Raw genomic sequence first — 57,671 nt, forward strand, 5'->3', positions numbered from 1 at the left:
CTTCACCCCCAAAGCGGTGGAACGGGCCGACGAGACGAACGAGCTCGCCCGGCAGAACGCCGCGCTGCGCGACCGCGTCGCGGAGCTGGAGCGGACGGTGCGGCGGACGGCGGAGGAAGAGCGACGATGAGCCGCGGCCTGTACGCCTACGCGATCACCAGGGATCAGCCCGTCGATCTCGCCGGGCCGTGGTTGATCGGCCATCGGGGACTGGCTCTCGTCGTGGCCGAGGTCGAGCTGGCGCGGTTCGCCGGGCTCGAGTTCGAGGAACCCTCCGAGGACAGTCCGCTGGCCGTGCTGGCCCGCTACCACGACGCCGTGGTGCGCTCGGTGTTCCGGCACGCACCCGTGTTGCCGCTGCGGTTCGGCACCGTCCTGGACAGCGTCGACGCGGCCGTGCGGCTGCTCAGCGCTCGCCACGAGGAGGTGTCGGCCTGGCTGAGCCGAGTCGAGGGGCGCCAGGAGTGGGGAGTCAAAGTGCGTGCGGCGCAACGGGAACCGGCGCACCTGGACGACGTGTCCGGTACGGCCTACCTGACCCTTCGCCGGCAGCGGCTCGTCGACGCCGACCTCGCCCGTCGTGCCGCCGCGACGTTGCACCAGGCGCTGCGCGACCGGGCGGACGAGAGCGTGTGCCGTGACCTCACCCGTGATCTGCTGCTGGAAGGGGCCTATCTGGTCGATGCCGGCCACGAGGAGGAGTTCCACGCCGAACTCGGCCGGCTGACGGCGGAACTGGGGCTCTCGGTGGAGATCACCGGGCCGTGGCCGCCGTACTCGTTCACGAAGGTGGAGTTCGCCGATGCCTGAGCACGGCACCGCGAGTCTGGTCGACCTGCTCGACCGGGTCGTGCACCGAGGCGCGGTGGTGCGCGGCGACGTCGTGATCGCGTTGGCGGGCGTGGAACTCATCCGGCTCGACCTGAGGTTGCTGTTGATCGGCATCGGCGGCGGGCGATGAGCGCACAGGACGCGGGCCGCGGACTGGGCCGGATCGTGGTGGCCGTGCTGGAGATCGTGTGCGAACTGCTCGAGCGTCAGGCGCTGCGCCGGGTGGACGCGGGCACCCTCACCGCGCAGGAGGTGGAGAACCTCGGTCAGGCGCTGATCTCGCTGCAACGCCAGTTCGCGGCGTTGCGCGAAGCACTCGGAGATCCCGACACGTCCGGTGTCCGGCTTCCGGTCGACATCGCGAGCTTGTCGCACGAAGAGAGGACATCACCGTGACCGCTCCTGCCATCCCGAACTCCGGCGGCCTCGCCGACGTGCTGAACGTCCTGCTGGACAAGGGACTCGTGATCGACGCGTCGGTGAAGGTCTCGCTGATCGGCATCGAGATCCTGAGCATCGACATCAAGGTCGTGATCGCGAGCGTCGACACCTACATCCGGTACCTGGAGGCGATGCAACGGCTGGAGGCCACCCGCCGCGGTCTGGCGGCGGCGCCGCCCGCCGCACAGGGCATCGGCGGCACCTACGGCCTGCTGGCCTCGGCCGTGCCGGCCATGGTCACTCCCGCCGTGGTCACGCCCGCGCCCGCCGTGGTCACGCCCGCGCCCGCCATGGTCACGCCGGCACCCGCCCCGGCGGAGGAGCCGCAGTCGTGAGCCTGTTCCTGCACGGCGTGGTGCGAGCGGGGCACCGGCTGCCGGAGGGCTCGCCGTTGAGGTTGGTGGGCCTGGACGAGTACGCCGTCGTGGTCAGCGACCGGCGTGCGGATCACGGGTTGACCGAACAGGAGGCAACTGATCACCTGGCCGGGTTGTGCGCGCTGTTGCCGGGCGGACCGGTGCTGCCGTTGCGGATCGGCACGACCGCGGTGGACGAGGCCGCGGCCCGCGCCGCCGTGGTCGCGCTGGGGACGTCGGTGTTGCGGCACAATCTCGAACGGCTCGACGGCGTGGCGGAGATGCACGTGCGGTTGGTGTTCGACGAGGACACCGCGCTTCGGGCGGTCCACGCCCAGGGAACGTTCACCGGCCGGGGCGGCGACCTGACCTCCACCATCGCGCAGGGCGAACTGATCGCGCGGGAAATCGTGGCGTGGCGCCGGAACCAGGTCGACTCGATGCTCGCGCCGGTGGCGGCGATGGCGCGTTCGGTCGCTCTGGTCGACGCACCGGAACACACCGAGGAGATCCGCGCGTTCCTCGTGCGGCTGGATCGGGTCGAGGCCGTGCGGAACGCGGTCACCGGGCTCGGCGACGTCGTGGCGACGTGTGCCGGTCCGCTGCCCGCGTTCCACTTCCTCGAGCTGACACCGCGGACAGCGCAGCGGCAGGATTTCCGACCGGCGTCGCGCTGGGGCTGGTAGGCCGTGGGGCGGAGGCGCGTCCGCCCCACGGCCGGTCCGTGATCAGCGCCTGGCGCCGGTCCAGTCCGCGGAGATGCGCGCGATGCGGACGCGTTGCGGGTGGTCACCCACGGGCACGGAGGCCACCTTCTGGCCGGTGCCGAAGTCGATCGCGGTCACCTGGTCGGAGCCGCTCTCGGAGATGACGCACGAGCGGCCGTCGCCGCTCACCGTGGCCCAGTACGGCTTGGAGGCCGTGACGAGCGGGCCTTCCTGCAGGGTGTTGCGGTCGACGACGGTGGCGTAGTCGTCCATCGTTCCGGCGACGCACAGCTTGCTGCCGTCCGGGCTCATGGACAGGCCGTGGTGGCGCGAGTCGTTGACGTACGTCGTGCGGTCGTCGCTGGTGTTGGAGTTCTTCGGCAGCGTCTTGACCCGCGTGACCTTGTCGGTGGCGACGTCGTACTCGATGAAGCCGTTGAAGAACGACACCTGGAAGTACAGCTTCGAGTAGTCCGGGCTGAAGACCGCGGGCCGCACGGCGTTGGAGAGGTCCTTGCGGCCGAAGGCGTCCAGCCGGCTGCGCATGTCGATGGTGCGGACGATCTGGTAGGTGTTGGCGTCGACGACCGTGATGTGCCGGTCGCCCTTCATGAAGTCCTGCCAGGGCGCGTCGAAGTTGTTGTTGACCTCGCCGATCGACATGTTCCAGAGGTACCGGCCGCCGTTGGTGAACACGTTCTCGTGCGGCTTGTCACCGCCCTTGAAGGAACCGAGCTGCTGACCGGTGTTGATGTCCAGCACGTGCACGGTGTTGGAGGTCGACGCCGAGACCGCGATCTTGGTGCCGTCGGGGGAGACGGCCATGTGGTCGGAGCGGAAGCCCGACACCGGGAACCGCCACTTGATCTGCCCGGTCGCGAGGTCGAGGGAGACGACGTCGGCGAAGCTGGGCCGCGAGACGACCATCGCCGTGCCGTCGGGGGTGGCGTACATGTCGTCGACGAACTGGTCGTGGCCCTCGCCGGGGCCCGACCGGATGCCGAGGAAGAACGCCAGCTTGATCGGGTTGAGGTAGATCTCGGTCAGGCGGGCGTCCTTGTCGGGGATGACGTTCAGCCGGCCGATCTTGGCGAAGTCGCCGGTGGACTTGATGACGTCGGCGGTGCCGTCCCAGTTGTTGCCGACGAACATCACTTCGCGCAGCGGGGCCGCGGAGGCGGCCGGCGCGGTGACGCAGGCGGCGAGCACTGCCGCCGAGGCGACGGCGTGGGTGATGCGACGGCGCGTGAGAGCGTTTCCGTTGGCTTTCCGAGCAGGGTCGGACATGGCATCTCCGAGTGAGGTGGGCGCCGACGGGGAAGGCGCGTGCCGCAGGGGAAATCTGAACTTGGTCAAGTTCAGATCTTGGCTACTGGATAGTAGGCTGGTGTGATGCCAGCCACAAGACCAGTGGGGAAATCCGCTGCGCAGATCCACTGGAGGCGTGTTGGCGGGCAGGATCACCCCAGCTGAGGGCCGCTACGGGGGCAAGGACGCGGCCGAGCGCCGGGGCGAGCGGCGCAGGCGTTTCCAGGAGGCGGGCCTGGAGCTGTTCGGCACCGGGCTGGGCTACCGGGGCACCCGCCTGGGCGATCTGTGCAAGGCCGCCGGGCTCTCCAGCCGGCAGTTCTACGAGGAGTACCGCACCCTGGAAGATCTGCTGGCCGACCTGCACCTGTACGTCAACGACGTGGCGGGCAAGGCCGTCGCCGCCGCGCTGCCCTCGTTCGGGCACCTGACCCTGACCGAGTCGCTGCCGATGTTGGTGCACGCCTACGTGCAGGGCGCCTGCGCCGACCTGCGGCACGCCCGCATCGCCTACGTCGAGGTCGTCGGCGTCAGCCCCCGGATGGACCGCCAGCGCCTCGAACGCCGCGCCATCTGGGTCGAGCTGATCAACCGGCTCGCGGCGGAGGCGGTCAACCGCGGCGAGATCCCTCCCGGCAACTACCGGATCACCGCGGCGGCCATCATCGGCACCATCAACGGTCTGATGCACGACTGGGTCGTCGGGTGGGTCGACGCGAGGCTGGACGAGGTCGCGGACGAACTGGTCCAGATGGTGCTCGGCAGGTACCAGATCGCCACCTGAGGCCGTCGGTGGACTGTCGACGGATTGTCGACGGGCTCTGCCAGCGTGAGCGCCGACCGAATCGTGTCCAACCGGAAGGTACTCACCATGAGAAAGCCGATCGCCAAGGCAGCGTTCGCTCTGACCGCCGCCGCCCTGGGCTTGCTCGGCACCGCCGCACCCGCATTGGCCGACAACCACTTCGACATGACGGTCCGGAGTTCGGCCAGCGGCATGTGCCTGACGCCGGAAGGCAACTCGACGGCGGACGGGGTGCCGATCGTCCAGCTGCCCTGCACCGACAACCCGTTCCAGCGCTGGGACTTCATCGACAGGGGCAACCGCATCTTCCAGCTCCGCAACGCGGTCACGCTGAAGTGCATGGACGCGTTCGGAGCGGCCACCAACGGGACGCCGGTCATCCAATGGCCCTGTGCGGGGACCAGCAACCAGCGGTTCCAGGCGAGCCGCAACCTGCCGGACACCGTCATCCTCAGGTCGCGGGTCGCCGGCACCAGCACCCACTGCCTCGACGTGCCGGGTGGGCAGTCCACTGCGGGCCTCGCCATGCAGATCTGGCAGTGCAACAACTCCGCGGCGCAGTCGTGGAGGGTTTTTCCCGTCTGATCAGCTGGGCGGTGCCGTGGTGCCGCGCGGCAGATAACGGGCGGTGGGAGACCAGCGCGGCGTGACCTGGACACCGTCGATGCGTTCGAGCACCGACTCCGCCACGGACACGCCGAACTGGTGCACGTCCACGCTCATCGTCGTGAGCGCGGGGGAGGCCAGGCGGCACAACGTCGAGTCGTCCCACGCCACGAGGCTCAGCTCGGCCGGGACCGCGATCCCGAGCGAAGCGGCCGCGGCGAGTCCGGCCACGGCCATCACGTCGTTGTCGTAGAGGATCGCGGTCGGCGGCTCCGGACCGTTCAGCAGCGAGGTGGTCAGCTTGGCACCCGCCTCCTCCGAGTAGTCGCCCTCGACGATCACCGGGTCGACGCCGGCCGCCGCGCAGCCCGAGAGCAGCGCGGCGGTGCGGGCACGGGTGTGCTGGAGCGCGGAAGGTCCGGTGACCCTGGCGATCCGGCGGTGGCCCAGGTCGAGCAGGTGGCCGAGCGCCTCGGTCATCGGTCCGGCGTGGTCGGTGCGGACCGCGGGCAGGTCCGGGGCGTCACCGACCACCACGGCGGGCAGGCCGAGTTCCTGGAGGACCGCCGGGCGTGGATCGTCCACGACGGGGTTGACCACGACGGTCGCGTCGATCAGGCCTCGGCTCGCCCAGCGGCGGTAGGCGGCGATCTCGGCCTCGTGGTCCGCCACCACGTGCAGCAGCACCGAGAGATCGCGCTCGGCGAGGCGTTCCTCGATGCCGGCGATGAACTCCATGAAGAACGGTTCGACACCCAGCAGCCGTGCGGGCCGGGCCAGCACGAGGCCGACCGCGCCGGTCGAGGGGTCGCGCATCAGGGCACCACGCCGAGGTCGTTGGCACAGCGCAGAACCAGCGGATCGGTGAAGGCCGCGGGATCGACCACGGCGTCCGTGCGGATGTGGAACACGCGCACCTCTCCGGCGAGCATCGGCACGAGCATGTCGTCCACCACGGCGTCGGGCGCGACCCGGTCCGCCAGGAGTGCCACGTCCTGCGCGAACGACTTGGCTCGCACCTCGACCTCGTAGCCGCCGGGCACGGCTTCCGCCTGGGCGACAAGGGGATCCGGGTGGTACGACAACTCGGCGTCCGGACGGAACGGCAGGATCGTGCGCGCGTCGGCGGTCGTCGCCACCATCACCTCCGCGTCGTCGTGCACCGGCTGCACCAGCGCTTCGTCCAGGGTGAGCACCAGAGTGGACCGGGGCGGAACCGTCCGCCGCAGTCTAGTCAGGTGCAGCGTCACCCCTCGGAACGTCTGCCGGTCGAGCGTGATGTGCGCGTCCCACGGTTCGTCGTGGTCGTTCACCGCGACGAGCACGAGCTTGTCGTCGCGGGGCTGGAAGGTCAGGATCCGGGGCGCGAACGCGTGCCGCAGCCCGTACCACAGCGGCTTGCGGCGTTCCTCGCTGTCGATCGCGGCCCACGACGTGACCGGCCAGCAGTCGTTGAGCTGCCAGACGACCGCGCCCGCCGTGCGCGGCCACCAGGAGCGGAAGTGCTCGACGCCGAAGCTCACCGCCCGCGCCTGGTTGAGCTGCGTCGCCCAGTGCCAGTCCGGGAACCGTTGCGGGACCGGCAGGTGCGCCGCCAGGCCGCGGTCGAGCTTGCCGTTGCCGTCCTCGGCCTTCTGGTGGGTCAGGAAGCCCGGTGAGGCCGGGCTCAGCGGCTCGTCGTGGATCCAGCGGGTGAGCGTGGCCCAGGCCGGCGGGCCCTGGAACCCGAACTCCGAGCAGAACCTCGGCACGTGGTCGCGGTAGTGCGTGTAGTCGATCTCGTTCCAGACCTGCCACTCGTGCCGGGTGCCGTGGTTCTCGTCGTTCGGGTGCAGGCCCTCCACCGGGCTGTACGGGCTGCCGGGGCAGTAGAACCGGGCCGGGTCGAGCTCGGCCACGATCCGCGGCAGCAGGTCGTCGTAGTAACCCAGTCCCCAGGTCCGGCCTTCGAGCTGCTCCGGCCAGCCCCAGTCGGCGAACCCCCACAGGTTCTCGTTGCCGCCGTTCCACAGCGCCAGCGAGGCGTGGGACATCAGGCGGACGACGTTCTCGCGGGCCTCGGCCTCCAACTCGCCGCGCACCGGTTCTTCTTCCGGGTACGCGGCGCACGCGAGCGGGAAGTCCTGCCACACCAGCACACCGCGTTCGTCGCACGCGTCGTAGAAGTCGTCGGACTCGTAGATCCCGCCACCCCACACGCGCAACAGGTTGATGTGCGCGTCCACGGCCTGGTCGACGCGCCGGGCCAGCCGTTCGCGGGTGATCCGAGTGAGGAAGTGGTCGTCGGGAATCCAGTTGGCGCCCTTGACGAAGACGGGCTTGGAGTTCACCACGACGGTGAACGGCGTGCCGATCTCGTCGGGTGTGGTGTCGACGGTGATCGTGCGGAACCCGATCCGCCGGGTCACCCCGTCCACCACAGCCGATCGACTGCGCAGCACGACGTCGAGGTCGTAGAGCGGTTGCCGGCCGTACCCGGTGGGCCACCACAACTCGACGTCGGGGACGTTCACGTGGGCGACCACCGTCGTCTGTCCGGCGGGGACGGTCACCGTGTGCTCGTGGGAGCCCACGGTGATCTCCAGGGTCAGGTTCTCGGCCGGTGACGTGGCCCACTCGACGTCGACGTGCAGCTCGACGTGCCCGGTCCCGTCGGGGAAGACGGTCACGACCGGGCGCACCTGAGCGAGCCGGGCCGTGTGCCAGCGCTCCAGCCGGACCGGCCGCCAGATGCCCGCGGTCTGCAGGTCCGGGCCCCAGTCCCAGCCGAAGCTGCACGCCATCTTGCGGATCATGTTGAACGGATGCGCGTTGACGTGCGCGCGCGGCCCGAGCCCCGCCTCGACCTTTTCGGCGTGCGTCAGGGCGGAGGAGAACTCCACCGCGAGGTCGTTGGCGCCGTCGACGAGGTGCTGCCGGACGTCGAAGCGGTAGCTCCGGTGCATGTTCGCGGTGTGGCCGAGCAGGTGGCCGTTGAGCTCGATCGCGGCCAGGGTGTCCAGGCCGTCGAACACGAGGTCGACCCGCTCGTCCGGCGCCACCGCCGTGGCGAGGAACGTGGTGCGGTAGCGCCAGTCCGCGCGGTGCATCCAGGTCAGCTCGGTCTCGGCCTGGTCGAGGAACGGGTCGGTGATCAGCCCGGACGCCAGCAGGTCGAGGTGGGTGCTGCCGGGCACGGTGGCGGGCACGGTCCTGCCGCGGACGTTGTCCGGCACCTCGTTCGTCGTCGCGGTCAGCTGCCAGCCGTCGTGCAGGTACTGACGGATCAAGACGGACCTCCCTCGCGGAAGCGGGCTTCGGGGTTGGGCGCGGCGGCGGCCAGCTGCCGGGTGTACGGGTCCTGGGGGCGCACGAGCACGTCGTCGCTCGGCCCGCGTTCGACGATCCTGCCCTGGTGCATCACCAGGACCTCGTCGGAGAAGTGCCGTGCGGTGGCCAGGTCGTGGGTGATGTAGAGGACGGCGAGGTCCTCCTCGCGCTGCAGGCGGGCGAGGAGTTTCAGGATTCCCAGCCGGATCGAGACGTCCAACATGGACACCGGCTCGTCAGCGATGATCACCCGCGCGCCCGGAGCGAGTGCGCGGGCGATCGCCACCCGTTGCCGTTGGCCGCCGGACAGCTCGTGCGGCCGCCGGCGCGCGAGGTCGGGACTGAGGCTCACCCGTTCCAGCAGCGAGGGCACCTCCGTCCGGCTGCGGCCGTGCAGTCGCAACGGCCGGGCGAGGTGGTGTTCGACGGTGTGGAACGGGTTGAGCGAGGCGAACGGGTCCTGGAAGATCATCTGCACGTGGTCGCGATAGCTCCGCCGAGGCAACGGAACGCCCTCCGGCCCGGTCAGCAGGATCTCCCCGGAGGTGGGGTGGACCAGGCGGGCGATCATCCTGGCGATCGTCGACTTGCCGGACCCGGACGCACCGACCAGCGCCACCGTGCGGCCGGCCGTGAGCGTGAACGACACGTCGTCCACCGCGAGCACGCCGTGGAACTTCTTGGTCAGGTTGCGCACTTCGAGTGTCGTCACCGCGTCAGTGCTCCTGGTTCGCCGGTCAGACTGGGGAAGGAGGCCAGCAGCTCACGGGTGTACGGGTGCTGGGGCCGCAGGTACAGGTCCTCGGCGTCGGCGTACTCGACGACCTCGCCGTCGCGCATCACCGCGATCCGGTCGCTCAGCTCCAGCAGCAACGGCAGGTCGTGCGTGATGAACACGACCGCGAACCCCAGCTCGTCGCGCAAGCGTTTGATCTCGTTCAGGATCTCGCGCTGCACCAGCACGTCGAGCGCCGTGGTGGGCTCGTCCATGATCATCACCTGCGGGTCGAGCAGCAGGGCCATCGCGATCATCACCCGTTGCCGCATGCCGCCGGACAGCTCGTGCGGGTAGGCGCCGAGCCTGGCCGGGTCGACGCCGACGAGCCGCAGCACCTCCGCACACCGCAGCTCACGGTCCGGAGTGGACATTCCGGGCCGATGGGTGCGCAGGACGTCCTGCAGCTGGGCGCGGATCGGGGTGACCGGGTTCAGCGAGTTCATGGCACCCTGGAACACCATGGAGAGCCGGACCCAGCGGAACTCCCTGAGCTCCTCCGGTCCCAGCGCCAGCACGTCGACGTCCTCGAACGTGACGGAGCCGGACGTCACCTCCGCCGGTGGCCGGTGCAGGCGGTTGATCGCGTAGGCGAGCGTGGTCTTGCCGCACCCGGACTCTCCGGCGAGGCCCAGGATCTCGCCCCGCCGCAACGTCAGCGACACGTCCTTGACGGCGTGCACCGGATTGTCACCCTGGTACACGACGTTCAGGTTCCGGACCGTGAGCACGGCGCCCGGTTCCGCGGGTGCGACTTCCGCGGTGGCGGCGACCACGTCACGCTTGCGCCGGGCCCGATCGCGCAGCTTCGGGTTGATGATCTCGTCGATGCTGAAGTTGATCAGCGCCAGTGCCCCGCCGAACAACGCGATGATCAGCCCGGGCGGCACGAACCACCACCACGCTTCGCGTTGCAGCGCGAAACCGTTCTGGGCGTAGTAGAGCATCGTGCCGAGGGTCGACGAGTTGGCCGCGCCGAGGCCGAGGAACGACAGCCCGGCCTCGCTGAGGATGGCCAGGACGACCGCGAACACGAACTGCGAGGCCAGCAGCGGCAGCAGGTTCGGCAGGATCTCCACGCAGATCACCCGCCAGGTCCTCTCCCCGGACACCCGTGCCGCGGCCACGTAGTCCCTGTTGCGCAACGACAGCGTTTGCGCCCGCAGCACCCGTGCGGCCGCGGCCCACCCGGTGATCGCCAGCACCAGCGAGATCGTCCACGTGCCGCGCTGGTCCGCCGGCACGAACCCGGCGACCACGATGACCAGCGGCAGGCCCGGGATCACCAGCATGACGTTGGAGAACAACGAGAAGGCCTCGTCGACGACCCCGCCCGCGTAGGCGCCGACGATGCCGAACACGCCGGACAGCACGGTGGCCATGACGCCGACCAGCACGCCGATCCACAGCGAGCCGCGGGTGGCGTGGGCGAGCTGCGCGAGGACGTCCTGGCCGGTCAGGGTGGTGCCGAGCAGGTGCTCACCGCCGGGCGGGGTGAGCCCGATGTCCCTGATGGTGGCGGGATCGCCGGTGAACAGCGGCCCGAACAGTCCGAACAGGACGATCAGCGCGGCCAGGCCGAGGCCGGTCACGAGTTTTCCGGACCAGGTCATGACACGGTGCTCCGATCCCTCGTGCGGGCGTCGATCAGCCCGTAGAGCAGGTCCACGACCAGGTTGGCGCCGAGCACCGCGATGGTGATCACCAGGAAGATCCCCTGCATCAGCGCGTAGTCGTTGTTCTGCACTGCTTGCAGCAACTTCGACCCGATGCCGGGATAGGAGAACACCTGCTCGGTGACGATCGAGCCGGACACCACGAACCCGAGCGAGATCGCGAACCCGGCGACCGACGGCAGCACCGCGTTGCGCGCCGCGTACCGGACCATGATCCGGCTGTCGGTGAGGCCCTTGGCCCGCGCGGTCAGCACGTAGTCCTCCGACATCGCCGACACCATCATGTTGCGCATGCCGAGCAGCCACCCGCCGATCGACGAGATGACGATCGTCAGTGCGGGCAACGTGCCGTGGTAGATCGCCGAGCCGATGAACTCAGGATCCCAGCCGGGGTCGAGGACCACGTCGTAGCCGCCGTTCAGCGGAAACCAGCCCAGTCCCGACGAGAGCGCCGCGACCAGGATCAGCGCCAGCCAGAAGTACGGCACCGCCGACAGCACCGTGGTCGCGGGCACCAGCGAGTCGAGCCAGGTGCCGCGCTTCCAGCCGACGACCGCGCCGAGCCCGACGCCGAGCAGGAACGAGATCAGCGTCGCGAGCCCGACCAGGACGACCGTCCACGGCAACGCGTCGCCGATCACGTCCGACACCTTCGCCGGGAACGCGCTGACCGACACCCCGAGCTCGCCGCGCAGCAGGTTGCCCAGGTACGCGAGGTACTCCGTGGCGAACGACTCCTTCCCGCCCGTGCCGAGCAGGGTCTCGTAGGCCGTGCGGGCGGCGGGATCCACGCTCCCGCCGCGTTGCTGGAGCTTGGCCATCAGGATGTCGACCGGGTTGCCCGGCAGCATCCGCGGGATGACGAAGTTCAGCGTCACCGCCGCCCACAGCGCCGTCAGGTAGAACGCGAGCTTGCGCAGGTAATAGCCCATCGTCAGTTACCGGCGGGCTTGAGCTTCAGGTACACCTGGGAGGCGTCGGGCCGCTTCCACACCGCGGGGAACGCGTAGAGGTCGTCCTTGCTGGGCCAGCCGGTGAAGGCCTTGTCGTTGTACTCGCTCGGGATCCCGCCGGTCAGCACCGGGATGTACGGCATGTACTTCTCCAGCTCGACCTGGATCGCGTCGTAGTGCGGCTGCCGCGCGGGGTTGCCGCGGTCGGTCTTCTTGAGCTCCACCAACGCGTTGTCCACGATCGGGTTGCTGAACCGGGCGAAGTTCGGGTTCGCGGGCTGGCCCACCGGTGCCGTCGTCGCGGTCGAGAAGAAGTAGCTGTAGGTGTAGTACGGGTCCGGCGCGGGGCCCTGTTCCACCGAGTCGATCAGCAGCTCGTACTGGCCGCGGCCACGGGCGTCGGCCCACTCGTTCCACGACAGCTGCTGCGGCGTGATCTTGATGCCGACCTTCAGCAGCTGCTGGCTCAGCGTTTCGAGCGTGGTGATGTAGTCCGTCCAACCGGCGACCACCTTCACCGTGAGCGCCAGCGGTTTGCCGTCCTTGGCGTAGATGCCGTCCGCGCCCTTGGCGTAGCCCGCGGAGGTGAGGATCTGGTCGGACTTGGCGGTGTTCGCGTCCATCGGCGCCATGCGGTCGGTGAGCTTGTTCGACAGCAGCGCCGAGTCCCGCGGCTGCAGCGTGAAACCGGGTGACATCTCGCTGTTGACGTTCTGGAACGCCAGCGAGTTGATCTGCGTCCGGTTCATGCCGTAGTAGATCGCCTTGCGCACGGCCGGATCGGTCTGCGCGCCCTGGCACCCGAGCTGCGCGTTGGAACAGCTGAACAGCGCGACCTGGTTGAGCGGCAACGTGATCGCCTTGTAGCCGGGGTAGTTCTTCTCGATGTCCTTGATGTCCGGGATCGGGCCGGTCTGCCAGTCGATCGACCCGGCCTTCAGCGCGTCGACACCGGCCTGGTTGCCGGACAGCGACAGGTACCTGACCTGTTTGAGCGCGGGCTCACCGCCCCAGTACTTCGGGTTGGACTTGAGGGTGAACGACTGCGCCTTGAAGTCGCCGAGCTGGAACGGGCCGGTGCCGACCGGGCTCTGGTTCACCTCGGTCGCCGGCGTGGCGTAGTTCTTCCAGATGTGCTCGGGCATGATCCAGAGCTGGCCCAGCACCTGCGGTCCGTCCATGTAGGACGGTTCGGGGAACTTGATGGTGACGTGGGTGTCGTCGACGGCGGTGGTGACGCCCTTGAAACCGGTCCTGTTGATGGCCGGGGTCTTGGCGACCATGTCGAGCGTGAACTTCACGTCCTCGGCGGTGAACTTCTCGCCGTCGGCCCAGGTCACGTTGTCGCGCAGGGTCACCGCGAGCTCGGTGCCGTCCGCGTTCCACTTGAACTCGGTGCCCAGGAGTGGTTTCGGCGGCTGGTCCTTGGCGATGTTGAAGAAGAACAGCGACTCGTAGATCGTGCCGATCCCCTCGATCTGGGTGGGGGAGTACGGGTTGAAGTTGAGCTGGAAGTCGCCGGCCTGCCCGGTGTAGACGACGAGCGTGTCCCGGCTGCCACCACCCCCGCTCGATCCCGAGCAGGCCGCGGTGCCCGCGAGGGCCACCGCCAGACCGAGTGCGCAGATCTTCTTGAGCATCGTTGGTCCTCCCCGTCACTGGGTGGTTCGCGGCGGAGATTCTTCTGATACTAAACAAAGAAAGTCAACGGCTCGGGATGCTTTACTGGGTGCGACTTGTCGATGAGGTCAATTCGTCGTTCGACGGAGGAGTGCAGTGAGCGGACCGGCGCGGGTGACCCACGCCAGCACCAGGGCAGCCGTGCTGGACCTGATCCGCGCGGCCGGCATGATCAGCCGCGTGGGGCTGGTCAACGCCACCGGCCTCACCGGCGGAACGATCTCCACCGTCGTCCGCGGCCTGCTCGACGAGGGGCTGGTCGCCGAGACCGGGCACGCCGAGTCCACCGGTGGCAAACGCCGGGTCATGTTGCAGCTCAACCACTTCGCGCGCTACGCCGTCGGCGTGCACCTCGACGACGCGCGGATCACGTACGTGCTGACGAACCTCGGCGGCGCGGTCGTCGCGCGCATCTCGCGGGCGGGCAGCGGCACCGACGAGCCAGGGGTCGTGGCCGCCCGGATGGCCCGCGAGGTCGGCGCGCTGATCGAGAGCGTCGGTGTCGAACGCGATCGAATCCTCGGCCTCGGCCTGGTGTCGGCCCGCCCGGCGGAGCACGACTCGTTCGCCCGGGAACTGGAGCTGGCGACGGGGCTGCCGGTAGTGCTGGACGACGACGCGACCGCCGCGGCGATCGGCGAGCACTGGTCCGGTGGCGTCGGGGCCACGTCGACGTTCGCCGCGATCTACATGGGCACCGGCCTCGGCGCCGGCGTCGTGCTCGGCGGCTTCACGCACCGGGGCCCGAGCGGCCACGCCGGCTCGATCGGCCACACGTGCCTCGACGTCGACGGACCGCGGTGCTGGTGCGGCGGTTCGGGGTGCCTGGAGGTGCTGGCCGGTCCCGCCGCGGTCGTCGCGCAGGCGCGAGCCGACCGGTCCCTGACCCGCGCGGCCGGTCTGGTGGGAGGCCGGACCCGCGCCGTGGCGCCGGTCGCGACGGACTTCGCGGCGATCAGCAGGGCGGCCCGGCAGGGCAACGGGCGCGCGCAGGCGTTGCTGGAGCGGTCCGCCCGCTACATCGCGGTGGCCGCGCGGTCGCTGGCCAACGTGCTGGACCTCGAGGTGCTGGTGCTGACCGGCCCGAGTTTCGCCATCGCGGGCTCGGTCTACCTGCCGGTGCTGCGCGCCGAGCTGGACACCGCGTTCATCGCCCGCGACGCGCATCCGGTCTCCGTGCGGTTGTCGGCCTCGGCCGCGTCGGCCCCGGCGATCGGGGCCGCGGCGATCGTCCTGCAGTCCGAGCTGGTGCCGCGCCGGCCAGGCCTCCGCCTCCCGGACGACCTGGCGGCTGACGAGCCCCCGGTCTTCGTCCGCTGACCGTGACGCCCCGCACCGAAGCAGCTCCCCCGTGTTGCCGACCGGCACGCGGGGACGCTTCGTGTCCTCATAGGAAACGAAAGGTCCCCGCGTGTCCAAAGATGGGGCTGGTGGGGTCCTTGTGGGTGAACGGGCACCAGGCGGTTACGGGCAGACGTTCGAGGTGCTGTTGTTCAGCTTGAGGTTGCGGAAGGTTGTGTTGGTGCCGCAAGGGCTTTCGCGCACCGACGAGTTGGTGATCGTCAGGTTCTGGACGGTGATGTCGCTGTTGTTCGGGAACTCCGAGCGCGCCGCCAGCCGGATCTCCCCGCCGCCGGTCACGGTGCCGCTCTGGGCCGCGAGGTTCACGTTGTAGCAGTTCTCGATCAGGACGGCGTTGTTGCCGGTGTTCGCCAGGTCGACCCGGTCGATGACGAGCCCGCCGCTCTCCGACACGCAGAACACGCCCCGGCCGCCGCCGCGGGCCCGGACGGTGCCGACCCGGATGTTGGTCGGGTAGGAGGAACCGACGCGCCCGTTGCGGTTGGCGGTCCGGAAGGCCGCGTAACCGGTGCCCGCGCCGGCGTTCTCGGCGTCCACCGTGCCGACCGTGGCGTTGATGGTGTCGTTGAGCAGCAAGCCGGACTCGCCGACGTTGCGGGCCGTCACCGTGCCGATGGTGAGGCCGTCCACACCGTACGTCTCGACGGCGTGGCTGCCCGCGCCGGAGACGAAGACGTTGTCGATCCTGATGTTGCGGCTGCGCACGCTCGTGTTGCCGCGGTTGTCGATGCGCACGCCGAGGCCGCCGGACAGTCTCATGTCGATCTGGCCGAGGATCAGGTTGTCGACGTTGCGCATGAAGATCCCGTACAGCGGGCGTCCGGTGAGGCCGAGGTAGCGGACCTCGACGTCGCGGGTGCCGCGGGAGTAGATCGGGGCCTGGTCGCCGGAACCGGTGCCGGTCACGTTGATCGTGCCGCAGACGTCGATGCCGGTGTAGCTGGGCAACGAGATCCGCGAGCCCGCGCTCATCGAACCGCTGCCGCGCACCAGAACCCACTGCTTCGAGGTGCGTCCCGCGCTGAGGCTGTTCACCGCCGCCTGGACGGCGGACCTCATGTCGCTTCCGGTGTAGACGGTCCGGCCGCCGTTGCGGGCGGTCCACGTGCTGCCGCTCAGCACGGCCTCGGCGTTGAACGCCCGATCACCGCAGGCCAGGATCCCCGGCTGCGCGTGCGCCGCCGGAACACCACCGAGCAGCGCCGAGACGGCCGCGATCGCGCACACTCGCCACCTGGTCGAGAACATGGGGAAATCTCCTTCCGCCAAAGGAATGCAGGGAATCGGCGGGGCTTCCTCACCAGGCACGTTATCGCTAACGTTCATCTCGGAAAAGGGAATCGAAGCGATTCGATTCGAATTCGAACGGCGAAAGCGGTCGAATGAAATTCAGCAACGGGTACTGGCTGCTGCGCGACGGCGTCAAGGCGGCGCATCCGGTCGAGGTCTACGACATCACCCACACGGCGGGGGAGTTGGTGGTGCACGCACCGACCCGCCCGATCCGCCACCGCGGCGACCTGTTGCAGGGCCCGGTCGCGACGGTCCGCTTCTCCTCGCCCATGCCGGACGTGATCGGGGTGAGCCTGACGCACTTCCAGGGCGAACGGCGCAGGCAACCCGAGTTCCCGCTGGCCACCGGGGAGCCGTACGTGCACCTCACCGACGAGAGCCTGACCTCCGGCGAGCTGGAGGTCAGGGTCGGGCGCGACTGGAAGGTCGAGTTCGTCGCCGGCGACCGGGTGCTCACCGCCAGCGAGGGCAAGGGCATGGGCTTCCTGACGCTGGACGGCAAGCACTACGTCCGCGACCAGTTGTGCCTCGGCGTCGGCGAGGTCGTGTACGGGCTCGGCGAGCGTTTCGGGCCGTTGGTGCGCAACGGCCAGGTGGTGGACATCTGGAACGCGGACGGCGGCACGAGCAGCGAACAGGCGTACAAGAACGTGCCGTTCTACCTGACCAACGCGGGTTACGGCGTGTTCGTCAACCATCCGGGCCACGTGTCGTTCGAGGTCGCCTCGGAAAAGGTGTCCTGCGTGCAGTTCAGCGTCGAGGGGCAGTCGCTGGAGTACTTCGTGATCTACGGCCCGAGCCCCAAGGAGATCCTGCGCAAGTACACGTTGCTGACCGGCAAGCCGACGATGCCGCCGATGTGGTCGTTCGGCCTGTGGTTGTCGACGTCCTTCACCACGTCGTACGACGAGCAGACGGTGTCGGGCTTCATCGACGGCATGATCGAGCGCGACCTGCCGATGAGCGTGTTCCACTTCGACTGCTTCTGGATGCGCGAGTACAACTGGTGCGACTTCGAGTGGGACCCGCGCACGTTCCCCGACCCGGTCGGCATGCTGGAACGGCTGAAGTCACGGGACCTGAAGATCTCCGTCTGGATCAACCCCTACGTCGGGCAACGATCACCGCTGTTCACCGAAGGGGTCGAGGGCGGCTACCTGCTCAAGCGACCCAACGGTGACGTGTGGCAGTGGGACCTCTGGCAACCGGGCATGGCCCTGGTGGACTTCACCAACCCGGCCGCCCGCGAGTGGTACGCGTCCAAACTGGACGCTCTGCTCGACCAGGGCGTGGACTGCTTCAAGACCGACTTCGGCGAACGCATCCCCACCGACGTCGAGTACTTCGACGGCTCCGACCCCGAGCGGATGCACAACTACTACGCCTACCTCTACAACAAGACCGTCTTCGAGGTGCTGCGCAAACGGCGTGGTGACGGCGAGGCCGTGGTGTTCGCCCGGGCCGCCACCGCGGGGTCGCAGCAGTTCCCGGTGCACTGGGGCGGCGACTGCGAGTCGACCTACGAGGCCATGGCGGAGAGCCTGCGCGGCGGGCTTTCCCTGGGGCTGTCCGGGTTCGGCTACTGGAGTCACGACATCGGCGGGTTCGAGGGCACGCCGAGTCCGGCGTTGTTCAAGCGGTGGATCGCGTTCGGCCTGCTCTCGTCGCACAGCCGCCTGCACGGCAGCTCGTCGTACCGGGTGCCGTGGCTGTTCGACGAGGAGGCCGTCGACGTGCTGCGGGTGTTCGCCAAGCTCAAGGCCCGGCTGATGCCGTACCTGCACCACGCCGCGCTGCAGGCCGCCACCGAGGGCACGCCGATGATGCGGGCGATGGCGCTGGAGTTCCCGGACGATCCGGCGTGCACCCACCTCGAACGGCAGTACATGCTCGGCGACAGCCTGCTGGTGGCACCGGTCTTCTCCGACGGCGGCGAGGTGTCGTTCTACGTGCCGGAGGGCACCTGGACCGACTTCTTCACCGGTGCCGAGGTGCCCGGCGGCCGGTGGACAACGATGTCCTGCGACTTCCTGACCGTGCCGCTGCTGGTGCGGCCGAACACCGTGCTCCCGCTCGGTGCCGTGGACGACCGCCCGGACTACGACTACGCCGACGGCGTCACGTTGCAGCTCCACCAGCTCGCCGACGGCGCCACGATCACCACCGAGGTCGCCGGCACCACGTTCCACACGCGCCGGAACGGCACGCAGATCGACATCCAGGTCGAGTCGCCGCCGTCCGCGTGGCAGGTGCGGTTCCCGGCCGGTGACCCGATCGCGGGCTCCGGCAACGCTCTCACCGTCGAGGACGTCGGATGAGAACGCTGAGAACCCTGCTGGCCTTGCTGATGGTGCTGGGCGTGGCCGCCACACCGGCCGCCGCCTCCGAACGCCACGACGTGGCCTACGACAGGTACTCGCTGACCGTGGACGGTCAGCGAGTGCTGTTGTGGTCCGGAGAGTTCCACTACTTCCGGTTGCCCAGCCCCGAGCTCTGGCGCGACGTGCTGCAGAAGATCAAGGCAGCGGGCTTCAACGGCGTCTCGCTGTACTTCCACTGGGGTTACCACTCGCCGGCACCCGGTGTGTACGACTTCTCCGGCGTGCGCGACGTCGACCGGTTGCTGCGGATGACCGAGGAGACCGGGCTCTACGTCGTCGCGCGGCCGGGGCCGTACATCAACGCCGAGACGACCGGCGGTGGCCTGCCCGCGTGGCTGAAAACGACGGAGGGCAGGGCCCGTTCCAGCGATCCCACCTACACCGCCGCCTATCGCGAGTGGCTCAGCCGGATCAACCCGATCCTGGCGCGGCACCAGGTCACCCGAGGCGGCTCGGTGATCGCCTACAACGTGGAGAACGAGTACGCGGTCAACGTCGACCCGCTGTACATGGAACAGCTGCAGCAGAAGGCGCGAGCGGACGGGATCGATGTGCCGATCACGCACAACGCCTGCTGCAACGCGGATCTCGCGAACTGGTCGTCCGGCCAGGGCGCGGTGCAGATCCCCGGCGTGGACGACTACCCGAACGGGTTCGACTGTCAGAACCCGGACACCTGGGGAGCGTGGGGTGAGGGCGTCACGCGGCGGCTGCGCGACGACGCCCCGGTCTACGCGGCCGAGTACCAGGCGGGGGCGATCGACGGGGCCAACGCCGGGTACGAGGGGTGCCGCGAGCTCACCGGCCCGGACTTCATGAAGGTGTACTACAAGTCCAACGTCATCGGCAGCGGTGCCACGATGTTCGGCTACTACATGACCTTCGGCGGCACGAACTGGGGCTGGCTGCCGCAACCCAACGACGTCTACACCTCCTACGACTACGGCTCGGCGATCACCGAGTCCCGCGGCCTGACCGCGAAGTACGACGAGTTCAAGCGCCAGGGCCTGTTCATGACCACGGTCGCGCCGCTCGCCAAGACCGATCCCGGCCCGGCACCCGTGTCCGCGGACCCCGCGGTGTTCGCGCAGGCACGGGTGAACCCGGACACCGGGACGCAGTTCGTGCTCGTCCGGCACGCCGACCGCAAGACCTCGGCGGACGTCTCGACGACGTTGGCCTGGTCCACTCCGGACGGTGCGCACCAGGTTCCGGTGCGGGTCGGCGGCAGGGACGCCAAGATCCTCGTGGCGGGGTACGACCTGGGCGGGCAACGCCTGGTGTGGTCGAACTCGGAGATCCTGACCCACGTCACCGTGCAGGGCCGCGACGTCGCCGTGCTGTACGGGCGTGAAGGCGAACAGGGCTCGACGGTCCTGAGGTACTCCTCGAAGCCCCGCGTGCGGGTTCTCGACGGCGCGGTGCGGAGTTCGTTCGACGGCAAGGACCTCAAGCTCGACTACACCCACTCCGGCCTGGCCAGGGTGCTCGTGTCCGGTGGCGGCCGCCCGCCGGTGCTGTTGCTGCTCGGCACGGACCAGACCGCCGCCGAGTTCTGGCGGCTGGACACGGCGAAGGGACCGGTGCTGGTCCGCGGCACGTCGCTGGCCCGGTCCGCGGCGATCTCCGGTGGCCGGCTGGAACTCGAGGCGGACATGGACGAGGCGGGCGAGGTGGAGACGTTCGCACCGGTCAGCAGGCTCGTGGTGGGTGGTCGGCTCGTCCCGGCCAGGCGGACCGCGAGCGGCTCGCTCGTCGGGAAGCTTGCCGGGCCACGTCCGGTGACCCTGCCGGTGTTGTCGCAGTGGCAGTACCGGGCCGAGTCACCCGCGTCCGGCTCCGGCTGGACAGTCGCGGACAAGACCACGACCGCGAGCCCGATCAAGCCGAAGACGCTGCCGGTGCTGTACTCGGACGAGTACGGGTTCCACCACGGGAACGTCTGGTACCGCGGCACGTTCACCGCCGGTGCCGAGAAGACAGTGTCGGTCAACGCGATCACCGGCAGGCGGGGCAACTACCTGGTGTGGCTCAACGGTCGGTACCTAGGCTCGGCCGCGGGTGGCACCGAGGCTGACGCCGAGCCGGTCAACCCCGATCCGGGCCGCGGCGACTTCGCGATTCCGGACGGTCTGCTGAAGCCGGGCAGCACGGCCACGTTGTCGGTGCTCGTGACGAACATGGGCCACAACGACAACTGGACCGCCGACGACGTGAGGTTCAAGCAGCCACGCGGTTTGTACGGCGTGACGGTCGGCGACGCGCGGATCTCCTGGCAGATCCGGGGTTCGCGGTACGACGACGTCGAACGCGGCTCGCTGAACACTGGCGGCTTGTACGGCGAGCTGGCCGGCTGGCACCTGCCGGGCAGTGGTGGGCGGTGGTCGCAACCGCCGGCCTCGATGCCGGCCGGGGTCTCCTGGTACCGCACCACGTTCGGGCTCGACCTGCCGGAGGACCAGGACGTGCCGGTGGCGGTGCGGTTCGGTGAACAGCCCGACCGGAAGTACCGGGCGTTCGTGTTCGTCAACGGCTGGAACGTGGGTCACTACATGACCGGAGCACCCCAGCGGGACTTCGTGGTTCCCACCGGGGTGCTGCGCAGGTCGAACACGATCGTGCTGGCGGTGGTCGCGACCGAACCCGGTGAGCTGGCGCCGGTCAGCCTGGTGGCATTGGGCAACCACCGCACGTCAGCTCACTTGAGGTAACCGGAGAGGGGGATTCGCTGGTCGCGCAGGGCTTTCGCGACGACCCCGGCGATCTGCCTGGCACCGGCCGCCTCGAAGTGGGTGTGGTCGTTGCAGAAGAAGGCGCCGACCGGGCCCTTGGTGTAGTCACCGTCGTTGGGGCACAGCTTGAGCGTGTTGTAGAGCGTGTAGCTCAGCTTGTGCAGGTCGATGACGGTGACACCACTGGCTCGGGCCGCGTCGGTCGTCTCGGTGAGGAAGCCTCGGGTGCCGACGGCGGAGTTGCCGCTGCACCTGATCGCCGAGACGGGGGTCAGGAAGATCGGGGTGACGCCGCGGTCCTTGGCGGCCTTGGCCATCAGGGAGAGGAGTTCCTTGTACCGGGCGGAACCCACGTGCCGGGGGCAGTTGCGGTCACCGTCGTTGATCCCGAACTGGATCATCAGGTAGTCGCCGGCCTTCATCCCGCTGGTGGGGTTGAGCATGTTCAGCCATCGTTGGTGGAACGTCTTGGGAGTCACGACGCATTCACCCGCCGAGTCCTTCGTGCTCTTCACGTTGGACTCGTACAACCAGGTCTGGATGCTTCGGCCTCCGACCGCGCTGTTCACCACGGTGACGTCGTTGTTGAACAACGCGTCGAACTGGCTGCCCCAGCCCACCGGGCAAGTGGACTGCGGGTTGGCCATCGTCGAGTCGCCGGCGAGCCAGACCTTCACCGGCGCGGCGGCGCCCGCGACGGTCTTCGCGGCAGGGACGCAGTCGGCTCGCTCCGCCGACGCCGGAGCGGCACCGGCGACGAACGGCAGGACGGCGAGCGCGACCACGGTCAGAATTCGTTTCCGCACAACAGTCTCCAGACGGCAGGGTGTGTCTGATGTGGACTACTACGACTCGAACGCTCCGATGTCGGGTTTGCCTTGATACAGAGGAGTTCCGGCGAAGTCACGGCTGCCGGGGTTGCTGATCTGCGTTCCGGTGTTGATCGCGGGTGAGCCGGAGCGCACCTTCAGCGCGTACGCGAGGTCGAGCCGTGGTCCGGACTGCGGGGTGCCGGTGCCCTGGCCGAGAGACGCGACGAACAGGGGATCGCCCCTGACCGCACTGGTGTCGTCGCCCGGGACCGGCAGGGTGGCGCCACCGTAGAGGTTGTTGCGGTAGCGCACGGTCGGGCTGGTGGTGATCGCCGCGTTCGCCACGGTGGAGTAGACGACGTTGTTGGTGATGTCGTAGGTCGACTGCAGGCTCGAGCCGTAGCCGTAGATCGCGTAGTTGCTGCGGGTGTTGTAGATGGTGTTGTTGTAGACCGAGGCGCGTGCTGCTTTGTCCGAGTGCAGGTAGATCTGGTAGCGGGTGTTGCGGGCGATCACGTTGTAGCGCACCACGACGTCGCCGAAGACGAACTGGCACAACAGGATGCCGTCGCCGTTGTCGTGGGTGTAGTTGTACTGGACGACCTGCTTGGTCGTGCCCTTGTCCGGGTCGATGCCGTTGGAGTCCGCGCCGCCCGCGCGCTGCTTGGTCTCGGACACCTCGTTGAACTGGATCGTCACGTCGTCGGCGAAGTAGGTCTCGATGCCGGACGTGCCGGTGCGGTTCACGACGTTGCGCTCGATGACCGCGTGTCGCACGTTGGTGATGTACATGCCGTTGCAGCCGTACTCGGTGTTCGGGTGGCTGATGTGGTTGCCGCGGATGAAGACGTTGGTGTGCGGGGCGAACTTCGGGTCGTCGGCCTTGGTCCGGGTGCCCCAGCCGGTCGCGACCGCGCCGGGCAGGTCGCCGGTGTACTGCTTCACGACGATGCCGGCGAACGAGGTGTTGGCGATGACGGAGTTCTGGACCGTGATGCCGTGCAACGTCGTCGGGGTGGACGGAGGTGCCGCCGGGTTGGGGACGCCGGTGTCGAAGACGATGCCACCGGTCTTCTTGGAGCGGTCCCAGCCCATCTTGAAGTTGATGCCGGGCTTGTTGCCCGCGGTGTCACCGCTGATCCAGTTGACCTCTCCGGTCACGTCGTGCACGTGCACACCGTCGACGACGAAACCCTCCAGCCGCCCGCCGCGGTCGCCGGTGACGTGGATGCCGCGCAGGTCCTTCAGGTTCTGGCCGGGAGTGCCGGTGGCCGGGGCCTGGTTGGTCACCTCCAGGCCGCGGATCGTCCAGAACTGCTGGTTGGACAGCCGGACCGCGTCGGCCACCTGCCCGGCACCGTCGACGCGCGGGGCGGCGCCGGTGCCGTAGCGGTCGATCGTGATGGGAGTGGCGGCGGTGCCGGACCCCTTGGGCCACAGCTGGCCGGTCCAGCGGCCACCCGCGCGCAGCAGGATCCGGTCGCCCGGCTGGAAGGTCGTGCTGTTCACGCGGGCGAGGGTGCGCCACGCGCGGGTGCTGTCGAGCCCGGACGCCGAGTCGTTGCCGGCCGCCGCGTCGACGTAGTAGGCGGTGCCCGCTTGGGCCACCGGTTCGGCGTGGGCTGTCTGCGGCGCGATCGCGGTGAGTGCGGCCACGATCGCGGCACAGCTCTTGAAACGTTTGAATCGCCGCATGTGGCGAGGCTAGGGCTCGTTCGTCGATACGGGCAATTGGTCGAATCGACGTCGATGTCGTGATGTCAAAGGCGTTGGACGTTTGGATTGTTGCGGCGTTGTTCGACGATTCGGCGGTTCAATTCGTCGAAGCGCATCGATTTCCGGCAGGGTGTCTTGACGGGTGTGAGACGCCGTGCCAGTTTTCGTTCATGTCGCGATCATTCGTTGGTGGGCGGTCGATCCGCTGGCTCATCGGTTCGGTGGTTTTCGCGGTGATCGCAGCCGGCGTCACGCCGGCGTCCGCGGAGATACGAGCCCGTAGTGCGATGGCCCAGGTCGCGGCGATGCAGCCGGGCTGGAACCTCGGCAACACGCTCGACTCCACCGGCAGCGACGAGACGTCGTGGGGCAACCCGCGCATCACGGAAGCCTTGCTGGACAACGTGAAGGCGCAGGGCTTCAAGAGCATCCGGCTGCCCGTCACGTGGAGCGCGCACCTGGCGGCGAACGGCACGATCGAGACCGCCTACCTCGACCGCGTCAAGGAGGTCGTGCGCTGGGCGTTGGCGCGCAACCTCTACGTGATGGTCAACATCCACCACGACTCGTGGCAGTGGATCAATGCGATGCCCGCCAACCGAACCGGGGTGTTGAACCGCTTCAACACCGTCTGGACGCAGCTGGCCGCCGCGTTCCGCGATTTCGGGTCGAAGCTGTCGCTGGAAAGCGTGAACGAGCCGCAGTTCGCCGGCAGTTCCGGGCAGGCGCAGGAAATCGAGCTGCTGAACGAGCTCAACGCGTCGTTCCGGGACATCGTGCGCCGGTCGGGCGGCAACAACACGAGCCGCCTGCTGGTGCTGCCCACCCTGCACACGTCGGCCGACCAGCCGCTGGTCGACGCGCTGGCGAACCAGATGCGCAGCTTCAACGACCCCAACCTGGCCGCGACCGTGCACTACTACGGCTACTGGCCGTTCAGCGTGAACATCGCGGGTGGCACGCGGTTCGACGCCACCGCGCAGAACGACCTCACCGGCTACTTCGACCGGGTGTACAACGCCTTCGTCGCGAAGGGCGTTCCGGTGATCCTCGGCGAGTACGGCCTGCTCGGCTTCGACCGCCACACCGGGACCATCGAGCAGGGCGAGAAGCTCAAGTTCTTCGAGTACCTCGGCCACTACGCGCGGACCAAGAAGATCACCACGATGCTGTGGGACAACGGCCAGCACTTCGGCCGCACCTCCTTCCAGTGGAAGGATCCCGAGCTCTACGCGCAGATCAGGTCCAGCTGGAGGACCCGTTCCGGCACCGCGTTCACCGACCAGGTGTTCACCGAGCGGTCGAGCGCGATCACCGCCAAGACGATCGCCCTGAACCTCAACGGGACCTCGTTCTCGGGACTGTGGCAGGGCAACACCGCGCTGGCCCGCGGGCGGGACTACACCGTCTCGGGTGACCAGCTCACGATCACCGCGCAGGCGTTGACGAGGCTGAGCGGATCGCGGCAGTACGGCACGAACGCGGTGCTGACGGCCCGCTTCTCGCGAGGCGTGCCCTGGAAGCTCAACGTGATCACCTACGACCGTCCGGTGCTCTCCAACGCAAGCGGCACAACGGCTTCGTTCGCCGTCCCGACGAACTTCCGCGGCGATCTGCTCGCCACGATGGAGGCCAAGTACGCCGACGGCACGAACGCCGGGCCGAACGACTGGACCTCCTTCAAGGAGTACGACAGCACGTTCGCGCCCGACTACTCGGCCGGGACCACCGTCCTGAGGCCGGACTTCCTCAACACCCTCAGGGACAACACGAAGGTGACGCTCACGTTCCACTACTGGAGCGGCACCAAGGTGACCTACTACGTCACCAAGTCGGGCAGCAACGTGACGGGAGCACTCGCATGATCCGCACGACGGCCGTCGTCCTCGTCGCCGCGCTGTTCGGCGCACCCGCGGTCCAAGCCGCGCCCGGTGTCCTCGACCAGGCGCACACGGCGGGCCGGGTCACGAAGTCCGCCCAGTACACCTGGCCCGGCGTCTACTTCGAGGGCCGGTTCCGCGGCACCAGTGTCGGCATCTCGCTCAACGATTCGACGAACTACTACGACGTGCAGATCGACGGTCGAACCGTTTCGACGCTGACCAAACCGGGCCGCACCACCTACTGGGTGCGCAACCTGAGCAACGCCGAGCACCGCGTCCGGCTGGCCAAGCGGTCCGAAAGCCCCTGGTCCGTCGGCGAGTTCGGCGGGTTCGTCGCGGGGGCCGGCGGTGCCCTGCTGAGCAAGCCGGCCGCCCGCACCCGGCAGATCGAGTTCATCGGCGACTCGCTCACCGCGGGCTACGGCAACATGTCCACCACCCGCGACTGCTCGGCGAACGGCGGAGTGGACCGCAACACCAACGCCGACCTCAGCTTCGGCGCGCTCACCTCCCGCACGCTGAACGCCGACTACCAGGTCAACGCCATCTCCGGCCGTGGCATGGTGCGCAACTACGGTGGTGGCGAGCCGGGCACCAGCTACCGCACCTTCTACGACCGGGCGTTGCTCAACGTCGAAGGCGACGTGTGGCAGCGGCCCAGCAGCTGGCGGCCGCAGCTGGTCGTCGTCGGCCTGGGCACCAACGACTTCTCCACCGCGCTCAAGCCCGGTGAGCAGTGGCCCACCCCGGAAAGTCTCGTGGCCGCGTACAAGTCCGCGTACCACGGGTTCCTCGACAAGCTGCGCACCCGTTACGGTTCCGGCACGACGATCGTGGTGAGCGTCCCGGAGGCCTCCGGTGCGTTCGCCGAGGCCGTCCGGCAGGTCGCGCAGGAGCGGAACAACCGGGGTGACAGCCGCATCCGCTACTGGAACTACGCTGACCCCGCACTGGACCGGCTCGGCTGCGACTGGCACTTCTCGCAGCGCGACCACCAGTTGATCTCCGTACGGCTGCACGAGTACATCAAGGGATTGAGGCTGATCTGGTGAGACGGCGTGGACTCGCGGTACTGGTCGTGGCCGCGTCGGCACTGGCCATCGCCGGTGTCGCGCTCCGGGGCAACGCGGACGTGACCGGCCGAGCCGTCGCCGCCGCGATCGCCACGACCACGACCACGAGTACGACGACGACCACGGCCACACCGCCACCGTCGTCGACGCCGCAGTCCACGCCGTCCGCACCACCGACGTCTGCTGAGCAGCCGGTCGCGGCGGCGGCCGGCGCGCCGCTGGCCGGGAAGATCAAGCCCGGCGTCACCCGGAACGCTCCCGCGACGTTCTACACCTCCGACGGCGGCGGTGCGTGCTCGTACGATCCGGGCCCTGACCCGTTGACGGTCGCGATGAACTGGTCGGACTACGAGGACTCGAAGGCCTGCGGTGCGTACGTCCTGGTGCGCGCCAACGGGAAGAGCATCACCGTGCGGGTCACCAACCTCTGCCCGGCGCCGTGCCGGGTCGGGCAGCTGGACCTGAGCCGGGAGGCGTTCGCCCGGCTCGCCGACCCGCAACAGGGGGAGATCCCCGTGACGTGGACGCTGGTCAGCCCGCCGCTGCAGAAGAAGATCTCCGTTCGCTACAAGACCGGGTCCAGCCAGTACTGGTGCGGCATCCAGGTGATCGACCACCGCAACCCGGTGGCCCGGCTGGAAGTGCAGGCCGGTGGGCAGTGGAAAGAACTGCGGCGCATGGAATACAACTACTTCCTCTCCGAGAACGGTGCTGGTTGCGGCGGTGCTCTCGCCGTCACCGACATCTACGGCGAGCGCCTCGTGGTGAACGCCCTGCAGGTCTTGCCCGACGTGGCTCAGCCGACGAGCCTGCAGTTCGCCGCGCGCTGATCAGCCAGTCGAAGCCGTTCGACGAGGCCTTTCGGGGTAGCCGACCTGGGCAATAGAGTGTGCCGCCAGCGTCTGGGAGCGCTCCCAGAAAGAGGAGGCAGGATGCGCGACAAAGGAGTTGCCGCCGGCATCGCGGTGGCCACGCTCGCGGCCACCGCGGCCGCTGTCTTGGGCAGTGCGGCACAGGCGGCCGCGTCACCGTTCTACGTCGACCCGAACACCAGCGCGGCCAGATGGGTCGCGCAGAACCCCAACGACTGGCGCACGCCGGTGATCCGCGACCGGATCGCCGCCGTACCTCAGGCGAGGTGGTTCACCACCACCAACACCAGCACGGTGCGGGGTGAGGTGGACGCCTTCGTGGGTGCGGCGGCGGCCGCGGGCAAGATCCCGATCATGGTGGTCTACAACGTTCCCAATCGCGACTGCGGCGGGGCGAGCGGCGGCGGCGCGCCCTCGCACAGCGCGTATCGGGCGTGGGTGGACCAGGTCGCGGCGGGACTGGCCGGACGGCCGGCGGTGATCGTGCTGGAGCCGGACGTGCTGCCGTTGATGACGAACTGCCAGAACGCCGGTCAGCAGGCGGAGACCAGGGCGTCGATGGCGTACGCGGGCAAGCGGCTCAAGGCCGGGTCCGGGCAGGCCAAGGTGTACTTCGACATCGGGCACTCGGCCTGGCTCACGCCCGCGGAGGCGGCCTCGCGGTTGCGGGCCGCGGACATCTCGAACAGCGCGGACGGCATCTCCACCAACGTGTCCAACTACCGTTCGACGTCCGACGAGGTGGCGTTCGCCAAGGCGGTGCTGAACAACCTGGGCGACTCCCGGCTGCGCGCGGTGATCGACACCAGCCGCAACGGCAACGGCCCCGCGGGCAGCGAGTGGTGCGACCCGCCCGGCCGGGCGATCGGCACGCCCAGCACGGACCAGACCGGCGACGGCCAGATCGCCGCGTTCCTGTGGGTCAAGCTGCCCGGTGAGGCGGACGGGTGCATCGCCGGTGCCGGTCAGTTCGTGCCGCAGCGGGCGTACGACCTGGCCAACGCCGCGCGGCCCCCGTCGACCACCACCACAACCACGACGACGACCACTCCGCCGGCGCAGGGCGGGTGCAAGGCCACGCACAAGGTGACGAGCACCTGGTCGGGCGGCTACAGCGGCGAGATCGTCATCGAGAACCGGGCGGCACCGATCAACGGCTGGAAGTTCACCTTCTCCGCGCCCGGCGTGACCGTGACCCAGGGCTGGAGCGGCACCTGGGCCGACAAGGGCGACCTCGTGGAGGTCGCGAACGCGGCCTGGAACGGTGCTCTCGGCACCGGCGGGACCGCCACCATCGGCTACAACGCCAACTACAGTGGCGGCACCCCGCCGTTCCTCACCCCGACGCTGAACGGGGTGGTGTGCGCGTGACGGCCTAATTAGAACCTGTATCGAAATGGCACTCGTTCACCCACACCAACCTCACCAGCCCCATTTTTCGACACGCGGGGCCCTTTCGTTCGCTCTGACAGTACGAAAGGGCCCCGCGTGCCCGTCGGCAGCACGGGTGGGCTGCGGAGAGTGATGGCTGTGGCGCTGTTCACTCGAACGGGTCGACGTTCCGGGACGCCACTAGCAGCCGATTCGGGTGGTCGCTAGCGCGATGTCGTCCATCCAGAGGTCGTAGGCGCCGTCGTTCGGCTGGTAGAGCTGCCAGCCGAACTTGACGGTGTTGAACTGCGGGAACACGAAGTCCACCTGGTTTCCGCCGTGGTTGCGCGTCGACACGGTGAGATCCGGCTGCGGGACGCCGTCGAACCAGAGTTCGACCCGGTTGTCGGTGGCGTCCATCCGCCACTCGACGCACTGCCAGACGTCCTCACGGGACGGGGCCGACTCGCGCCAGTTCGTCCAGTCGCCGGTCGGCCCGCCGTCGGCGCCGACGCCCCAGAACACACCGTCCACATTGGGCGCGTACTGGCCGCCGAGTGGCCGCACGATCTCCGGCCCCTGACCGGTGGCCTCGATCAGGGTGTAGTGGGCCCAGTCGGGCTTGCGCGGGAAGGCGTCGGTCTTGAGCCGCACCCGCCCGTAGAAGCTGTTGCCCGGCGCCGAGAAGTCCTCGACCCGGAGGAACGCGCGGCCGTTGCGTTCGGTGTGCACGCGGAGAACCCGTTGGCCGCGTGGGGCTTTCTCCACGGTGAGGGTGCCGTGGCTGGTGTCGACGCCCCATTTGAGACTGGTGGCGCCGCCGAGCGGGACCGACTGGAAGTCCTCGCAGAACAGCGTGTTCGGGCGAGCGCAGGAGGGAGAGTGGGCCGCGGTGGCGGAGGGTACGACGGCCACCGCGAGTTGAAGAGCCAAGAGCACTGAGAGCGCTTTCCGCATGGGCATTTCTGGAACGTAGAGGTTGACCCGTGCGGCGGGCAATCCTGTCTTTTTCACGTTTTCCCTTGTCTTCCAACGGATTCGACGTGCCCCGGCGGAGGGGCTCGGACTGAGGTAGGTGGTCATGAGTAGAAGGTTCCTCGCATTGGGCGTCGCCGTGGCGACGGTCGTCGCGTCGGCTCTGGTGTCACAGGCCCAACCCGCCCCACCGGCCGCGGCGGCGGTGGGACTGCACATCAGCGGTCGTGACATCGTCGAAGGAAACGGCCAGAAGTTCGTCATGCGCGGGGTGAGCCACCACCACGTCTGGGCTCCCACGCAGACCAGGGCGTTCGCCGACATCAAGGCACAGGGCGCCAACACGGTGCGCGTCGTGCTGGGCACTGGCAAGCGGTGGGGCCCGTCCAACGACGTGAGCACCGTGATCGACCTGTGCAAGCGCAACAAGCTGATCTGCGTGCTGGAGGTGCACGACACCACCGGCTACGGCGAGGAAGGCGCGGCGGCGTCGCTGGACGAGGCAGTGAACTACTGGATCGGCCAGAAGAACAACCTGGTCGGCCAGGAGGACTACGTCGTCATCAACATCGGCAACGAGCCGATCGGCAACACCAACGCCGCTCAGTGGACGGCGGCCACCGTGAACGCGGTGCAGAAGATGCGCTCCAACGGCTTCGAGCACCTGCTCATGGTCGACGCCCCGAACTGGGGCCAGGACTGGCAGAACGTCATGCGCGACAACGCCCAGACCGTGTGGGACGCCGACGTGAACCGGAACACGGTGTTCTCCATCCACATGTACAGCGTCTACAAGGACCCCGCGACGATCACCTCGTACCTCGACGCCTTCCAGGCCAAGGGCCTGCCGCTGGTGGTCGGCGAGTTCGGCTGGAAGTTCACCGGCAACGAGGTCGACCACGAGACGATCCTGACCGAGACCCAGCGCCGCGGCCTGGGCTGGATGGCCTGGTCCTGGAGCGGCAACACCGACCCGATCCTCGACATGGTCCTCAACTTCGACCCCGGCCAGATGACCTCGTGGGGCCAGCGGATCTTCAACGGCGCCAACGGCACCAAGGCCACCGCGAAGGAAGCGTCCATCTTCGGTGGCGGCACCACGACCACGACCACCACAACGACGACGACCACGCCACCACCTGGAAACGGCTGCACGGCCACGTATTCGGTCGCCAACCAGTGGCCCACCGGCTTCCAGGCCGACGTCCGCGTCACCGCGGCAGTGCGGCCATCAGCGGCTGGACGGTCACGTGGGCGTTCGCCAACGGCCAGAGCGTGAGCCAGGCCTGGAGCGCGACAGTCACCCGCAGTGGGCAGGACGTGACCGCGGTGAACATGGGTTACAACGGCAACCTCGGCGCCGGCGCGAGCACGACGTTCGGTTTCATCGGCTCGTGGAGCGGCACGAACCCCGTTCCCGCGGTGAGCTGCTCGGCGCGCTGAACCCGTCCCGTTAGGCTGCGGGGCGTGGCCGGCCCGCGTAAACGTTCTGCGCTGATCGCCCGGCTGGTCAGCGACCAGCCGGGCGGTTCCCAGGCCGCCATCCTCGACGAGCTGCGCCGGTGCCTGCTCGACGGCGACGTGCCGCCGGGCACCGAGATCCCGCTGGACGCGGTCGCGCAGGTGTTCGGGGTGAGCCGCATCCCGGTGCGCGAGGCGCTCAAGACCCTGATCGGCGAGGGACTGGTCGAGCACCAGCCCAACCTGGGCTACCAGGTCGCCCGGCTGACCCTGCACGAGTTGCACGAGTTGTACGTGGTGCGCGAGGTCCTGGAGGTGGCGGCGTTGACGGCCGCGGTCGCCGCGGCGGGGGAGCAGGACGACCAGGAGGCGACCGCGACGCACGAGGCGCTCGGCCAGGCCATCGCGGCCCACGACGTGCGCGGTTACCACCGCAACAGCCGACGGTTCCACCTCGCACTGGTACGGCCGTGCGGGATGCACCGCCTGCTGGCCATGCTGGAGTCGGCGTGGAACACCACGGAGCCGGTCCAGCCGATGGCCCACGTGTCCGACGGCGCCAAGGCCGAGATGCACCGCGACCACGAGGAGATGCTCTCGGCGTTCCTCGCCCGGGACGTGGACAGGCTGGTCACGGCCGCACGGGCGCACCACGACCGGCTGCGGGCGTCACTCGCCGCACTGCCTCGTGACACAGGGTTGTTCGTCGACTCCGAGTAGACAGCGCCGGAATGACGGGCCGGAAGATATACGGTTCGCGTCATGACGGCGTAACACGGCAAGACCAGGCTGCTCGCACCACACCGAGGGCTTGAGGAGTTGGTGATGACCGAGACAGCCGCCCGTCCGGCGACCGCCACGACGCCGGAGTACGACCCGCGCCTCACCAACGAGGACCTCGCTCCTCTCAAAAAGCAGACCTGGGGCTCGTACAACATCTTCGCGTTCTGGATGTCCGATGTGCACAGTGTCGGCGGGTACGTCACCGCGGGCAGCCTGTTCATGCTCGGCCTGTCCAGCTGGCAGGTGCTGCTGGCGCTGCTCGTCGGCATCGGCATCGTGCAGGTCTTCTGCAACCTGGTCGCCAAACCGAGCCAGGTGACGGGCGTGCCGTACCCGGTCATCTGCCGGGCCTCCTTCGGCGTGCTGGGCGCGAACGTGCCGGCGATCATCCGCGGGCTCATCGCGGTGGCCTGGTACGGCATCCAGACCTACCTGGCGTCCGCGGCGCTGAACGTGGTGCTGCTCAAGCTCTTCCCCGCCCTGATGCCGTACGCGGACGTGCAGCAGTACGGGTTCCTCGGGCTGCCGCTGCTCGGCTGGGGCTCGTTCGCCGTGCTGTGGCTCGTGCAGGCGGCGGTGTTCTGGACCGGCATGGAGACGATCCGCCGGTTCATCGACTTCTGCGGGCCCGCGGTGTACGTGGTGATGTTCGTGCTCACCGGCTACCTGATCTACCGGGCCGGCTGGGGTGCGATCGACCTGAGCATCAGCGAGGTCCGCCACACCGGACTGGCCTCCATCCCGGTGATGCTCGGCGCGATCGCCCTCGTGGTGTCGTACTTCTCCGGCCCGATGCTGAACTTCGGCGACTTCTCCCGCTACGGCCGGTCGTTCGCCGCGGTCAAGCGCGGCAACCTGCTCGGCCTGCCGGTGAACTTCCTGCTGTTCTCGGTGCTGGTGGTCGTGACCACGTCGCTGACCCTGCCGGTGTTCGGCGAGCTCATCACCGACCCCGTCGAGACGGTGGCGCGGGTCGACAGCACGTTCGCGATCGTGCTGGGCGCGCTCACGTTCACCATCGCGACCATCGGGATCAACATCGTGGCGAACTTCATCTCGCCCGCGTTCGACTTCTCCAACGTCAGCCCGCAGAAGATCAGCTGGCGCGCGGGCGGCATGATCGCCGCCGTCGGGTCGGTGCTCATCACGCCGTGGAACCTCTACAACAGCCCGGAGGTCATCCACTACACGCTGGAGGTGCTCGGCGCGTTCATCGGCCCGCTGTTCGGCGTGCTGATCGCGGACTACTACCTGGTGCGCAAGCAGAAGGTGGTCGTGGACGACCTGTTCACCATGTCGCCGAGCGGCCGCTACCACTACCGCAAGGGCTACAACCCGAAGGCCATCGCCGCGACGGCCGCCGGTGCGGTCCTGGCGGTGCTCCCGGTGCTCGTGCCCGCGCTGGCCGGTGCCGCGCAGTACACCTGGTTCATCGGCATGGCCGTGGCCCTGGCGGTCTACACGCTGGCCTCCAGGAGCGCTCGGTGATCATCAAGGTCGTGAACCCCAACACCAGCCTGGAGATGACCGCGCTGGTGGAACGGTCGGCCAAGGCCGTCGCCGCACCGGGGACCGAGGTGCTCGCGGTGAGTCCGGCGATGGGGCCCGAGTCGATCGAGAGCCACTACGACGAGGCGCTCAGCGTGCCGGGGTTGCTGGACGAGATCCGAGCCGGTGAAGAGTCCGGTGTGGACGGTTATGTGGTGGCGTGCTTCGGCGACCCCGGGCTCGACGCCGCGCGGGAGGTGGCGCGCGGCCCGGTCGTGGGCATGGCCGAAGCCGGTATGCGCACCGCCGCCTATCTGGGACGAGGTTTCACCGTGGTGACGACCCTGTCCCGCACCCGCGGCCGGACGTGGGAGCTCGCCGAACGCTACGGGATGCGCGACCTGTGCCGGGGTGTGCACGCCTGTGACATCCCGGTGCTCGAGCTGGAAGGCGACGCGCTGGACGTCGTCACGGCCGCCTGCGCCCGCGCCGTCGAACAGGACGAGGCGGACGCGGTGGTCCTCGGTTGCGCGGGCATGACGGACTGGGCGACGCCGATCGCGGAGGCGATCGGCGTGCCCGTCGTCGACGGCGTCCAGTCCGCCGTCCTCACGGTGCAGGGGCTGGTGGAGATGGGGTTGCGCACCGGCAAGCGGGACGAGTTCGCCACCCCGCTGCCGAAGCGGTACACGGGGATGTTGCGCGACTTCGGTTACTGACTGCTCGTCGGCCAGACGATCGCACTCGCGGGAATCTGGTCGTTGAGTCGGCGGAACGAGCCGGAGGACAACACGCGCTGGTCACGCAGGGCGGTGGCGACGAGCCGGGCGACCTCGATCGCACCTGACCCCTGGAAGTGCGTGTTGTCCTCGACGCCGTTGGGGTAGTTGGGACTCTGCCCGGCTTTCAGGTGCAGGAAGTACTTCTTAGTCCCCTCGACGCCCGCCCGGTTGAACAGGGCCGTGCTGGACGCGGTGAGGTCGACCAGCGGCACCTTCTTGGCCGCCGCGAGCTCGCGCATCGCCGCCGGGTAAGCCCCGTGGGTCGGGGTGATGGTGCCCGTGCTGCTGAAACGGCGTCGCTCCACGGACGTGACCAGGACCGGCTTCGCGCCCTTGGCCCGGCTCCTGTCGATGTACTGGGAGAGGTACGACTTGTAGGTCGTCGACGGCTCGGTGTAGCGGGCCGGGTCCTCCTTCTTCTCGTCGTTGTGCCCGAACGAGATGAGCAGGTAGTCACCCGGCTTGAGCCGGCTCACGATGCCGTCGAGCCGGCCCAGGTCGACGAAGCTCTTGGAACTCGCCCCGGACAGCGCCGCGTTCACCACCTTGGCGCCGGAGGTGAGGAACACCGGCAGCGCCTGCCCCCAGCCGGCTCGGGGCGCCAGGGAGGACACGTAGGTCGACGCGGTGGAGTCTCCCGCGACGAAGACCTGGACGGGTGCCGCCGCCGTCGAGGGCGTCACACCGGCACTCAGCAGCGCGGCCACGGCGAAAGCGGCGGTGGTCGCCACCGTTCTGTTCATCGAACCTCTTCTCCGGCCTCTTGCGCAGAGGATTGGTAAGCGCTTTCCTGTGATGGTGAGTATGGCGTCGGCGGGCGCGGAAATCGCGACAGGGCGGTGAGTTTTGGCTATTCGACGGTCGAATCGATGGTCGAACAAGTTCTGGGCACTCGTACTCGGCTGCGTGGTCGCGGCCGGACTGAGCACGGTCCAGACGGCAGCACAGGCCGAGCAGGTCCGACCAGCTGCGCGGGCGGTCGACTTCACCGGAGCGTGGCAGTTCGCGCTGGTCAACACCACTGGTGAGGATGCGCCGCAGCCCGGTGAGCACGATCCGCTGTGGCGAGACACGCGGCTGCCGCACGACTGGAGCATCGGGCTCGACCCCGTCGAAAGCGCCCACACCAACGCCGGCACCGGCTTTCTGCCAGGCGGTCTCGGTTGGTATCGCAAAACTTTCACGCTGCCGCGGTCGATGGCGGGAAAGAAAGTGTCGATCGAATTCGACGGCGTCTACATGGACTCCGAGGTGTATCTCAACGGAGTATTGCTCGGCCGTCATCCCTATGGCTACACCGGATTCGCCTACGACCTCGCCGCGCACACGGACGGCAAGCCCAACGTCCTCGCGGTCAAGGTGCGCAACCAGGTGCCCAGCAGCCGGTGGTACTCCGGCAGCGGCATCTACCGCGACGTCCGGCTGGTCGTCACCGATCGAACCCGCTTCACGCGCCACGGCGTGCAGGTGACGACACCGGATCTGGAGAACACGGTCAAGTCCGGTTTCGCCACGATGCGTGTGGCGACCACGGCCGTCGCCGACAGCAGCGCCCAGGCGGAGATCGTCTCGACGGTCAAGGATCCGCGCGGCCGGGTCGTCGGCAGGGGAACGACGCGGGCGGAACTCGGCACCACCCCGAGCACCGCCGCCACGGACATCCGGATCACCAAGCCACTGCTGTGGTCGGTGGAACAGCCGAATCTGTACACAGTGGACAGCGAGATCCGGGTTCGGGGCAAGGTCGTCGACACCGTCAGCACGCGCACCGGCATCCGGTACTTCGCCTTCGACCCGAACAACGGCTTCTCGCTCAACGGCGTGGAGATGAAGCTCAAGGGCGTCAACCTCCACCACGACCTGGGCGCGCTCGGCGCGGCGGTCTCGTCCGACGCGATCGTCCGCCAGCTGCGGATCATGAAGAGCATGGGCGTGAACGCCGTGCGCACCTCGCACAACCCGCCCTCACCGCAGTTCATCAAAGCGTGCGAGGAAATGGGCGTCCTGCTGCAGGTCGAGGCGTTCGACACCTGGCGGTCGCCGAAGGTGAAGTACGACTACGGCCGGTTCTTCGACGCCAACAGCAGCGCCGACCTCAGCGAGATGGTGCACGCCGCCAAGAACTCGCCGTCGGTCGTGATGTGGTCGATCGGCAACGAGATCCCCGACTCCAGCGCCGCCGCGGGCCCGCCGATCGCCCGGCGGCTGATCGACGTCGTGCGCGCCATCGACACCACCCGCCCGATCGTGATGGGCTCCGACCGGTACCGGCGGGTGCCCGCGATCGGCTCGCCGCAGGACCAGATCCTGCAGATGCTCGACGGGCTGGGCCTGAACTACAACAACGCTTCCTCGATCGACGAGCTGCACACCCGTTACCCCACCAAGTTCTTCTTCGAGGCCGAGTCGTCGTCCTCCACCTCGACCCGCGGTTACTACCAGGACCCGGAGCAGCTCAACACCGGTGAGAACTACACGCCGGGCAGGCGCAACACGTCCTCGTACGACAACAACCTCGAGACGTGGACGTACAGCGGTGAGTACGGGTTGAAGAAGGACCGCGACCGCAAGTGGTTCGCCGGCCAGTTCCTGTGGACCGGCATCGACTACATCGGTGAACCCACGCCGTACGACGTGTTCCCGGTGAAGTCGTCGTTCTTCGGCGCGGTCGACACCGCCGGGTTCCCGAAGGACTTCTACCACCTGTTCCGCAGCCAGTGGAGCAACGAACCGATGGTGCACCTGCTGCCGATGGACTGGACCCGCCACAAGCCGGGTGAGCCGGTGTCGGTGTGGGCGTACAGCAACGCGGACACCGTCGAGCTGTACCTCGACGGCAAGTCGCTGGGGGAGCGGAAGTTCGACACCAAGACCACCGTCTCGGGCTCGCGGTACCTGGAGACCACCGAGGCGACCGGGGACGACAAGACGGTCACCACCGGCCCGTATCCCGGCAGCTACACCAGCCCCAACGGCAGCGCCGGCAAGCTGCACCTGACGTGGTCGGTGCCGTTCCAGCCCGGCCGGCTCGTCGCGGTCGCCAAGCGGGGCGGCGTGGAGGTCGCGCGGGACGAGGTCCGCACGGCGGGTGAGCCGCACGCGCTGCGGCTGACGCCGGACCGGAGGATCACCAAGGCGGACGGCAAGTCGCTCACGTTCGTCACCGCCGAGGTCGTCGACCGCGCGGGCGTGGTCGTGCCGGACGCGGACGACCTGATCTCGTTCCAGGTCTGCGGCGGCACCCTGGCCGGATTGGACAACGGCCGTCAGGAGAGCGCGGAGAACTACCAGGCTCCGGCGCGGACGGCGTTCAACGGCAAGGCGCTCGCGATGGTCCGATCAGGACAGTCGTCCGTGATCACGGTGACAGCGCGGGCACCGGGACTGCGCACCGCGAACACCGTCGTCGTGGCGGCCGGCGGACGACCAGGCCGCGCACCCGTCACCGCCGGTCCGCAACCCGCCCCGGCGCCGGCACCGACGGCGGACGCGAGCTACTCGGGCGCCCGCACCACGATCCCGGCCGCGATGCTCGACGGAAACGCTTCGACGTACTGGTCGAACTACTACCTCAAGCGCGCCACGGGCCTGCTGCCGGCGGTGAGCCGGGCGCACGCGACGGACTGGGTGTCGCTGCCGGTGCCGGGCGGAGCGGTGAGCTCGGTCCAGGCCTCGTTCCTCACCGACGCGGCCCACGCCCTGCCCGCGTCGATCGCGGTGTCGTACTGGAACGGCGAGAAGTTCGTGCCGGTGCGCGACGCGAAGATCGAGTGGGGCAGCGCGGTGAGCATCACCTTCGCTCCCGTGCGCACTGACCGCCTCCGGCTGGACCTCACCAGCTCCGCACCGGGAACCACACACGGGTTCCTCGGTATCTCGCAAGCCACGGTTGGAAGTTAGGAGCGCCATGTTACGCACGGCTTTAGCTCTGGCCGTCCTGCTCGGTGTCGTCGTCACACCGCAAGCCTCCGCCGCCTCTCTCGTCGAGGTGACGAACTTCGGTCCGAACCCCAGCAACCTCCGTCTGCACGTCTACAAACCGGACCGCGTCGCCGCGCGGCCGGGCGTCCTGCTGGCTCCGCACTACTGCACCGGTTCGGGCCCGGACATGTTCCGCGGCACGGAGTTCGCGAAGCTGGCGGACCAGTACGGGTTCGTCGTGCTCTACCCGTCGGTCACCCGTGCCGACAAGTGCTTCGACGTGTACTCCCCGCAGGCGTTGCGCCGCGACGGCGGGAGCGACCCGGTCGGGCTGGTGTCGATGGTGCGCTGGGCCCTGCGGCAGTACCAGGGCGACCCGGCCCGCGTGTACGTCACGGGCATCTCGTCCGGCGCCATGATGACCAACGTGATGGTCGCCAACTACCCGGACGTGTTCGACGCCGGCGCGGCGTTCGCCGGTGTGCCGGACGGCTGCTTCGCGACGAACAACGGCTCGACCTGGAACAGCGAGTGCGCCAACGGCCGGATCCTCAAGACGCCGCAGCAGTGGGGCGACATCGCGCGGTCGGCGTTCCCCGGCTACAACGGCAAACGGCCGCGCATGCAGCTCTGGCACGGCACCGCGGACGACATCCTGCGCTACCCGAACTTCGGCGAGGAGGTCGACCAGTGGACCAACGTCCACCGGCTGACCACCACGCCGACGTCCACCGACTACCCGCAGGCGAACTGGACCCGCCGCAAGTACGGCGACAAGGTCGAGTCCATCTCGCTGCAGAACGTCGGCCACAACCTGATGGCGTCCGGGATGGCGTTGCGCGCCGTCCAGTTCTTCGGCCTCGACCGCAGGTGAGCGGGCGTCACACCGACACACCGTCGAGCTGGAAGGTCTGCACCTGACCCGCCGCGAACGAAGCCCGCAGCAGCTTGCCGTCCAACCGGACGTCGGTGCGCTGGACGTACCTGTCGCTGCCGCTGGTCGTCGAGGTGGACCACCGGGTGATGAGCCCGGTGGGCAGGGTGGCGAACCTGGTCAGGTCGAAGGTGATCGTCTGCGACGCGGTCGCGGTGTTGACGCCGACGAGCACCAGCCGGCGTGCGGCGGGATCGTAGGCCACGGCGGCGTTTCCGGTGGACGCGGAGATGATCCGCATGCCCGGCCGGATGTGCCGGGTGAACTGCGCCAGCACGTAGAGCTTGTTCTGCACGGCGCCCGCCTGCAGCGTGGTGCCGTCGTAGGCGATCAACGCCCACACCGGGGTCGGGTCCATGACCTGCCAGTAGCACCACGCCGTCGGGTGCAGCCAGCGCCAGTCGAGGCACAGGTTGCTGGCCATCGACAGGCCGGTGCCGTCCTTGTCGCCGTACTCGGAGTTCCACAGCGTCTTGCCGGCGGTCCGGGCATCGGAGTAGAGGAGGTCACGACGACCACCTGAACCCTGGTAGCCGTGCACGTTGATCTGGTTCACGACGGACTTCGTGGTGGTGTCGAAGGAGTTCCAGGTGCTGCGCGCCGCGTCGTAGCTGGTCTCGTCGGACGCCGAGATGCGGGTGCCGGACAGGCCGCGGTTGTTCAGCTCCTCACGCAGGTACTGCAACACGGTGCGCTGGAGCGACGGGGCGAAGTGACAGCCCTCCTGCTTGCCGGTGGCCGACCAGTAGTCCGACGCGGGCTCGTTGAACGGGTCCACCGTGCGGAACCCGATGCCCCAGCGGTCGCGGAACTGCCGCACGACCTCGGCCATGTAGGAGGCGTGGGTGCGGTAGTTCCACGACTGAAGGTTGTTGCTGCTCGCGCTGGCGGCGCCGGACGGGTTGTGGTTGATGCACATCCACCACGCCGGTGAGTTGGAGAACAGCTCCGTGATGGCGCCGCGCGCCGCGGCTTTGACCAGGGACGCGCGCTGTTTCGCGTCGGCACCCCACTGCCACGAGCCGGGGTCGGTGTTGCGCCAGTCCTGCCAGAAGGTCTCGATCTGCTTGAAGCGGGGGATGTTCGGTGAGGCGACCATGCTCTCGCCGTTCACGCTGTTCCAGCTGCACGCGCCGAGGTTGTAGCGGGCGATGTTCATGCCCAGGCCGGGCAGCGTCGTTCCGTTGTAGGTGACCGACTTCGTGGTGAACCAGAGGTCGGCGAAGTCGTCGCGGTCGCCGAACACGTTGGCCCACCAGGCGAGTGACGTGCCCCAGCCTTCCCACGTGCCGTAGCTCGTGCTGGGGTCGACCGTGATGGTCTGGTCGGCACTGGCGCTGGTGCCCAGGGCTGTCGCCGCGACGGCGGCCGCCGCACCGGACAACACTGTCCTGCGGGTGACCATGGTTCCTCCTAAGGACTTGGCAGGGTGATCCTCGAATCGAGTCCATCGCTCCACCGCAGCACGATCTCGTTGCCGCGCACGATGAGCTGTGGGGTGGCCACGGCCTCGCCGCCCCGGTCCAGGCGCACGACGGCGGCGAGCACGTCACCCCGTGCCACGGGACCGGTCGTGGCCAGCCAGGGGACCGCGGTGTACTTGCCGAGCGGGGACGTGCCGGTGCCGGTGTGCACGCCGGCCTGGTCGAACCCGCGCAGGGCTTGCAGGGAAGAACGCAGGCGTGCCCCGGTGACCACGACCTCTTCGCCGTCCGCGGTCTCCTCCCGCGGCCGGGTGTCGGCCGCGACCGGCCAGCCGGAAACCCGCAGCCGGGAGCCATGGGGGGCACATTCATGGACGTGAGGTCCATGAATGTGCCCCCCATGGCTCTTCCGGGCGGGTGGGTCGCCGTCCACGCGCACGATCCGGATCTCGACCGCGCTGCGCACGACGGAGACCACGAGCACGGGCGGTCCCTCGATGATCTCGCCGCCGCGGCCCGAGCCGTGGTCGGGGGAGTCGTCGGCGCTGGTGTCGACCCAGCGCACGGGTCCCCGTGACGCACCGGCCACCACACCGCCGGGCAGCTCTTCGGCGAACAACGTCCGGAAGCCCGCGCGGTGGCTGGCCGCACCCGCGGAGTCGAGCAGCACCACCGAGTTGTCCGTGGAGACCGGCATCGTCGCCGTGGAGTAGCCCAGTTTCGCGTACAGGGGCGAGTCCGCCCGCTGGTCACCGGGCAGCGCGTGATCGGTGCCGTGGTTCACCGTCGTGACGATGCCGTCGGCACGACGCGCCGACACCAGCCAGCCCGGTGCCGCGATCACCCGCGTGTAGTCCATTCTCTCCACCGGCAGCGGCCGCTCTACGTCCGTCCACACGGGATGGTCGGCGGGCAGCGCCAGGCCCAGCATGCCCTTGGCGGCCCAGTAGGGCGATCCCGGTCCGGAGTAGGCCTGCCGCAGCGCGGGCCAGCCGCCGTGCCAGCCGAGGCGCAGCAGGCCGTCGGGCTCGAGAGCGCCGTGGTCCACGAAGTGCCGCAGCACCCCGGACGCCGCCCGCCGCAGCAGGCCGGGTGAGGGCCCCGGCACGCCGGTCATCGCGGCGACCCAGAACGGTGCCGCGGCGGCGAACCGGTAGGTGAGGCTGCGGCCCTGCATCAGCGGCGAACCGTCGGCGCCGAGCAACGCGGCCGCGTCCTCCAGGTACCGCGCGAGATCGTCGGACCAGGTGCGGCGGAGGTCCTGCGAGCACAGCGAGTCCGGGACGTCGAACAGATGCGTCCACAGCAGCGGGTACAGGTGCAGCGCCCAGCCCGTGTAGTGGTCGTACGCGCGTTCCTCGCCGTCGCTGAGCCACCCGTCCGCGCGCCGGAACGACGCGTGCAGAGCGAGGTCCTGCTCGACGTCCTCGACCGACCAGGGGCCGCCGACCTCGCGCAGGAACGACTCGACGACGATCCGGAACCACACCCAGTTGATCGGCGGGTACGGCTGGCCGACCACGGTGCCCAGCCAGTCCACGACCCGTTGCCGCACGCCGTCGTCGAGGTGGTCCCACAGCCACGGCTTGGTCAGTTGCAGCACCAGCGCGATTGACGCGGCCTCGACCTTGGCCTGCCCCAGCTCGTCGGGCCGGGGCCAGGCCTCGGGTGAATGCGGATCGGTGCCCGCGGCGAGGCCCCAGGCGTACCGCTCCAGCAGCGCCGGGTCACCACCGCCCGCGACCCGGAACCCGGCGAGCAGGAACGTGCGCGCGAACCCTTCCAGCCCGTCGGAGACGGGGCCGTACCGGCTCGGTTCGCCGGGCAGGTCGATCCGCGCGCACCGCGGCGACCAGTGCTGGTGGACGGCGTCGAGCAATTGGTCGGCCACCGCCTCCCAGTGCGCGCGGGTCCAGCCCGTGCGCGGGGAGAGGAAGCGGTTCTCGGGTGGGAGGATCATGCCTGCACCGCGAGTCCGTGCCTGGTCACCGGTTCCAGCGGAGGCTGCCCGGAGACGTAGCGTTCCAGTTCGTCGAGCGCGGCCCCGGCCATGAGCCTGGTCTCCGAGCCCAGCGACCCGGCCACGTGCGGGGTGATCACGACGTTGGGCAGGTCGTACAGCCGTGACCAGGCGGGCAGCGGCTCGGGGTCGGTCACGTCCAGCACGGCGTGCAGGCGCCCGTGCGAACACGCCTCCTCCAGCGCCGCGGTGTCCACAAGGGACCCTCGGGCGGTGTTGACGAGCGTCGCGTGCTCCGGGAGCGCGGCCAGTTCCGCCGCCCCGATCAGATGGCGGGTCTCCGGCAGCGCGGGCGCGTGCAGGCTCAGCACGTCGGCCTGGGGCAGTGCCTCGGCGAGCGTGACGACCTCGGCGCCGGCCGCCCGCACCAGTGCGGGGTCGACGACGGGGTCGACCACGAGCAACCTGCCGACCTGAAGCCGCCGCAGCAGTTCCACCACCCGCCGGCCGACCCGCGAGAACCCGACCAGCACGATCGTGCGTCCCAGCCCGGACAGCTCGCCGCGGCGGTCGCGGTAACCCCAGTCCTCGCGGAACCGGCGGGCGTCCGCGGCCAGGAACGGCACCTTCTTGAACGCCCACAGGATCGACGCCACGGTGTACTGCGCGACCGGTTCGGCGTTGATGTGCGCGGCCGTCGTGACGAGGACGTCGCGGTCGAACACGGCGTCACCGACGTGGGACCGCACGCTGCCCGCCGCGTGCAGGGCGGCGCGCAACTCGGGCGCCGCAGCCAGCACGTCGGAGTCGATCGGCGGACAACCCCACGAGGTGATCAGCACCTCGACCGAGGCCAGCCGGCGGCGCACGGCCGGTGAGGAGAAGTCGTGCGCCACCAACGGGTTGCCGGGCCTGGCCAGCCGCGCGAGCCGTTCCAGCTCGCGCGGGCCGAACTGCAGGTCGGCGACGTCCGGGCTCATGGCGAGCATGACCTCGGGCCTGCTCATTTGACGCTCCCCGCGGCCAGACCCTTGCGCCACTGCCGGTTGAGCACCAGGAACGCCACCACCAGCGGCAGCACCGCGAGCAGCGACCCGGTGATCACCAGCGGGGTGTACTGCGGGAACTGGGTCTGCCGGGTGCTCCACTGGAACAGCCCGAGGCTGACCGGGAAGAGCTTCGGGTCGGTGAGCAGGACCAGCGGCAGGAAGAAGTTGTTCCAGATCCCGATGAACTGGAACAGCAGCACGGTGACCACACCGGGACGCATCATCGGCAACGCCACGGTGAAGAACGTGCGCAGCTGGCCCGCCCCGTCGACGCGCGCCGCCTCCAGCACCTCGTCCGGCACCGACGCGTCCGCGTACACCTTGGCGAGGTAGACGCCGAACGGGTTGGTGAGCAACGGGATGAACACCGCCCAGAACGTGTCCACGACCCGCAGCTCGGACGCCAGCAGGTACATCGGCAGCGCCAGCACGGTCGTGGGCACGAGCACGCCGGTCAGCGTCAGCCCGAACAGCACCCGACGGCCGGGAAAGCTCGTCTTGGCGATGGCGTAGCCGCACGCGGCGCAGATCAGCGCGCCCAGGACCGCCCCGCCTCCCGCGTACAGCACGGAGTTGAGCAGCCAGTGCCAGAAGATGCCGTTCTCCTGCGTGAACAACGTCTTGACGTTGGTCCACAGGTTCCACTCGCCGAACTCGAACGCGCCGGTCGTGGAGAAGTCGCCGAGCGACTTGGTCGCCGAGGTGACGAGCCACACCAGCGGCAGCAGGCTGTACAACGCGGCGACCACGAGGATCACGTGCACCGCGGGCACGGAGACCCAGCGGGACTTGCTGTCCACAATGGACGTGCTCATCACGACCTCCTCGTCGAGAAGCGCATGACGACGGCGGACAGCAGCGCGCAGATCACCGCGAGCAGCACCGACGCCGCCGCGGCCCGGCCGTTGTCGCCGGCGACGAACGCGGCTTCGTAGACGTACATGCTCGGCGACCAGGTGCTGGTCACCGTGCCGGTGAAGCCCTTGAGCACCATGGGTTCGGTGAAGACCTGCAACGAGCCGATGACGGTGAACACCGCGGCCACGAAGATCGTCGGCCGGATCACCGGGATCTTGATCGACCACGCGGTGCGGAACCCGCCCGCGCCGTCGGCCCTGGCCGCCTCGACGATCTCCCTGGGGACGGCCTGCAGGGCGGTGTAGAAGATGATCATGTTGTAGCCGACCCATTGCCAGGTCGCGATGTTCGCGATGGACGGCAGGATGGCGCCGTCGCTCAACGCGTCGATCCCGAACAGTCCCTTGATCGGGCCGATCGTGGGGCTGTAGAGGTAGGCCCAGATCAGGCCGCCGATGACCACCGGCACCGCGTACGGCACGAACACCGCCAGCGACCACATCTGCTTGAGCCGCACCACACCGGAGTCCAGCAGCAGCGCCAGGACGAGTGAGCCGATCAGCATGCTCGGGATGTGGATGAGCGCGAACAGCGCGACGTTGCCCAGGCTCGCGTGGAAGGCGGAGTCCACGATCACCGAGAGGTAGTTGCCGAGCCAGACGAACACGTTCTCGGGACCGGAGAAACCCAGGCCCTGAAGTCGTTCGGTGAACAGGCTGAGGTACAGCGCGTACGCCACCGGCACCAGCACGGTGCACAGGAGCAGAATCGCGAACGGCACGGCCAGCACCGCTCCCGCGAAGTCCTTCTTGCGGGCGCGGGCGGTGACCGGGACGTTTCGAGGTGCTTCCCGCGGTGTTGTCCGCTCGGGCGCGAGGACGCTCATGCCGACTTCCCTTCTCGTACCGAGAGTCCTCTGGTGCGCATGTCGGCCACGGCATGCTGCTGGACCTTCCGCAGCGCGTCGGGCAACGTCGTCCCGCCACTGCGGACCGGTCCGAAGGAGTCCGAGATGGTCGAGAACAGCCGCAGGGCGTTCGGGCCCCACGTCCAGTCCGGCACCCGCTTCGCCGCTTCGTCGAGCACGTCGTAGACCGGGTCGCCGAGGAAGAAGCCGCCCTTGTACGCCTGGCGCGCCACGGCGCGGTTGGGCAGGTGCGCGGGGAACGGCGTGCTGAAGGCGCTGCCGATCTTCGGCACCTCGGGGTTCGTGCTGAGCCAGCGCAGGAACGTCATGGCGGCCTCCGGGTTCTTGCTCTCCGCGGAGACTCCCCACGCCGTGCCGCCCTGGATCCCGTTGGCGGGCTTGCCGTCCCAGGTGGGCATGGTCGCCACGGCCCAGCGCCCGGTGTCCTTCGGGATGGACCGGTTGAGCGTGCCGACGCTCCACGACGCGCCGAGCACGCCCCACAGCTTGCCGTCGTGGATCCCGGCGATCCAGTCCTGCGAGCCGTAGACGACCCCGGCGACCTGGTTGCCGGTGATCATCGACTGCCAGTAAGACGCCGTGCGCAGCGTGCCCTCACCGGCGATGTCGACCGCCCAGGTGTCGCCCTGCGCCGTCCACCACGGATCGCCCGCCTGCCACGACATGCCCGCGAAGAACGAGCCGTCGTTGAGCGGGAACGAGCAGATGCGCGCCTGCGGGTCGATCTGCTTGACGGCCGCGGCCGCCGTGCGGAACTCGTCCCACGTGCGCGGCAACGCGATGCCGTGCTGGTCGAACAAGTCCTTGCGGTAGTAGAAGACCATCGGCGCGAGGTCCATCGGCACGCCCCACGTCCGCCCGTCGGGCCGCACCCCGCGCCACGCGGCGGGGGAGTACTGGCTCTCCAGGTCGGCCATGTCCGCCGTGAGGTCGCGCAGCCCGCCGGTGAGCAGGATCTGCGGCAGACCCTGGTACTCGACGTGCAGCACGTCCGGCGCGTTGTGCGCGCGGATGGCGTTGGTCTGCTGGGCGTAGCCGCCGGACAGACCCGCCGCGATCACCCGCAGCTCGACGAACACGTCCTTCTGCGCTGCGTTGAACGCGGCAACGTACTTGTCCATGCCGGTCAGCCACGACCAGATGGTGATCTTCGTGGCGCCCGGTGGTGCGGCGGTGGCGGTGCAGCCGCCGACGAGACCCGCCGCGCCCAGGGCGGCGGAAGCGCGCAGGAAGCCGCGGCGGGAGATGCCGCGGGCCTGCAGCGCGGGGGAAAGCTTCATTGCTGACCCTCCTGCGGGAGTGATGTGGCACACCTCACCTCGTGGCACACTCAGCGGTCAACGAAACGATCAGAAACGCTCGGAACCGACCAGAAGCGAAGAGATGAACCAGAAGTTGGCTGCTCAGCGCCATGAGCTGATCCTGCGTGCCGTCCGGACGCACGGCACGGTCCGATTGCAGGAGCTGGTGGACCTGCTCGGCGCGTCGGCGGTGACGGTGCGCCGGGACGTGACCGCCCTCGCCGACCGAGGCCTCGTCGTGCGCGTGCACGGCGGCATCACCATGCCCAGGCACGCCGAGCCGTTCCCCCGCGGCGCGCAGTCCCTGGTGGGCCCCGCACCGGTGCACCCGCTGGTCGGCATGGTCGCGCCCTCGGTGGAGTACTACTGGCCGGCGGTGATCCAGGGCGCGCAGACCGCCGTGGCCGCGGCGGGCGGACGGCTGGTGCTGCGCGCGTCCAGCTACGACGCCGCCGAGGACCGCCGCCGCGTTCACGAACTGCTCGACCGCGGCGTGCAGACCCTGCTGGTCGCCCCGAGCACGACCGGACGCGCGGGCGTCGAACTGCTGCGCTGGCTCGGCGCGCAGAACGTCCCGGTCGTGCTCGTCGAACGCCTTCCACCACCCGAGCTGCCCACGATCGCGCTGGACGCGGCGGTGACCGACCACGCGATCGGCGCCGGGCTCGCCGTGCGGCACCTGGCCACGCTCGGCCACCAGCGCATCGGCCTCGTCACCTCCCGGCAGAGCCCGCACAGCGACGCCATCCGGACGGGCTGGACGACCGCCGTGTCGTCGCTGGACCTGCCGTTCCACGGAGTTCCTGTGCTCGACGTACCGCCGTACGGCTCTCCACAGTGGACTCGCGCGGTCGACGAGGTGATCGACGAATGCCTGGCCGCCTCCGTGCACGCGGTGCTGGTGCACGCCGACCGCGAGGCGATCGGGTTGCTCGAACGCACCCGCGAACGCGGCATCCGCGTGCCCGACGATCTCGCCGTGGTGTCGTACGACGACGAGGTGGCGGCCGCGTCCGACCCGCCGCTGACGGCCGTGCGGCCCCAGAAACACCGGCTCGGAGCACTGGCCGCACAACTCGCGCTGGCCCGGCTGGCGGACCCGCTGGACCGCCCGGTGCACCGCGTGGTCCTCTGGCCGACTCTGACCGTCCGGGAGTCCTGCGGAACAGCCCTCACCGCGGTGTGAGGCCCGGCCCGGGAGGTTGATGAGGGGAGCTTTCCCAAACCTCAGGTTTATGAAAGCTCCCCTCATCAACGTCGCCACGGGAGCGGGGTCAGGGGGTGAGCTTGTAGGTGATCAGGGAGCGGGCGGGGATGGTTGTGGTGAATTTGCCGCCAGCCAGGCGGATGGGGGGCTGGGCTGTGGTGTTGCCTGTTGTGTTGGTCAGGTAGGGGGTTGCCTTGGTGGCGGCGGAGTTTTTGACGGTGTATGAGATTGATTCGTCGGTGGTGCCGGTGTTTAGCGCTACTACGGCTAGAGAGCCGTCTGTGTTGCGGAAGGCGGACAGCTGCAGGTTGCTGTTCGAGGTCGTTGCGCCTACACGTGTTGCGTTGGGACGGATGAAGCGGCTGTAGTTCGCCAGGGCCCACAACCGTTTCGAGACGTGGTAGTTGTCGCCGTCCATCTGGATCAGACCCCGCGTGGTGCCGACCGAGGCGCCGTACCAGTACACGTAACCGTTGGCGTTGCCGGTGGTGAGCGCGGTGTGCACGGCCTGGGCGATGGTGAAGCCGTCGTAACCGCTGCCGTCGTCCCAGTTCTCGTTCCACGTCGTGCCGTTCGGCGACCACTCCGACATCCAGGTGCGCTTCGACGTCGGCAGCGGGCCGCTGACCGGCGAGGCGTAGGTGTGGCCGGTGTGCGTCGCGACGATGCGGCGTGCCACCGGGTCGGCCTCGATCGCCTTGCTGTAGGGGGCTTGGTGGTCCCAGCCGAACGAGTCGCAACAGGCGACCTTCAGCCGCGCGGTCGCCGCGATCGGTCCGAGGACCTTGGTGAACTCCACCGCCTGCGCCGGGGTGAAGCGCATCGACGAGTAGGTGGCGGTGTAGTCGGGCTCGTTGGTGAACCCGATGTCGGTGATCCGGATGCCTTCCTGCGCGTAGAACTTGGCGTACTGCACCAGGTACTTCGCGTACGCGCGCCGCCAGTCGCCGCTCGCGCAGGACGCGCCGGACAGGCCGCAGAGACTGCCGCCGTTGGCTTCGTCGCCGTTGGTCTTCATGTAACCGGGAGCGCTCCACGCGTTGGCGTAGAAGCGGTTCACCCCGTACGCCTTGGCCTGCTGGGCCAGCCAGACCTGGCTCTCGTCGTCGCGATCCCAGACGTAGCGCGGGATCGCGTCCGGACCGCCCGGATCCTCGGGCTGGATGGAGTTGGCGGAGGTCGACCCGATGCCCAGCCTCAGGATGGACATGCCGGCACCGGAGGTGCGCGACAGCAGCAGATCGAGGATCTCACGTTGTTTCGGAGCCGACAGGCCTTGCGAGCCGTGCATGATGTCGGCACGGCCGAACGCCTCGGAGAACCCGAAACCGTCGATCTGCTGGAGCCGGTGCCGGACGTCGATGGTGGCCGTGGTGGCCTCGGCCGGAGAGGTGAGGGAGCTCAGGAGGACCAGCGCTGCGACTGCTACCGCTGAAGTCATTCACCCAGAATGCTGTAGTCCTTGCGGCGCAAGCAATCTCGGAGGAATTCTTCGACTCGAATTCGACTCGTTCAGCCGACCGAGAGCTCGTAGACGGTCTCCTGCGTGTAGGTCTCGCCGGGACGCAGCACCGTGCTGGGGAAGTCCGGGCGGTTCGGCGAGTCGGGGAAGTGCTGTGCCTCCAACGCGAATCCCGCGCGGTGCCCGTACGGGCGGCCGCTCGTGCCGACCAGCGCGTCGGTCAGGAAGTTGCCGGAGTAGAACTGCAGGCCCGGTTCCGTCGTCCGCACCGTGAGTGTGCGGCCGGAACCCAGGTCGTGCACCCGCGCGGCGAAGGCGGGGTCGTCGAGCACCCAGTTGTGGTCGTAACCGTGGCCGATGCGCAGCTGGGGGTCGGCGGCGTCGATGCGGGCGCCGATCGGCGTCGGCTCGCGGAAGTCGAACGGGGTGCCGCCCACGGGAACCGGAACGTCCTGGGGGATCAGGGATTCGTCGACCGCGCAGAACGATCCCGCGCGGATCGTCAGCAGGTGCCCGCTGATGTCGCCGGAGCCTTCACCGGCGAGGTTCCAGTACGCGTGGTTGGTCAGGTTCAGCACCGTCGGCGCGTCGGTTTCCGCGCGGTAGTCGATGGTCAGCCGGTTCCGCGTGTCCAGGCGGTACGTCACCACGGTCGTGACCCGGCCGGGGAAGCCCTGGTCGCCGTCCGGGCTGACGTGGCTCAGGCGCACCCCGACGGAGTCCTCGTCGCCGAACGTGCTCGCCTGCCAGACGTGCGTGTCGAACCCCGAGGGGCCGCCGTGCAGGCAGTTCGCGTTCTCGTTCGCGGCGACGCGGTACTCCGTGCCGTCCAGGCTGAACTTCGCGTCCGCGATCCGGTTGGCATAACGGCCGATCAGGGCGCCGAAGAACACCCGGCCCGCGTCCGGCCGGTTGTTGGCGACGTAGCTGTCCAGGTCCGCGAACCCAAGCACCACGTTCGCCGGCACGCCGTCGCGGTCCGGTGCGTCGAGCGACTGGATCACACCGCCCAGGTCGAGCACCCTGACCGTGATCCCACCGGGGTTGACCAGCACATATCGGTGCACGGCCGTGTCACCCACCTTGCCGAAGAGCTCGGTGGTGACCGTGGGGGTGGCGGTGCCGGATCGGTGCATGCCGCCATGTTAGCGCTAACAGTCGATCTCGAACTCCGGTGTGAGGACGCGGTCGAAGCCGACGCGCCGGCGAGGTCCGGTCAACGTCGCGCGCACGGTGGCGTGGATGTCGGTGCTGGACCTCCCGATGCGCAGCTCGACGTTCCCGGGATCGACCTGGCGGTGCCCCGACCGGCCGGTGTAGGAGGTCAGGTCGGCGTGCAGGATCGCGGTGACCACCCTGGTCTGGCCGGGCGCGAGGTCGGTCTTGACCGCGCCGATCAGCTGCTGGACGGGCCGGGCGACCTCGGCCACCGGGTCGTGCAGGTAGATCTGGACGACCTCGGTGGTGGCGATCTCCGTGTCGTTGCGCAGGACCGCGACCACCCGGCAGACGCCGTCGGTCGGCCATTCCCGTGCTTCCGCGCCCGCGGTGACCCAGCTGACCGGGGCGTAGGACAGTCCGTGCCCGAACGCGAACAGTGGCGTCGGGTCGACGGTGCTGACCTCGCTGCGGGCGCCGAGCTGAGCCGTGAGGTACGTCGACGGCTGACTGGCACCGGCACCGGGGAAGCTCACCGGGAGCCGTCCCGACGGGTTGATCCGTCCACTGAGGACTCCGGCCAGTGCCGCCGCGCCCTCTTCTCCCGGGTAGAAGCCACACACGACCGCGGCGAGCCGGTCGATCTGCCGGGACAGCTCGTACGGGCGGCCGGACAGCAGCACCAGCACGACCGGGGTGCCGGTGGCCAGCAGGGCCTCCAGCAGCTCCTCCTGCCGTCCGGGCAACGTGAGATCGGCGGCGTCGCAGCCCTCACCGGACGTGCCGCCGCCGAACAGACCGGCCTGGTCGCCGAGCACCGCGACGCAGACCTCCGCGCGCCGGGCGGCCTCGACGGCCTCGGCGATCTCCTCGTCGGTCCCGCCGAGCACCGGGCAGCCCAGCGCGAACGTGACGTCGTGGTCGGCGCGCAGGAAGTCCAGCACCGTCGGCACCTCGATGCCCATCGGCACGTCCGGGTGGTGGACGCCGACGTGCAACGGGAACGAGTAGCACCCCATCATCGCGCCGGGATCGTTCGCGCGTGGCCCGACGACGGCGACCCGGCGCTCACCGGTCAGCGGCAGCACGCCGTCGTTGTGCAGCAGGACGATCGAGCGTTCGGCGACCTCGCGGGCCAGGGCACGGGACTCGTCGTCGTCGAGCACCAGGTCCGGCGAAGGATCCGGGGCGTAACCGGGGTCGAGCAGCCCGAGCTCGCACTTCTGCCGCAGCACGCGTTCCAGCGCCCGGTCCACCAGTGCCATGTCGACGCGGCCGGACTCGAGCCCGGCCAGCAAAGGGTCGCCGTAACAGTCCACAGTGGGCAGTTCCACGTCGATGCCCGCGGCCAGCGCCTGCCCGGCCGCGTCCTCGCGATCCGCCGCGACGGAATGCAGCTTGTGCAGGAACGCCACCGAGAAGTAGTCCGCGACCACGGTTCCGGTGAAGCCGTACTCCTCGCGCAGGAGGTCGGTCAGCATCGACGCGTCCGCGGCGACCGGGACGCCGTCGTTGTCGGTGTAGGAGTTCATCACCGACCGGGCACCGGCGCGCAGGGCCATCTCGAACGGCGGCAGGATCACGTCCGCGAGCTCACGCGGACCGATCGACACCGGCGCGAGGTTGCGACCCGCCCGGGACGCCGAGTAGCCCGCGAAGTGCTTGAGGGTGGCCACCACGCCCGCCGACTCCAGGCCGCTGACGTACGCGGCGCCGATCGTGCCGACGAGCAGCGGATCCTCGCCGATGGTCTCCTCGATCCGGCCCCACCGCAGGTCGCGCGCGACGTCGAGGACCGGGGCGAGCCCCTGGTGCACGCCGAGCCGGCGCATCGCGGCGCCGATGCGGAAACCCATGCGCCGCACCAGGTCCGGCTCGAACGTGGCACCCCAGCACAGCGGCGACGGGTACGCCGTCGCCTGCCAGGCGGCCAGGCCCGTGAGGCACTCCTCGTGCACCATCGCCGGGATGCCGAACCGGTTGCCCGCGATGATCTTGCGCTGGGTCCGGGCCAGGCTGTGCGCGCCCACCTCCGGCGCGATCGGGCGAGTGCCGAACACGCGGGTGAGCTGGCCGATGCCGTGCCGGGACAGCTCGTCGAGGTCGGGTGGCTCCACCGCGAAGTCGTGCTGGTGCGGCGCCATCTCGCCGCCGGAGTCGATGCCGACCCAGACGCCGTGCAGCTGGGCGATCTTCTCGCGCGGGGTCATCCGCGCCATCAGGTCGCGCACGCGCTGATCGGGGGAGAGGCCGGCGTCCCGCCAGCCCGAAGTCGCTTCGGTGGTCACGCGAGCCGCCTCGTCGAGTGCCGGACCACCAGATCGGTGCCCAGCGTGATGTGGGTGTCGCCGGTCTCTTCCCGGTTGATCAGCTGCACCAGCAATGTGAGCGCGCGGTGGCCCATCTCGCGGATCGGCTGCTGCACGGTGGTGAGCGGCGGTGTGCACAGCGCCGACTCCGGGATGTTGTCGAACCCCACGACCGAAAGATCGTCGGGCACGCGCAGGCCGAGCTCCAGCGCCGTCTCGATGACCGCGATGGCGCTGATGTCGTTGGCGGCGAACACGGCGGTCGGCCGGTCGGGCCCGCGCAGCAGCTCGCGCGCGGACTGCGCGGCGACGTCGTGGTCGTAGTCGCCGCGCCGGATGAGGCTCGTGTCCACCGGGACGCCGGCCGCGACCAGCGCCCTGCGGTAGCCCGTTTCCCGTTGCTGCGCCGACTTCAGGTCCGCGCGGCCGGTGAGCAGGGCGATGCGGCGGTGGCCCAGTTCGAGCAGGTGCTCGGTCGCGAGCTGTCCGCCGCGCAGGTTGTCGGAGTCGATGGTGGGCAACGGAGACCGTCCGGTGTGCGGGTCGACCGCGACGACCGGGGTGCCCGGCAGACCTTCGAGGTCGACCGCCGGCGTGACGAGCACGGCGCCGTCGACGAGGGTGCCGCTCAACCGGGTCAGGTAGCGCTGTTCCCAGCCCTGCGGATCGCCGGTGCGCCCGCCGGCCGAGTACACGACCAGCTCGAAACCGGTGCCGCGGATGGCGTCCGCCGCGCCCTTGAGCAGTTCGGTGCTGAACGGCTCTATGTCCGCCACCAGGATCCCGATCACGTTCGTCCGGTGGTTGCGCAGGCTCTGCGCGACCAGGCTCGCCTCGTAACCGAGTTCCTTGATCACCGCGGTCACCCGCGCGAACGTCTCCGCGGAGACGCCGTAGCGCTGGTTGAGGACCTTGGACACGGTGGCGACCGAGACGTTCGCTTGCGCTGCGACGTCACGGATGGTGACGCGAGAACGTGGAGGCACCGCCACAGGCTAGCCGTGTAAAACGTTATCGACAACGATTGACACGACGGTTTCGAGGGTGGAGTCTCACTGGCGTCTCACGCATCGTCACACCCCGTCCAACTCGGCCGACGTCGTCAGGAGTGGACCCATGCGTTCTGCAACCCTGCGTTCCGGGCGGAAATTCTCACTCGCCCTGGTCGCGCTGCTGCTGGCCGCCTGCAGCGGTTCCGGGGGAGAGGCCAGCGGACCCGCCACGCTGACCTGGTGGCACAACCGGACCACCGAGCCGATGAAGTCGGTCTGGCAGAAGATCGCCGACGACTACCACCAGGCTCACCAGGACGTCTCGTTCACGGTCGAACCGATCCAGAACGAGCAGTTCCAGACCAAGGTGCCGCTGGCGCTGCAGTCGAGCACGCCGCCGGACCTGTTCCAGCAGTGGGGCGGCGGCCAGCTCGCCGACCAGATCCGTTCCGGCAAGATCGCCGAGATCGCGCAGGCGCAGCTCGGCGAGTACGGCAAGGGCTGGCAGGTGAACGGCAAGCAGTACGGCCTGCCGTACCAGATGCACGCCGTCGGGTTCTGGTACCGCAAGGACCTCTTCACCCAGGCCGGCATCACCAGCCCACCGTCCACACTGGACGAGCTGAACGCCGCCGTGGCCAAGCTCAAGACCGCGGGCCTGGTCCCGATCGCGATCGGCGGCAAGGACCGCTGGCCGGACGCGTTCTACTGGGGCTACTTCGCGGTCCGGCAGTGCTCCATCGACGCGCTGAAGAACGCCGTCGCCAAGACGGAGCTCACCGACCCGTGCTTCACCAAGGCCGGGGAGAACCTCAAGACGTTCCTGGACACCAAACCGTTCCAGGACGGGTTCGTCGGCACGCCCGCCCAGCAGGGCGCCGGCAGCTCGGCGGGCATGCTCGCCAACGGCAAGGCCGCCATGGAACTGCAGGGCGACTGGGACCCGGACGTGATGACCGCGCTCACCGAGGACAAGCAGCTCGACTCGAAGCTCGGCTGGTTCCCGTTCCCGACGGTGCCGGGCGGGCAGGGCGACCCGAGCGTGCTGCTCGGCGGCGGTGACGGCTTCTCCTGCACCACCCGCGCGGCCAAGGCGTGCGAGGGATTCCTGCAGCACCTGGTCAGCGAGGAGATCCAGAAGAAGCTGGCCGAGACCGGTTCGGGCCTGCCCGTGAACCCGGCCGCGGTGGCGTCGCTCAAGACCGAGACGCACAAGACGATCTCCGAGCACATGGCCAAGGCGAAGCACCTGCAGTTCTACTTCGACACCGCGTTCCCCACCAACGTCGGCCAGGCGCTCAACGACGCGATCGCGAACTTCTTCGCCGGGCAGGGCGACCCGTCGACGATCACACAGTCGGTGAGCAAGGCAGCCGCCGGTAACAAGTGATGAGCACGGCAACCAGCGCCGCGACCAGCGCGCGCCCCCGGACCGCCCCCGCGCCGCACGCGCCGGCGGCCGGGGGCACCCGCCGGCGGTCCCGGACCCGCACCCGTCTCGAACTCGCACTGCTGCTGGGACCAGGTCTCCTGCTGTTCGCCGGCTTCGTGCTCGTGCCGATCGGCGTGGCCGGGTTCTACAGCCTCTACTCGTGGAACGGCTTCGGCCCGCTGACGGACTTCGTCGGCCTGCGCAACTACACCGACGCGTTGTCCGGTGCGGTGTTCCAGGGCGCGATCGGGCACAACCTGGTCATTGCCGTGCTCTCGATCGTCGTGCAGCTCCCGTTGAGCATCGGGCTCGCCCTGCTGCTCAACCGGAAACTGCGCGGCAGGACGTTCCTGCGGATGGTGGTCTTCGCGCCGTACGTGCTGTCCGAGGCCGTGACGGCGGTGATCTGGCTGCTGATGCTGCAACCCGGCGGGTTCATCGACGCGGTGTTGCGCGGGATGGGTCTCGGTGGCCTGGTCCAGCTCTGGCTGGCAGATCCGTCCATCGTGCTCTACACGTTGTTCCTGGTGATCACCTGGAAGTACATCGGGTTCGGCGTGATCCTGCTGCTGGCCGGCCTGCAGGGGGTTCCGGTGGAACTGCGCGAGGCCGCCGCGCTGGACGGCGCGTCGAGCTGGCAGATCACCCGCAACGTCGTCCTGCCGTTGCTGGGCCCGACGATCCGGATCTGGATCTTCCTGTCGGTGATCGGCTCGCTGCAGCTGTTCGACCTGGTCTGGATCATGACCCTGGGCGGGCCCGCCAACGCGTCCACGACGATGGCGACCTACCTCGTGGACCACGGTTTCAAGCGCTACGAGTTCGGGTTCGGCAGCGCGGTCGCGGTGATCCTCTTCATCATCTGCTTCCTGTTCGCTCTGCTGTACCAGCGGTTCGCGTTGCGCCGTGACACGGAAGGAGCGATCGGGTGATGCGCCGCAACGCCGTCGGCTACCTGGCCGCGTTCGCCGTCATCGGGGTCACGGTCGTTCCGCTGCTGTTCGTGGTGCTGGGCGGCTTCCGGACGACGGCGCAGATCAACGCGTCGCCCGCCGGGTTGCCCGGCCCGTTGGTGTGGGACAACTACGTCGCGGTGCTCGGCTCGGTGGAGTTCTGGAGGCTGCTCGGCAACAGCCTGCTGATCGCGGTGATCGCGACCACGCTGGCGGTCGGTCTCGGCGCGATGGCCGCGTTCGCGTTGTCCCGCTATGCCTTCAAGGGCCGCGAGGCGGTCTACACGTTGTTCACGCTGGGCCTGTTGTTCCCCATCGGCGTCGCCACGCTGCCGCTGTACCTGTGGCTGCGCCAGTTGGGACTGCTGGAAAACCCTCTCGGGGTCGCGATTCCGGAAGCGGCGTTCTCGCTGCCGGTCACGATCGTGATCCTGCGCCCGTTCATGCGGGCGATCCCCGGTGAGCTCGAGGACGCGGCCCTGCTCGACGGCGCCGCCAAGCTCGGGTTCTTCTGGCGGATCCTGCTGCCCCTGTCCCGTCCCGCGCTGATCACGGTGTCCGTGCTCGCGTTCGTCACGAGTTGGAACTTCTACCTGCTGCCGCTGCTCGTCTTCAACGACTCCGCCCACTTCACGCTGCCGCTGGGCGTGGCGATGTTCCAGTCGGAGCACACCCAGGACACCGCGAAGGTGCTCGCCTTCACCGCGTTGTCCATGCTGCCGGCTCTCGCGTTCTTCGTGCTCGCCGAACGACGGATGGTCGGCGGGCTAACGGGATCGGTGAAGGGATGAGAGATGTTCGCTCGATTAGCAGTGGCAACGGTGGCACTGTTGCTGGTGCCGGTGGTCCCGGCGTCGGCCGCGGGACCGTTGAAGGACAGAACGAACAGGTACGTGGGCAGCGCGGTGGCTGCCCAACCCCTGAACAGTGAGGCGGACTACCGGTCCGTGCTGACGCGCGAGTTCGACAGCGTCACGCCGGAGAACGAGATGAAGTGGGCCGTCGTCGAACCGAACCGCGGCCAGTTCAACTGGTCCGGCGCGGACGCGATCGTCAACTACGCGCGGCAGAACGGGAAGTCCGTGCGCGGGCACACGCTGGTGTGGCACAGCCAGTACCCGGGCTGGTTGAACAACCTCGGGTCGAGCGAGCTGCGAAGCGTGGTGCAGCAGCACATCAACACGGAGATGGGCCGGTACCGCGGCCGGATCCGCGCGTGGGACGTCGTCAACGAGATGTTCAACGAGGACGGCTCGCGCCGGCAGTCGATCTTCCAGCAGCGCATGGGCGACAACTACGTCGCCGACGCGTTCCGCTGGGCGCGCGCCGCCGATCCGTCGGCCAAGCTCTAC

General features: G+C 69.0%; 49 protein-coding genes (2 of these 49 cut by a window edge). 27 read left to right on the top strand and 22 right to left on the bottom strand.

Going from position 1 to position 57,671, the window contains the following annotated elements; genetic code table 11:
- The 6 genes in view from G7043_RS15290 to G7043_RS15315 are tightly spaced (each overlapping or abutting the next) and all read left to right on the top strand, a layout consistent with a single transcriptional unit that may run on beyond the window.
- Positions 1-130, top strand: the final stretch of a protein-coding gene (locus tag G7043_RS15290) for a gas vesicle protein (RefSeq protein ID WP_166046263.1). It extends 188 nt beyond the left edge of the window; the window shows 130 of its 318 coding nt (coding positions 189-318); the start codon falls outside the window, past its left edge; its stop codon occupies positions 128-130.
- Entirely contained in the window at positions 127-810 is a 684-nt protein-coding gene (locus G7043_RS15295; protein ID WP_166046264.1) for a GvpL/GvpF family gas vesicle protein, read from the top strand. The genes G7043_RS15290 and G7043_RS15295 overlap by 4 nt, the downstream gene beginning before the upstream one ends.
- Positions 803-961 carry a gas vesicle protein GvpJ gene (gvpJ, locus tag G7043_RS15300; RefSeq protein WP_166046265.1) on the top strand — a complete coding sequence of 53 codons (159 nt, stop codon included), beginning with the start codon at positions 803-805 and terminating at the stop codon, positions 959-961. The genes G7043_RS15295 and gvpJ (G7043_RS15300) overlap by 8 nt, the downstream gene beginning before the upstream one ends.
- A complete protein-coding gene (locus tag G7043_RS15305) occupies positions 958-1,227 on the top strand; it encodes a gas vesicle protein K (protein WP_166046266.1) in 270 nt (89 codons plus the stop codon). Before gvpJ (G7043_RS15300) ends, G7043_RS15305 begins: the two co-directional genes overlap by 4 nt.
- Positions 1,224-1,607 carry a gas vesicle protein GvpJ gene (gene gvpJ, locus G7043_RS15310; RefSeq protein ID WP_313887891.1) on the top strand — a complete coding sequence of 128 codons (384 nt, stop codon included), beginning with the start codon at positions 1,224-1,226 and terminating at the stop codon, positions 1,605-1,607. Before G7043_RS15305 ends, gvpJ (G7043_RS15310) begins: the two co-directional genes overlap by 4 nt.
- The gene (locus G7043_RS15315; RefSeq protein WP_166046267.1) at positions 1,604-2,314 is read left to right on the top strand and encodes a GvpL/GvpF family gas vesicle protein; all 711 of its coding nucleotides are present in this window, start codon (positions 1,604-1,606) and stop codon (positions 2,312-2,314) included. Before gvpJ (G7043_RS15310) ends, G7043_RS15315 begins: the two co-directional genes overlap by 4 nt.
- 42 nt (positions 2,315-2,356) lie before the next feature.
- Here the strand turns inward: G7043_RS15315 and G7043_RS15320 are convergent, their stop codons facing one another.
- Positions 2,357-3,622, bottom strand: coding sequence for a PQQ-binding-like beta-propeller repeat protein (locus G7043_RS15320; RefSeq protein ID WP_166046268.1), 1,266 nt, complete (start codon positions 3,620-3,622; stop codon positions 2,357-2,359).
- Positions 3,623-3,779: 157 nt separating this feature from the next.
- Here G7043_RS15320 and G7043_RS15325 point away from each other — a divergent pair, with 157 nt between their 5' ends.
- Both G7043_RS15325 and G7043_RS15330 read left to right on the top strand, forming a co-directional pair.
- Positions 3,780-4,427: a TetR/AcrR family transcriptional regulator gene (locus G7043_RS15325; protein WP_207311156.1), complete on the top strand. Its 648-nt coding sequence runs from the start codon at positions 3,780-3,782 to the stop codon at positions 4,425-4,427.
- Between the two features lie 87 nt (positions 4,428-4,514).
- Positions 4,515-5,033, top strand: a complete 519-nt coding sequence (locus G7043_RS15330; RefSeq protein WP_166046269.1) for an RICIN domain-containing protein — start codon at positions 4,515-4,517, stop codon at positions 5,031-5,033.
- Here G7043_RS15330 and G7043_RS15335 read toward each other — a convergent pair whose 3' ends face one another.
- Genes G7043_RS15335 through G7043_RS15360 form a run of 6 tightly spaced genes read right to left on the bottom strand, consistent with a single transcriptional unit; the run spans position 5,034 to position 13,407 of the window.
- Positions 5,034-5,870, bottom strand: coding sequence for a LacI family DNA-binding transcriptional regulator (locus G7043_RS15335; protein WP_166046270.1), 837 nt, complete (start codon positions 5,868-5,870; stop codon positions 5,034-5,036).
- Positions 5,870-8,323, bottom strand: coding sequence for a glycoside hydrolase family 2 protein (locus tag G7043_RS15340; RefSeq protein WP_166046271.1), 2,454 nt, complete (start codon positions 8,321-8,323; stop codon positions 5,870-5,872). The genes G7043_RS15335 and G7043_RS15340 overlap by 1 nt, the downstream gene beginning before the upstream one ends.
- The gene (locus G7043_RS15345; protein WP_166046272.1) at positions 8,320-9,075 is read right to left on the bottom strand and encodes an ABC transporter ATP-binding protein; all 756 of its coding nucleotides are present in this window, start codon (positions 9,073-9,075) and stop codon (positions 8,320-8,322) included. The genes G7043_RS15340 and G7043_RS15345 overlap by 4 nt, the downstream gene beginning before the upstream one ends.
- The gene (locus G7043_RS15350; RefSeq protein WP_166046273.1) at positions 9,072-10,751 is read right to left on the bottom strand and encodes a dipeptide/oligopeptide/nickel ABC transporter permease/ATP-binding protein; all 1,680 of its coding nucleotides are present in this window, start codon (positions 10,749-10,751) and stop codon (positions 9,072-9,074) included. The genes G7043_RS15345 and G7043_RS15350 overlap by 4 nt, the downstream gene beginning before the upstream one ends.
- The gene (locus tag G7043_RS15355; protein WP_166046274.1) at positions 10,748-11,746 is read right to left on the bottom strand and encodes an ABC transporter permease; all 999 of its coding nucleotides are present in this window, start codon (positions 11,744-11,746) and stop codon (positions 10,748-10,750) included. Before G7043_RS15355 ends, G7043_RS15350 begins: the two co-directional genes overlap by 4 nt.
- Before the next feature lie 2 nt (positions 11,747-11,748).
- The gene (locus G7043_RS15360) at positions 11,749-13,407 is read right to left on the bottom strand and encodes an ABC transporter substrate-binding protein (RefSeq protein WP_166046275.1); all 1,659 of its coding nucleotides are present in this window, start codon (positions 13,405-13,407) and stop codon (positions 11,749-11,751) included.
- Between the two features lie 136 nt (positions 13,408-13,543).
- On the opposite strand from G7043_RS15360, the gene G7043_RS15365 reads away from it, so the two are divergent.
- Positions 13,544-14,767, top strand: a complete 1,224-nt coding sequence (locus G7043_RS15365) for an ROK family protein (protein WP_166046276.1) — start codon at positions 13,544-13,546, stop codon at positions 14,765-14,767.
- Between the two features lie 144 nt (positions 14,768-14,911).
- Here G7043_RS15365 and G7043_RS15370 read toward each other — a convergent pair whose 3' ends face one another.
- Positions 14,912-16,057, bottom strand: coding sequence for a hypothetical protein (locus G7043_RS15370; protein ID WP_242642252.1), 1,146 nt, complete (start codon positions 16,055-16,057; stop codon positions 14,912-14,914).
- A 134-nt stretch (positions 16,058-16,191) separates the two neighbouring features.
- On the opposite strand from G7043_RS15370, the gene yicI reads away from it, so the two are divergent.
- Together yicI and G7043_RS15380 are read left to right on the top strand one after the other, a co-directional pair.
- Positions 16,192-18,420, top strand: a complete 2,229-nt coding sequence (yicI, locus tag G7043_RS15375) for an alpha-xylosidase (protein WP_166046277.1) — start codon at positions 16,192-16,194, stop codon at positions 18,418-18,420.
- Positions 18,417-21,194 carry a beta-galactosidase gene (locus G7043_RS15380; RefSeq protein WP_166046278.1) on the top strand — a complete coding sequence of 926 codons (2,778 nt, stop codon included), beginning with the start codon at positions 18,417-18,419 and terminating at the stop codon, positions 21,192-21,194. Before yicI ends, G7043_RS15380 begins: the two co-directional genes overlap by 4 nt.
- Here the strand turns inward: G7043_RS15380 and G7043_RS15385 are convergent.
- Positions 21,182-22,021, bottom strand: coding sequence for a GDSL-type esterase/lipase family protein (locus G7043_RS15385; protein ID WP_207311157.1), 840 nt, complete (start codon positions 22,019-22,021; stop codon positions 21,182-21,184). The two genes, G7043_RS15380 and G7043_RS15385, sit on opposite strands and share 13 nt — an antisense overlap.
- A gap of 39 nt (positions 22,022-22,060) precedes the next feature.
- The gene (locus G7043_RS15390) at positions 22,061-23,722 is read right to left on the bottom strand and encodes a right-handed parallel beta-helix repeat-containing protein (RefSeq protein WP_166046279.1); all 1,662 of its coding nucleotides are present in this window, start codon (positions 23,720-23,722) and stop codon (positions 22,061-22,063) included.
- Positions 23,723-23,913: 191 nt separating this feature from the next.
- Here G7043_RS15390 and G7043_RS15395 point away from each other — a divergent pair, with 191 nt between their 5' ends.
- From G7043_RS15395 to G7043_RS15410, 4 genes are all read left to right on the top strand, one after another.
- Positions 23,914-25,608: a cellulase family glycosylhydrolase gene (locus G7043_RS15395; RefSeq protein ID WP_242642253.1), complete on the top strand. Its 1,695-nt coding sequence runs from the start codon at positions 23,914-23,916 to the stop codon at positions 25,606-25,608.
- Positions 25,605-26,678, top strand: coding sequence for an SGNH/GDSL hydrolase family protein (locus tag G7043_RS15400; RefSeq protein ID WP_166046281.1), 1,074 nt, complete (start codon positions 25,605-25,607; stop codon positions 26,676-26,678). Before G7043_RS15395 ends, G7043_RS15400 begins: the two co-directional genes overlap by 4 nt.
- Positions 26,675-27,529, top strand: coding sequence for an expansin EXLX1 family cellulose-binding protein (locus G7043_RS15405; RefSeq protein WP_313887892.1), 855 nt, complete (start codon positions 26,675-26,677; stop codon positions 27,527-27,529). Before G7043_RS15400 ends, G7043_RS15405 begins: the two co-directional genes overlap by 4 nt.
- Before the next feature lie 102 nt (positions 27,530-27,631).
- Complete coding sequence (locus tag G7043_RS15410) at positions 27,632-28,942, top strand: glycoside hydrolase family 6 protein (protein WP_166046282.1); 1,311 nt, start codon at positions 27,632-27,634, stop codon at positions 28,940-28,942.
- A gap of 201 nt (positions 28,943-29,143) precedes the next feature.
- Here the strand turns inward: G7043_RS15410 and G7043_RS15415 are convergent, their stop codons facing one another.
- Positions 29,144-29,905, bottom strand: a complete 762-nt coding sequence (locus G7043_RS15415) for a hypothetical protein (protein WP_207311158.1) — start codon at positions 29,903-29,905, stop codon at positions 29,144-29,146.
- Positions 29,906-30,023: 118 nt separating this feature from the next.
- Between G7043_RS15415 and G7043_RS49870 the strand changes: the two genes are divergently transcribed.
- The 5 genes from G7043_RS49870 (at position 30,024) to G7043_RS15435 (ending at position 34,368) form a co-directional block, all read left to right on the top strand.
- The gene (locus tag G7043_RS49870; protein ID WP_207311159.1) at positions 30,024-31,196 is read left to right on the top strand and encodes a cellulase family glycosylhydrolase; all 1,173 of its coding nucleotides are present in this window, start codon (positions 30,024-30,026) and stop codon (positions 31,194-31,196) included.
- Positions 31,193-31,360 carry a cellulose binding domain-containing protein gene (locus tag G7043_RS49875; RefSeq protein WP_313887893.1) on the top strand — a complete coding sequence of 56 codons (168 nt, stop codon included), beginning with the start codon at positions 31,193-31,195 and terminating at the stop codon, positions 31,358-31,360. Before G7043_RS49870 ends, G7043_RS49875 begins: the two co-directional genes overlap by 4 nt.
- A gap of 24 nt (positions 31,361-31,384) precedes the next feature.
- A complete protein-coding gene (locus G7043_RS15425) occupies positions 31,385-32,098 on the top strand; it encodes a GntR family transcriptional regulator (protein ID WP_166046283.1) in 714 nt (237 codons plus the stop codon).
- A gap of 105 nt (positions 32,099-32,203) precedes the next feature.
- The gene (locus tag G7043_RS15430; RefSeq protein ID WP_166046284.1) at positions 32,204-33,649 is read left to right on the top strand and encodes an NCS1 family nucleobase:cation symporter-1; all 1,446 of its coding nucleotides are present in this window, start codon (positions 32,204-32,206) and stop codon (positions 33,647-33,649) included.
- Complete coding sequence (locus G7043_RS15435; RefSeq protein ID WP_166046285.1) at positions 33,646-34,368, top strand: aspartate/glutamate racemase family protein; 723 nt, start codon at positions 33,646-33,648, stop codon at positions 34,366-34,368. Before G7043_RS15430 ends, G7043_RS15435 begins: the two co-directional genes overlap by 4 nt.
- Here the strand turns inward: G7043_RS15435 and G7043_RS15440 are convergent.
- The gene (locus G7043_RS15440) at positions 34,362-35,174 is read right to left on the bottom strand and encodes a rhamnogalacturonan acetylesterase (protein WP_166046286.1); all 813 of its coding nucleotides are present in this window, start codon (positions 35,172-35,174) and stop codon (positions 34,362-34,364) included. The two genes, G7043_RS15435 and G7043_RS15440, sit on opposite strands and share 7 nt — an antisense overlap.
- Before the next feature lie 163 nt (positions 35,175-35,337).
- Between G7043_RS15440 and G7043_RS15445 the strand changes: the two genes are divergently transcribed.
- Positions 35,338-38,331 (top strand): glycoside hydrolase family 2 TIM barrel-domain containing protein, encoded by a 2,994-nt coding sequence (locus G7043_RS15445; protein WP_313887894.1) that lies wholly within the window; start codon positions 35,338-35,340, stop codon positions 38,329-38,331.
- A 7-nt stretch (positions 38,332-38,338) separates the two neighbouring features.
- On the top strand, positions 38,339-39,226 hold the full coding sequence (locus G7043_RS15450) for an extracellular catalytic domain type 1 short-chain-length polyhydroxyalkanoate depolymerase (RefSeq protein ID WP_166046288.1): 888 nt from the start codon (positions 38,339-38,341) through the stop codon (positions 39,224-39,226).
- A 7-nt stretch (positions 39,227-39,233) separates the two neighbouring features.
- Here the strand turns inward: G7043_RS15450 and G7043_RS15455 are convergent, their stop codons facing one another.
- Genes G7043_RS15455 through G7043_RS15480 form a run of 6 tightly spaced genes read right to left on the bottom strand, consistent with a single transcriptional unit; the run spans position 39,234 to position 46,785 of the window.
- Positions 39,234-40,691: a glycoside hydrolase gene (locus tag G7043_RS15455; protein ID WP_166046289.1), complete on the bottom strand. Its 1,458-nt coding sequence runs from the start codon at positions 40,689-40,691 to the stop codon at positions 39,234-39,236.
- 8 nt (positions 40,692-40,699) lie between these two features.
- Entirely contained in the window at positions 40,700-42,670 is a 1,971-nt protein-coding gene (locus G7043_RS15460) for a DUF2264 domain-containing protein (RefSeq protein WP_207311161.1), read from the bottom strand.
- Positions 42,667-43,677: a hydroxyacid dehydrogenase gene (locus G7043_RS15465; protein WP_166046290.1), complete on the bottom strand. Its 1,011-nt coding sequence runs from the start codon at positions 43,675-43,677 to the stop codon at positions 42,667-42,669. Before G7043_RS15465 ends, G7043_RS15460 begins: the two co-directional genes overlap by 4 nt.
- Positions 43,674-44,483, bottom strand: coding sequence for a carbohydrate ABC transporter permease (locus G7043_RS15470; protein WP_313887899.1), 810 nt, complete (start codon positions 44,481-44,483; stop codon positions 43,674-43,676). Before G7043_RS15470 ends, G7043_RS15465 begins: the two co-directional genes overlap by 4 nt.
- A 50-nt stretch (positions 44,484-44,533) precedes the next feature.
- The gene (locus G7043_RS15475) at positions 44,534-45,463 is read right to left on the bottom strand and encodes a carbohydrate ABC transporter permease (protein ID WP_166046292.1); all 930 of its coding nucleotides are present in this window, start codon (positions 45,461-45,463) and stop codon (positions 44,534-44,536) included.
- Positions 45,460-46,785 carry an ABC transporter substrate-binding protein gene (locus G7043_RS15480; protein WP_166046293.1) on the bottom strand — a complete coding sequence of 442 codons (1,326 nt, stop codon included), beginning with the start codon at positions 46,783-46,785 and terminating at the stop codon, positions 45,460-45,462. Before G7043_RS15480 ends, G7043_RS15475 begins: the two co-directional genes overlap by 4 nt.
- Before the next feature lie 103 nt (positions 46,786-46,888).
- Between G7043_RS15480 and G7043_RS15485 the strand changes: the two genes are divergently transcribed.
- Positions 46,889-47,992: a substrate-binding domain-containing protein gene (locus tag G7043_RS15485; protein ID WP_166046294.1), complete on the top strand. Its 1,104-nt coding sequence runs from the start codon at positions 46,889-46,891 to the stop codon at positions 47,990-47,992.
- 88 nt (positions 47,993-48,080) lie between these two features.
- On the opposite strand, the gene G7043_RS15490 is transcribed toward G7043_RS15485, so the two are convergent.
- From G7043_RS15490 to G7043_RS15505, 4 genes are all read right to left on the bottom strand, one after another.
- Positions 48,081-49,454, bottom strand: coding sequence for a glycoside hydrolase family 30 protein (locus tag G7043_RS15490; protein WP_166046295.1), 1,374 nt, complete (start codon positions 49,452-49,454; stop codon positions 48,081-48,083).
- Between the two features lie 71 nt (positions 49,455-49,525).
- Complete coding sequence (locus G7043_RS15495; protein WP_166046296.1) at positions 49,526-50,611, bottom strand: aldose epimerase family protein; 1,086 nt, start codon at positions 50,609-50,611, stop codon at positions 49,526-49,528.
- 15 nt (positions 50,612-50,626) lie between these two features.
- The gene (locus G7043_RS15500) at positions 50,627-52,921 is read right to left on the bottom strand and encodes a beta-xylosidase/alpha-l-arabinosidase (RefSeq protein WP_166046297.1); all 2,295 of its coding nucleotides are present in this window, start codon (positions 52,919-52,921) and stop codon (positions 50,627-50,629) included.
- Positions 52,918-53,928, bottom strand: a complete 1,011-nt coding sequence (locus G7043_RS15505; RefSeq protein ID WP_166046298.1) for a LacI family DNA-binding transcriptional regulator — start codon at positions 53,926-53,928, stop codon at positions 52,918-52,920. Before G7043_RS15505 ends, G7043_RS15500 begins: the two co-directional genes overlap by 4 nt.
- A 130-nt stretch (positions 53,929-54,058) precedes the next feature.
- Between G7043_RS15505 and G7043_RS15510 the strand changes: the two genes are divergently transcribed.
- The 4 genes in view from G7043_RS15510 to G7043_RS15525 are tightly spaced (at most 3 nt apart) and all read left to right on the top strand, a layout consistent with a single transcriptional unit that may run on beyond the window.
- Complete coding sequence (locus G7043_RS15510) at positions 54,059-55,324, top strand: extracellular solute-binding protein (protein WP_166046299.1); 1,266 nt, start codon at positions 54,059-54,061, stop codon at positions 55,322-55,324.
- A complete protein-coding gene (locus tag G7043_RS15515) occupies positions 55,324-56,298 on the top strand; it encodes a carbohydrate ABC transporter permease (RefSeq protein ID WP_166046300.1) in 975 nt (324 codons plus the stop codon). Before G7043_RS15510 ends, G7043_RS15515 begins: the two co-directional genes overlap by 1 nt.
- Complete coding sequence (locus G7043_RS15520) at positions 56,298-57,110, top strand: carbohydrate ABC transporter permease (protein WP_166046301.1); 813 nt, start codon at positions 56,298-56,300, stop codon at positions 57,108-57,110. Before G7043_RS15515 ends, G7043_RS15520 begins: the two co-directional genes overlap by 1 nt.
- A gap of 3 nt (positions 57,111-57,113) precedes the next feature.
- Positions 57,114-57,671, top strand: the 5' portion of a protein-coding gene (locus G7043_RS15525) for an endo-1,4-beta-xylanase (protein ID WP_207311162.1). It continues 435 nt past the right edge of the window; 558 of the gene's 993 nt are visible here — the first part of the coding sequence; the start codon lies at positions 57,114-57,116; its stop codon lies off the right edge, out of view.

The organism is Lentzea alba, assembly GCF_011067745.1.
In the GTDB taxonomy this organism is placed as follows: domain Bacteria; phylum Actinomycetota; class Actinomycetes; order Mycobacteriales; family Pseudonocardiaceae; genus Lentzea; species Lentzea alba.

Coding starts and splice junctions, on each gene's coding strand:
- G7043_RS15305 (WP_166046266.1), top strand. CDS start 958: ATGAGCGCACAGGACGCGGGCCGCGGACTGGGCCGGATCGTGGTGGCC.
- G7043_RS15520 (WP_166046301.1), top strand. CDS start 56,298: ATGCGCCGCAACGCCGTCGGCTACCTGGCCGCGTTCGCCGTCATCGGG.
- G7043_RS15350 (WP_166046273.1), bottom strand. CDS start 10,751: ATGACCTGGTCCGGAAAACTCGTGACCGGCCTCGGCCTGGCCGCGCTG.
- G7043_RS15320 (WP_166046268.1), bottom strand. CDS start 3,622: ATGTCCGACCCTGCTCGGAAAGCCAACGGAAACGCTCTCACGCGCCGT.
- G7043_RS15480 (WP_166046293.1), bottom strand. CDS start 46,785: ATGAAGCTTTCCCCCGCGCTGCAGGCCCGCGGCATCTCCCGCCGCGGC.
- G7043_RS15360 (WP_166046275.1), bottom strand. CDS start 13,407: ATGCTCAAGAAGATCTGCGCACTCGGTCTGGCGGTGGCCCTCGCGGGC.
- G7043_RS15390 (WP_166046279.1), bottom strand. CDS start 23,722: ATGCGGCGATTCAAACGTTTCAAGAGCTGTGCCGCGATCGTGGCCGCA.
- G7043_RS15475 (WP_166046292.1), bottom strand. CDS start 45,463: ATGAGCGTCCTCGCGCCCGAGCGGACAACACCGCGGGAAGCACCTCGA.
- G7043_RS15515 (WP_166046300.1), top strand. CDS start 55,324: ATGAGCACGGCAACCAGCGCCGCGACCAGCGCGCGCCCCCGGACCGCC.
- G7043_RS15400 (WP_166046281.1), top strand. CDS start 25,605: ATGATCCGCACGACGGCCGTCGTCCTCGTCGCCGCGCTGTTCGGCGCA.
- G7043_RS15460 (WP_207311161.1), bottom strand. CDS start 42,670: ATGATCCTCCCACCCGAGAACCGCTTCCTCTCCCCGCGCACGGGCTGG.
- yicI (WP_166046277.1), top strand. CDS start 16,192: ATGAAATTCAGCAACGGGTACTGGCTGCTGCGCGACGGCGTCAAGGCG.
- G7043_RS15395 (WP_242642253.1), top strand. CDS start 23,914: ATGTCGCGATCATTCGTTGGTGGGCGGTCGATCCGCTGGCTCATCGGT.
- G7043_RS15355 (WP_166046274.1), bottom strand. CDS start 11,746: ATGGGCTATTACCTGCGCAAGCTCGCGTTCTACCTGACGGCGCTGTGG.
- G7043_RS15495 (WP_166046296.1), bottom strand. CDS start 50,611: ATGCACCGATCCGGCACCGCCACCCCCACGGTCACCACCGAGCTCTTC.
- G7043_RS15330 (WP_166046269.1), top strand. CDS start 4,515: ATGAGAAAGCCGATCGCCAAGGCAGCGTTCGCTCTGACCGCCGCCGCC.
- G7043_RS15485 (WP_166046294.1), top strand. CDS start 46,889: ATGAACCAGAAGTTGGCTGCTCAGCGCCATGAGCTGATCCTGCGTGCC.
- G7043_RS15465 (WP_166046290.1), bottom strand. CDS start 43,677: ATGAGCAGGCCCGAGGTCATGCTCGCCATGAGCCCGGACGTCGCCGAC.
- G7043_RS15430 (WP_166046284.1), top strand. CDS start 32,204: ATGACCGAGACAGCCGCCCGTCCGGCGACCGCCACGACGCCGGAGTAC.
- G7043_RS15450 (WP_166046288.1), top strand. CDS start 38,339: ATGTTACGCACGGCTTTAGCTCTGGCCGTCCTGCTCGGTGTCGTCGTC.
- G7043_RS15455 (WP_166046289.1), bottom strand. CDS start 40,691: ATGGTCACCCGCAGGACAGTGTTGTCCGGTGCGGCGGCCGCCGTCGCG.
- G7043_RS15295 (WP_166046264.1), top strand. CDS start 127: ATGAGCCGCGGCCTGTACGCCTACGCGATCACCAGGGATCAGCCCGTC.
- G7043_RS15415 (WP_207311158.1), bottom strand. CDS start 29,905: ATGCCCATGCGGAAAGCGCTCTCAGTGCTCTTGGCTCTTCAACTCGCG.
- G7043_RS15440 (WP_166046286.1), bottom strand. CDS start 35,174: ATGAACAGAACGGTGGCGACCACCGCCGCTTTCGCCGTGGCCGCGCTG.
- G7043_RS15490 (WP_166046295.1), bottom strand. CDS start 49,454: ATGACTTCAGCGGTAGCAGTCGCAGCGCTGGTCCTCCTGAGCTCCCTC.
- G7043_RS15335 (WP_166046270.1), bottom strand. CDS start 5,870: ATGCGCGACCCCTCGACCGGCGCGGTCGGCCTCGTGCTGGCCCGGCCC.
- G7043_RS15370 (WP_242642252.1), bottom strand. CDS start 16,057: ATGTTCTCGACCAGGTGGCGAGTGTGCGCGATCGCGGCCGTCTCGGCG.
- G7043_RS15380 (WP_166046278.1), top strand. CDS start 18,417: ATGAGAACGCTGAGAACCCTGCTGGCCTTGCTGATGGTGCTGGGCGTG.
- G7043_RS15510 (WP_166046299.1), top strand. CDS start 54,059: ATGCGTTCTGCAACCCTGCGTTCCGGGCGGAAATTCTCACTCGCCCTG.
- G7043_RS49870 (WP_207311159.1), top strand. CDS start 30,024: ATGAGTAGAAGGTTCCTCGCATTGGGCGTCGCCGTGGCGACGGTCGTC.
- G7043_RS15410 (WP_166046282.1), top strand. CDS start 27,632: ATGCGCGACAAAGGAGTTGCCGCCGGCATCGCGGTGGCCACGCTCGCG.
- gvpJ (WP_166046265.1), top strand. CDS start 803: ATGCCTGAGCACGGCACCGCGAGTCTGGTCGACCTGCTCGACCGGGTC.